Source organism: Agrobacterium tumefaciens (genome assembly GCA_025559845.1).
Classification (GTDB): Bacteria; Pseudomonadota; Alphaproteobacteria; order Rhizobiales; family Rhizobiaceae; genus Agrobacterium.
Map to the genome: position 1 here is coordinate 2,452,437 of CP048469.1, position 57,671 is coordinate 2,510,107.

Annotated in this window: 53 protein-coding genes, 1 tRNA gene and 1 pseudogene (1 of these 55 only partly in view); 29 read left to right on the plus strand and 26 right to left on the minus strand. The window is 56.3% G+C overall.

Going from position 1 to position 57,671, the window contains the following annotated elements; translation table 11 throughout:
- Positions 1-102: 102 nt before the first annotated feature.
- Entirely contained in the window at positions 103-810 is a 708-nt protein-coding gene (locus FY156_12445) for a DUF1045 domain-containing protein (GenBank protein UXS02216.1), read from the minus strand.
- A 98-nt stretch (positions 811-908) separates the two neighbouring features.
- Positions 909-2,120 carry an FAD-binding oxidoreductase gene (locus FY156_12450; GenBank protein UXS02217.1) on the minus strand — a complete coding sequence of 404 codons (1,212 nt, stop codon included), beginning with the start codon at positions 2,118-2,120 and terminating at the stop codon, positions 909-911.
- On the opposite strand from FY156_12450, the gene mnmD reads away from it, so the two are divergent.
- A complete protein-coding gene (mnmD, locus tag FY156_12455; protein ID UXS02218.1) occupies positions 2,119-2,844 on the plus strand; it encodes a tRNA (5-methylaminomethyl-2-thiouridine)(34)-methyltransferase MnmD in 726 nt (241 codons plus the stop codon). The two genes, FY156_12450 and mnmD, sit on opposite strands and share 2 nt — an antisense overlap.
- A 26-nt stretch (positions 2,845-2,870) precedes the next feature.
- Here the strand turns inward: mnmD and FY156_12460 are convergent, their stop codons facing one another.
- Positions 2,871-6,557 carry a response regulator gene (locus FY156_12460; GenBank protein ID UXS02219.1) on the minus strand — a complete coding sequence of 1,229 codons (3,687 nt, stop codon included), beginning with the start codon at positions 6,555-6,557 and terminating at the stop codon, positions 2,871-2,873.
- A 505-nt stretch (positions 6,558-7,062) separates the two neighbouring features.
- On the opposite strand from FY156_12460, the gene FY156_12465 reads away from it, so the two are divergent.
- Complete coding sequence (locus FY156_12465) at positions 7,063-8,526, plus strand: DEAD/DEAH box helicase (GenBank protein ID UXS02220.1); 1,464 nt, start codon at positions 7,063-7,065, stop codon at positions 8,524-8,526.
- A 66-nt stretch (positions 8,527-8,592) separates the two neighbouring features.
- On the opposite strand, the gene FY156_12470 is transcribed toward FY156_12465, so the two are convergent.
- The 3 genes from FY156_12470 to FY156_12480 form a co-directional block, all read right to left on the minus strand.
- Positions 8,593-9,501, minus strand: coding sequence for an EamA family transporter (locus FY156_12470; GenBank protein UXS02221.1), 909 nt, complete (start codon positions 9,499-9,501; stop codon positions 8,593-8,595).
- A gap of 160 nt (positions 9,502-9,661) precedes the next feature.
- Positions 9,662-10,048 (minus strand): DoxX family protein, encoded by a 387-nt coding sequence (locus FY156_12475; protein ID UXS02222.1) that lies wholly within the window; start codon positions 10,046-10,048, stop codon positions 9,662-9,664.
- Positions 10,049-10,297: 249 nt separating this feature from the next.
- On the minus strand, positions 10,298-10,774 hold the full coding sequence (locus FY156_12480) for an Lrp/AsnC family transcriptional regulator (GenBank protein ID UXS02223.1): 477 nt from the start codon (positions 10,772-10,774) through the stop codon (positions 10,298-10,300).
- A gap of 129 nt (positions 10,775-10,903) precedes the next feature.
- Here FY156_12480 and FY156_12485 point away from each other — a divergent pair, with 129 nt between their 5' ends.
- A complete protein-coding gene (locus tag FY156_12485) occupies positions 10,904-11,323 on the plus strand; it encodes a DUF2000 domain-containing protein (protein ID UXS02224.1) in 420 nt (139 codons plus the stop codon).
- Positions 11,324-11,332: 9 nt separating this feature from the next.
- Here FY156_12485 and FY156_12490 read toward each other — a convergent pair whose 3' ends face one another.
- The gene (locus FY156_12490) at positions 11,333-11,950 is read right to left on the minus strand and encodes a L,D-transpeptidase (protein UXS02225.1); all 618 of its coding nucleotides are present in this window, start codon (positions 11,948-11,950) and stop codon (positions 11,333-11,335) included.
- 80 nt (positions 11,951-12,030) lie between these two features.
- Positions 12,031-12,927, minus strand: a complete 897-nt coding sequence (locus FY156_12495; protein ID UXS02226.1) for a DMT family transporter — start codon at positions 12,925-12,927, stop codon at positions 12,031-12,033.
- 374 nt (positions 12,928-13,301) lie between these two features.
- On the opposite strand from FY156_12495, the gene FY156_12500 reads away from it, so the two are divergent.
- Genes FY156_12500 through FY156_12515 form a run of 4 tightly spaced genes read left to right on the plus strand, consistent with a single transcriptional unit; the run spans position 13,302 to position 17,109 of the window.
- Positions 13,302-14,711, plus strand: coding sequence for a circularly permuted type 2 ATP-grasp protein (locus tag FY156_12500; protein ID UXS02227.1), 1,410 nt, complete (start codon positions 13,302-13,304; stop codon positions 14,709-14,711).
- Between the two features lie 3 nt (positions 14,712-14,714).
- Positions 14,715-15,656, plus strand: coding sequence for an alpha-E domain-containing protein (locus FY156_12505; GenBank protein UXS02228.1), 942 nt, complete (start codon positions 14,715-14,717; stop codon positions 15,654-15,656).
- A gap of 21 nt (positions 15,657-15,677) precedes the next feature.
- Positions 15,678-16,499 carry a transglutaminase family protein gene (locus tag FY156_12510; protein ID UXS02229.1) on the plus strand — a complete coding sequence of 274 codons (822 nt, stop codon included), beginning with the start codon at positions 15,678-15,680 and terminating at the stop codon, positions 16,497-16,499.
- 13 nt (positions 16,500-16,512) lie between these two features.
- Positions 16,513-17,109 carry a class I SAM-dependent methyltransferase gene (locus FY156_12515; protein UXS02230.1) on the plus strand — a complete coding sequence of 199 codons (597 nt, stop codon included), beginning with the start codon at positions 16,513-16,515 and terminating at the stop codon, positions 17,107-17,109.
- A gap of 16 nt (positions 17,110-17,125) precedes the next feature.
- Here the strand turns inward: FY156_12515 and FY156_12520 are convergent, their stop codons facing one another.
- Positions 17,126-17,938, minus strand: a complete 813-nt coding sequence (locus FY156_12520; protein ID UXS02231.1) for a transglutaminase family protein — start codon at positions 17,936-17,938, stop codon at positions 17,126-17,128.
- Positions 17,939-18,032: 94 nt separating this feature from the next.
- Here FY156_12520 and FY156_12525 point away from each other — a divergent pair, with 94 nt between their 5' ends.
- Positions 18,033-18,458, plus strand: a complete 426-nt coding sequence (locus tag FY156_12525; protein ID UXS02232.1) for a lactoylglutathione lyase — start codon at positions 18,033-18,035, stop codon at positions 18,456-18,458.
- Between the two features lie 50 nt (positions 18,459-18,508).
- Here FY156_12525 and FY156_12530 read toward each other — a convergent pair whose 3' ends face one another.
- From FY156_12530 to FY156_12545, 4 genes are all read right to left on the minus strand, one after another.
- A complete protein-coding gene (locus FY156_12530; protein ID UXS02233.1) occupies positions 18,509-19,504 on the minus strand; it encodes a GguC protein in 996 nt (331 codons plus the stop codon).
- Between the two features lie 120 nt (positions 19,505-19,624).
- Positions 19,625-20,821: a sugar ABC transporter permease gene (locus FY156_12535; GenBank protein UXS02234.1), complete on the minus strand. Its 1,197-nt coding sequence runs from the start codon at positions 20,819-20,821 to the stop codon at positions 19,625-19,627.
- The gene (locus tag FY156_12540) at positions 20,818-22,356 is read right to left on the minus strand and encodes a sugar ABC transporter ATP-binding protein (protein UXS02235.1); all 1,539 of its coding nucleotides are present in this window, start codon (positions 22,354-22,356) and stop codon (positions 20,818-20,820) included. Before FY156_12540 ends, FY156_12535 begins: the two co-directional genes overlap by 4 nt.
- 86 nt (positions 22,357-22,442) lie before the next feature.
- Positions 22,443-23,507: a sugar ABC transporter substrate-binding protein gene (locus tag FY156_12545; protein UXS02236.1), complete on the minus strand. Its 1,065-nt coding sequence runs from the start codon at positions 23,505-23,507 to the stop codon at positions 22,443-22,445.
- A gap of 259 nt (positions 23,508-23,766) precedes the next feature.
- On the opposite strand from FY156_12545, the gene FY156_12550 reads away from it, so the two are divergent.
- Complete coding sequence (locus tag FY156_12550) at positions 23,767-24,813, plus strand: LysR family transcriptional regulator (GenBank protein UXS02237.1); 1,047 nt, start codon at positions 23,767-23,769, stop codon at positions 24,811-24,813.
- A gap of 25 nt (positions 24,814-24,838) precedes the next feature.
- Positions 24,839-25,303, plus strand: a complete 465-nt coding sequence (locus FY156_12555) for a hypothetical protein (GenBank protein UXS02238.1) — start codon at positions 24,839-24,841, stop codon at positions 25,301-25,303.
- A 17-nt stretch (positions 25,304-25,320) separates the two neighbouring features.
- On the opposite strand, the gene FY156_12560 is transcribed toward FY156_12555, so the two are convergent.
- Positions 25,321-25,575: a hypothetical protein gene (locus FY156_12560; GenBank protein ID UXS02239.1), complete on the minus strand. Its 255-nt coding sequence runs from the start codon at positions 25,573-25,575 to the stop codon at positions 25,321-25,323.
- 147 nt (positions 25,576-25,722) lie between these two features.
- Positions 25,723-26,217 (minus strand): winged helix-turn-helix transcriptional regulator, encoded by a 495-nt coding sequence (locus FY156_12565; protein ID UXS02240.1) that lies wholly within the window; start codon positions 26,215-26,217, stop codon positions 25,723-25,725.
- A 502-nt stretch (positions 26,218-26,719) separates the two neighbouring features.
- Here FY156_12565 and FY156_12570 point away from each other — a divergent pair.
- The 7 genes and pseudogenes from FY156_12570 to glf all read left to right on the plus strand — a co-directional run bounded on the left by FY156_12570 (position 26,720) and on the right by glf (position 35,893).
- Positions 26,720-26,796, plus strand: a tRNA-Arg gene (locus tag FY156_12570).
- 195 nt (positions 26,797-26,991) lie between these two features.
- The gene (locus FY156_12575) at positions 26,992-27,153 is read left to right on the plus strand and encodes a hypothetical protein (GenBank protein ID UXS02241.1); all 162 of its coding nucleotides are present in this window, start codon (positions 26,992-26,994) and stop codon (positions 27,151-27,153) included.
- Between the two features lie 333 nt (positions 27,154-27,486).
- Positions 27,487-28,257 (plus strand): annotated as a pseudogene (locus tag FY156_12580) (ice nucleation-like protein).
- A 30-nt stretch (positions 28,258-28,287) separates the two neighbouring features.
- Complete coding sequence (locus FY156_12585; protein ID UXS03136.1) at positions 28,288-31,254, plus strand: ice nucleation-like protein; 2,967 nt, start codon at positions 28,288-28,290, stop codon at positions 31,252-31,254.
- A 101-nt stretch (positions 31,255-31,355) separates the two neighbouring features.
- Complete coding sequence (locus tag FY156_12590; protein ID UXS02242.1) at positions 31,356-32,321, plus strand: glycosyltransferase family 2 protein; 966 nt, start codon at positions 31,356-31,358, stop codon at positions 32,319-32,321.
- A 311-nt stretch (positions 32,322-32,632) separates the two neighbouring features.
- Entirely contained in the window at positions 32,633-34,594 is a 1,962-nt protein-coding gene (locus FY156_12595) for a glycosyl transferase (protein UXS03137.1), read from the plus strand.
- A 141-nt stretch (positions 34,595-34,735) separates the two neighbouring features.
- Positions 34,736-35,893: a UDP-galactopyranose mutase gene (gene glf, locus FY156_12600; GenBank protein UXS02243.1), complete on the plus strand. Its 1,158-nt coding sequence runs from the start codon at positions 34,736-34,738 to the stop codon at positions 35,891-35,893.
- A gap of 32 nt (positions 35,894-35,925) precedes the next feature.
- Here glf and FY156_12605 read toward each other — a convergent pair whose 3' ends face one another.
- Complete coding sequence (locus FY156_12605; protein UXS02244.1) at positions 35,926-36,486, minus strand: TetR/AcrR family transcriptional regulator; 561 nt, start codon at positions 36,484-36,486, stop codon at positions 35,926-35,928.
- Between the two features lie 62 nt (positions 36,487-36,548).
- Between FY156_12605 and FY156_12610 the strand changes: the two genes are divergently transcribed.
- Together FY156_12610 and FY156_12615 are read left to right on the plus strand one after the other, a co-directional pair.
- Positions 36,549-37,385 carry an SDR family oxidoreductase gene (locus tag FY156_12610; protein UXS02245.1) on the plus strand — a complete coding sequence of 279 codons (837 nt, stop codon included), beginning with the start codon at positions 36,549-36,551 and terminating at the stop codon, positions 37,383-37,385.
- Between the two features lie 5 nt (positions 37,386-37,390).
- The gene (locus FY156_12615) at positions 37,391-38,392 is read left to right on the plus strand and encodes an NADP-dependent oxidoreductase (GenBank protein ID UXS02246.1); all 1,002 of its coding nucleotides are present in this window, start codon (positions 37,391-37,393) and stop codon (positions 38,390-38,392) included.
- Between the two features lie 14 nt (positions 38,393-38,406).
- Here the strand turns inward: FY156_12615 and FY156_12620 are convergent, their stop codons facing one another.
- Positions 38,407-39,777 (minus strand): O-antigen ligase family protein, encoded by a 1,371-nt coding sequence (locus tag FY156_12620; GenBank protein ID UXS02247.1) that lies wholly within the window; start codon positions 39,775-39,777, stop codon positions 38,407-38,409.
- Positions 39,778-40,291: 514 nt separating this feature from the next.
- Between FY156_12620 and FY156_12625 the strand changes: the two genes are divergently transcribed.
- Positions 40,292-41,362, plus strand: coding sequence for a GNAT family N-acetyltransferase (locus FY156_12625; protein ID UXS03138.1), 1,071 nt, complete (start codon positions 40,292-40,294; stop codon positions 41,360-41,362).
- A gap of 6 nt (positions 41,363-41,368) precedes the next feature.
- Here the strand turns inward: FY156_12625 and FY156_12630 are convergent, their stop codons facing one another.
- A complete protein-coding gene (locus FY156_12630) occupies positions 41,369-41,587 on the minus strand; it encodes a hypothetical protein (GenBank protein UXS02248.1) in 219 nt (72 codons plus the stop codon).
- Positions 41,588-41,805: 218 nt separating this feature from the next.
- On the opposite strand from FY156_12630, the gene FY156_12635 reads away from it, so the two are divergent.
- Both FY156_12635 and FY156_12640 read left to right on the plus strand, forming a co-directional pair.
- Positions 41,806-42,690 (plus strand): WecB/TagA/CpsF family glycosyltransferase, encoded by an 885-nt coding sequence (locus FY156_12635; GenBank protein UXS02249.1) that lies wholly within the window; start codon positions 41,806-41,808, stop codon positions 42,688-42,690.
- 233 nt (positions 42,691-42,923) lie between these two features.
- Positions 42,924-43,199 (plus strand): hypothetical protein, encoded by a 276-nt coding sequence (locus FY156_12640; GenBank protein UXS02250.1) that lies wholly within the window; start codon positions 42,924-42,926, stop codon positions 43,197-43,199.
- A 13-nt stretch (positions 43,200-43,212) separates the two neighbouring features.
- Here FY156_12640 and FY156_12645 read toward each other — a convergent pair whose 3' ends face one another.
- Positions 43,213-43,965: a polysaccharide deacetylase family protein gene (locus FY156_12645; GenBank protein UXS02251.1), complete on the minus strand. Its 753-nt coding sequence runs from the start codon at positions 43,963-43,965 to the stop codon at positions 43,213-43,215.
- 24 nt (positions 43,966-43,989) lie between these two features.
- Positions 43,990-45,285 carry an O-antigen ligase family protein gene (locus tag FY156_12650; protein ID UXS02252.1) on the minus strand — a complete coding sequence of 432 codons (1,296 nt, stop codon included), beginning with the start codon at positions 45,283-45,285 and terminating at the stop codon, positions 43,990-43,992.
- 265 nt (positions 45,286-45,550) lie between these two features.
- On the opposite strand from FY156_12650, the gene FY156_12655 reads away from it, so the two are divergent.
- Complete coding sequence (locus tag FY156_12655; protein UXS02253.1) at positions 45,551-46,831, plus strand: lipopolysaccharide biosynthesis protein; 1,281 nt, start codon at positions 45,551-45,553, stop codon at positions 46,829-46,831.
- A gap of 16 nt (positions 46,832-46,847) precedes the next feature.
- Here the strand turns inward: FY156_12655 and FY156_12660 are convergent, their stop codons facing one another.
- Entirely contained in the window at positions 46,848-47,789 is a 942-nt protein-coding gene (locus tag FY156_12660) for a glycosyltransferase family 2 protein (GenBank protein UXS02254.1), read from the minus strand.
- A gap of 8 nt (positions 47,790-47,797) precedes the next feature.
- Positions 47,798-48,709, minus strand: coding sequence for a glycosyltransferase (locus tag FY156_12665; protein UXS02255.1), 912 nt, complete (start codon positions 48,707-48,709; stop codon positions 47,798-47,800).
- 179 nt (positions 48,710-48,888) lie between these two features.
- Between FY156_12665 and FY156_12670 the strand changes: the two genes are divergently transcribed.
- Both FY156_12670 and FY156_12675 read left to right on the plus strand, forming a co-directional pair.
- A complete protein-coding gene (locus FY156_12670; GenBank protein ID UXS02256.1) occupies positions 48,889-49,956 on the plus strand; it encodes a 1,4-beta-xylanase in 1,068 nt (355 codons plus the stop codon).
- Positions 49,953-51,032 (plus strand): glycosyltransferase family 2 protein, encoded by a 1,080-nt coding sequence (locus tag FY156_12675; GenBank protein UXS02257.1) that lies wholly within the window; start codon positions 49,953-49,955, stop codon positions 51,030-51,032. The genes FY156_12670 and FY156_12675 overlap by 4 nt, the downstream gene beginning before the upstream one ends.
- Before the next feature lie 39 nt (positions 51,033-51,071).
- On the opposite strand, the gene FY156_12680 is transcribed toward FY156_12675, so the two are convergent.
- Complete coding sequence (locus tag FY156_12680) at positions 51,072-52,694, minus strand: GumC family protein (protein UXS02258.1); 1,623 nt, start codon at positions 52,692-52,694, stop codon at positions 51,072-51,074.
- A gap of 252 nt (positions 52,695-52,946) precedes the next feature.
- Here FY156_12680 and FY156_12685 point away from each other — a divergent pair, with 252 nt between their 5' ends.
- The 3 genes from FY156_12685 (at position 52,947) to FY156_12695 (ending at position 55,233) form a co-directional block, all read left to right on the plus strand.
- Entirely contained in the window at positions 52,947-54,362 is a 1,416-nt protein-coding gene (locus FY156_12685; GenBank protein ID UXS02259.1) for a phosphomannomutase, read from the plus strand.
- A gap of 107 nt (positions 54,363-54,469) precedes the next feature.
- Positions 54,470-54,871, plus strand: coding sequence for a group II truncated hemoglobin (locus tag FY156_12690; protein ID UXS02260.1), 402 nt, complete (start codon positions 54,470-54,472; stop codon positions 54,869-54,871).
- Complete coding sequence (locus FY156_12695) at positions 54,868-55,233, plus strand: DUF423 domain-containing protein (protein ID UXS02261.1); 366 nt, start codon at positions 54,868-54,870, stop codon at positions 55,231-55,233. The genes FY156_12690 and FY156_12695 overlap by 4 nt, the downstream gene beginning before the upstream one ends.
- A 14-nt stretch (positions 55,234-55,247) precedes the next feature.
- Here the strand turns inward: FY156_12695 and FY156_12700 are convergent, their stop codons facing one another.
- The 3 genes from FY156_12700 to FY156_12710 form a co-directional block, all read right to left on the minus strand.
- Positions 55,248-55,529: a hypothetical protein gene (locus tag FY156_12700; GenBank protein ID UXS02262.1), complete on the minus strand. Its 282-nt coding sequence runs from the start codon at positions 55,527-55,529 to the stop codon at positions 55,248-55,250.
- Positions 55,510-55,935 (minus strand): DUF2325 domain-containing protein, encoded by a 426-nt coding sequence (locus FY156_12705; GenBank protein UXS02263.1) that lies wholly within the window; start codon positions 55,933-55,935, stop codon positions 55,510-55,512. The genes FY156_12700 and FY156_12705 overlap by 20 nt, the downstream gene beginning before the upstream one ends.
- A 154-nt stretch (positions 55,936-56,089) precedes the next feature.
- Positions 56,090-56,731, minus strand: a complete 642-nt coding sequence (locus FY156_12710) for a TetR/AcrR family transcriptional regulator (protein ID UXS02264.1) — start codon at positions 56,729-56,731, stop codon at positions 56,090-56,092.
- 260 nt (positions 56,732-56,991) lie between these two features.
- On the opposite strand from FY156_12710, the gene FY156_12715 reads away from it, so the two are divergent.
- Positions 56,992-57,671 carry the 5' portion of a Zn-dependent hydrolase gene (locus tag FY156_12715; GenBank protein UXS02265.1) on the plus strand. 568 nt of this gene lie beyond the right edge of the window, so the window shows 680 of its 1,248 coding nt (coding positions 1-680); the start codon lies at positions 56,992-56,994; its stop codon lies off the right edge, out of view.

The window sequence follows — 57,671 nt, forward strand, 5'->3', positions numbered from 1 at the left end:
TTGCAAATAAGACGCTGAACGGTAGCATTCACGCTTGGAATGTCGAGAGCAATTTTGCCGACATTCCGATGCTTTTTTGTGTACGATTTCGCTGATTATGCCTCAGGCAATCCTGCGAGCGGAGACCCGACCCATAGGATGCAAGGAATGAACACGGAAAGGAGCGCCGGGTTCGTCCTCGATGAACAGGGCCAGATTGGCAAACGGCATGGGCCGAGCCAGTAACGGCTCGAACACCGTTTTGACAGCACGCTCGATCCGCGAATAATTCACCGGTTCAACGCTGCCCGTCAGCGTCATCTGGAACCGGAATTCATCCATGACATGCGGACTGCCCCAACGATAAAGATTGGTAAGCTGCGCTGCAGAAAGCCTTTCCGGATTCGCACGCTCGATCTCGGCGTCACCGATGGGCGCGCGGTAACGATCGAATTCCTGAACGACACTCGCGGCAAGAAAATGCAGGACGTCACATGGCCTCTCGGGCACCAGGCTGAACACATTCTCGAGTTTGGCCACAACGAGCTGCGGCAACACGAATGGCTCCTGCTTGCCGGAGAACCGCATCAGATCGCGCAACAGCGACGCTTCTGAATGCCCCTCGGCCAGACGGAACGGCGCCTTGATCGTACCGTGGAACCCATAACGTCGTGGCAAAGCCGTATGATAGGAAATATCCGGCATGGCGAGATCGATCATTCCGGGCGGTTCAACCGCCTGACCGGAATAGACGTCACGACCAAGCCACGCGGCAGCAGCCTGCGTTAACGGATCGTTGGGAGACGGCGTAAAATGAATGGCGTATCGCATGCGCTTATCACCTCGCCGGACATGCGGCTAAACGGGCCTTGTTGCTGGCCAGCAGTTAAGTGATTTGCGTAACAGATTGACGACGCGAAGCGCGTAAATCAGGATTTACTGAAATTCTCTTGCGCAAGACGCAGGTGCTCACCCAACAGAAAACTGGGCGGCAAAGTGGACGTTTGCCCGCAAACCTCCGCCAAAGCAGCATCAGCGAGACGATGGGCAAGGCCGAAACTGACCTTGAATCCACCCGCAAGCGCGACGATGCGCGGCATTTCGGGCACGCTACCAACCATAGGGTCACGCCCGATTGCTTTCGGCCGCAGACCGGCCCATCGTTCGATGATCGCAGCATTTTCCAGCGAAGGAACGAGCGTTTTTGCTTTCGAAACGAGAAGATCGAGTTTCTCGTCAGTCGTAAAGGGCACCTCAAAGAAATCTTCGCTGGTGCTGCCGACCGCGACGGTTCCGTCCTCATGCGGCACGACATAAAGGCCGTTGAGAAAAATGACCGGCATTTCAGGGTCACATCGCGCATCGAGAAGAGCTGCCTGCCCTTTGACAGGTTGTCCAAGAGCCAGACCGTTTGGCTGACCAAAAGCATCACGGATCATTGAAAAGGCGTGATGACCATTTGCAACAATGGCGTGGCCGAAATGAACCTCGTGCCGGGAGGACAAGGTCGCCCTTCCCTGCGTCGCATCGAGAGACAGAACGCTGCAATTTTCTGCCGCGTGAACATGCCGGGCTTTTCTGATGGCGTTCGACAAAACACCCGTCAGCGCGCGCGGCGCCACGCGACCTGCCAAGGTGTCAAATACGAAACCTGCCTCGCCGGCGGCATGATCCACCCAGGCTTCACCACTGGCAGGCACATCCGTGACATGCCAGTGAAATTGCCGATCAGCGGTTTTCCAGTTGTCTTCAGCATCCCGTTCGTGACGCTCGGCAATTCCTCGCAAATGCGGTTTTGGCAGAGGAATGATACGACCGCATCGACGGTATCCGGCCGACAATCCGGTCTCGCTTTCAAGCCGTGCGACTTCGGTTTCGAGGTCGATAAGCGCGTCGAACTGAAACTGCTTCTTGTCGGACCAGCGATCCGGCATGTGCGGCATCAATGCGCCAAGTAAACCGCCACTCGCGCCGCTTCCGAGCGCTGCGGCATCGACAAGCAGCGTATCGATGCCCATTCGCTCCGCTTTGACGGCCGCCCAAAGCCCCATAATTCCGCCACCGACAATCAGCAGCGACACTGAAGCCGGTAATCTTGGCGATTGACGGTGATCGAAAGCAGGACTATCGGCTTCTCTCATGACACATTCCGAGGACAATCCGGCTTCCGCTACCGGCCATACAGCGCTCGACTGGCGCGACGGGGATATGCCCTATTCCCTGGCCTTTGGCGACCATTTTTATTGCCAGACCGATGGCAGGCTCGAATGCGGCCACGTTTTCCTGGCCGGCAACGGCCTTCCTGAACGTTGGCTCGGAAGCAATGAGACCTTCCGTATTGGCGAACTTGGATTCGGCACCGGCCTCAACCTCTGCGAGACTTGGCGGCAATGGAAGCTGACGCGCGACGGTAACAGAAAACTGCATTTCATGTCCTTCGAACTTTATCCGATGAAGGGCGAAGAGTTGGACCGTGCACTATCGAGATGGCCGGAAGTCGACGCCGAACGCCAAGGCCTTGTTGCCCTCTGGCCGGATGAACCGAAAGGTTTCGTCGAAATCGAACTCGACGAAACAACGCACCTGACCGTCGTCTGCGGCGATGCCCTGCAGGGTATTACGGCACGCCACGAGATCTTCGATGCCTGGTTTCTGGACGGTTTCGCCCCTTCAAGAAACCCTGACATGTGGTCGCTGGAAATCATGCAGGCGCTTTTTGACAAGACCCGGCAAGGGGGCAGCTTTGCGACCTATGCCGCAGCAGGCTTCGTGCGACGAAATCTTCAGGCCGTCGGTTTTGATATCGAACGCCGCAAGGGCTTTGGCGGCAAGCGTGAGATGCTCTGTGGCATAAAGACGTGGTAAGGCAATCGTCCTTGGCTGCAAGGTGCCTATTGAGTGGAGCCCTTGGGTTTGTCCTGACGTGGCGCGTTACTCTCGAGCCACTGGGCGACCTTGCCTTCCAGTATTTCCGGACTGATCGGCTTCGATAAGTAATCGTCCATACCGGCTGCAAAACACAGGTCGCGATCGGCATCGAGTGCGTGCGCTGTAACGCCGATGATGGGAACATGCCGGCCACCCCCGGAAGCCCGCTCCTCTGCCCGGATTGCTTGCGTGGCCTGGTGGCCATTCATCACGGGCATGGAAACGTCCATCAGAATGACAGCAGGGTTAAACTCCTGCCAGGCCTGTACAGCCTTCTTGCCATTGTTGACGATGCGAAACCGCAAGCCGGTCTGCTGAAGTATCTGCGTGAAGACAATCTGGTTGACGTCATTGTCTTCTGCGACAAGCACGTCAAGCAGGCACGGCCGCCCCCGCTCTGCAGGCGCGGGCATGACGACCTCATTCCGATCGGCTTTCTTCGTATTGTCTTCGCGCGGTCTCTCCACGCTTTGCGCTGAACCGTCAGAGCGTCCAGCGTGCTGGCCGCGTTTCAGCCGCACATCGCGCACAACGTCGAACAGCGTCGAACGCAAAAGCCTTGCGCGCGCAGGCTTCATCAGATGCGCCTGCACATTGAGATCGGTGAACAGGCTTTCGTCGCCAACAACATCCATGGACGTCAGGAAAACGATGGCGATGTTGTCGAAACGGCAATCGGAACGTATGCGCTCGACAACATCCAGCCCGTTCATGACTGGCATATGATAGTCCAGGATGATGGCGTCGATATCAAAGCCGATGACAGAGGCCTCATGCAGAATGGCAAGACCGGCAGCCCCGCTTTCAGCGGCATAGCCATCCACGCCCCACGTATGCAGTTGTTCGGTCAATATGCGGCGATTGACGTCATTGTCATCGATCACAAGTACGCGGACGTCATCGATCGAAACCGTATGAGCGGATACATCGTCACGTCGCTCGGTGACCTGGAACGGAATGCTGACGGTGAAGGTCGACCCTTGTCCCACGCGGCTGTCGACGTGAATGGCGCCATCGAAAAGCCCGACAAGTCCCACCGTGATTGCCAGCCCAAGGCCCGTACCCTCATGCCTGCGTGTCGCCGAACTGTCGACCTGGCTGAACTTGTCGAAAATCGTTTCCAGCTTGTCGGAAGGAATGCCGATACCGCTGTCCTCGACACGCAGCGTCAAAATCGCCTCTGAAGCCTCGGCCGACTGGGCTGACAGTTCGACCAGCACATGGCCGGTCTCGGTGAACTTGATCGCATTGCCAACAAGGTTGGTAACGATCTGTCGAAACCGACCGGCGTCGCCGATAACCCTGCCGCGCACGGACGGGTCGATACGGACGACCAGTTCTATGTCCTTGTCCAGTGCCGCCGAAGACAAGAGTGACACGACGTCTTCCAATGCCTCCACCGCATCGAAAGGCACATTGCGCAATTTCATCTGCCCAGCCTCGATCTTGGAAAAATCGAGGATGTCGTTGATGATCGTCAGCAGGGCATTGCCGGATTTGACAATAATGTCCGTGAAGGTTTTCTGGCGCGTATCCAGATTGGATTTTGCCAAAAGTTCGGCCATGCCGAGTACGCCATTCATTGGCGTTCGGATCTCGTGGCTCATATTGGCAAGAAATTCGGACTTGGCACGGTCGGCAGCTTCGGCGCGTGACAGCAGACGCTCCAGTTCGGCTTCGCGCACCTTCATTTCGGTGACGTCAGTTACGATAACCAGCCAATAGGCTCCAGAACTGTTGGTCGCCTCCAGATTGAGCCACGACTTGCCGGCAACATGGATAAGCCAGGAAAACGGAATGTTGGCAGCGATGCTGTCTTTCCAGGCACGAAGCGTTGCCGCCGCCTCGTCGGCGGTGCCAAAGTCACCACGCTTTGCACAATAAGCAAAGAAACCTGACCAGTTCCGTCCCTTTTCCAGCAGTTCTGGCGGGACATCGAACATCGCCGCCATCGCCTCGTTGGACATGATGATCGTGCCTTGCTCGACAAGAACAAGGCCCTGCGCCATGGCCCGCGTTGCGCCCTGCATATATTCGCCGACGCGCTCGAGATCGGCTTTTGTCTTGGTGATTTCCGCATCGCGCAATCGCACTTCCGTCACATCGGCGTAGGTGCTGAGAACCTTGCCACCGCTCAGGCGGGTTTTGGAGATGACCGTCATCCTGCCATTTTTGCTGCGGACCTCACGCGGCGCAGAAAACTCTTCGTTCAGAAGGCGCGCAACGCGTTGCTCATAAAGCTCTTCAAACGAAAGGTCGCCGTAGTCGTAGAGACCACTCTTGAAATTGCACTCCATGAAATAACGGTAGCTCTTGCCGACAAGCTCTCCGGCCTCCCCCACCCCACCCCACAGGTCGTAGAAGCACGAATTGGCATATTCGATGATGAGGTCTGCATTGATGAGCAGAACGCCCACCGGCAAGGCATGGAGAATGGCCTCAAGCTGGCGGTGCAACTCTTCAGCGTGGTTTTGCGCCGCAATCAGGTCGTTTTCACGCGTTTTCAGAACGCTGACATCGGTGATGGAACCGACAAGATAATGTTCGTCGTCCGGTGTAGAGACTCTTCCGAGCCGCGTGATGACTGGCACGGAGCCACCATCCGGCAGGGGTACGCTTTCAGCCTTCTCGATTGCCCCACCCGTTACCAGAATCTCTTCGTTTTCACGATGAAACTGATCTCCGGCTCCGGGAAACATCTCGCTTGCGGTCTTGCCGATATATCGGGCGAGATTGCCGCCCACGAACTTTTCATAGGCAGCATTGGCAAATGTCAGCCGACGCTGGTCGTCGCGAAGGAAAACCGCGACGGGCAATTGTTCCAGCGCCTCACGCAACAGCCAGGTTTCACGGATATGTTTGCTGAGAAGCGCTTCGTGCGACTTGAACTCGGTGACGTCGATACGCAGGCCAACCAGCATGCCGTTTTCGAGCCGTCTGTTGACAACGCGCACCCATCGCCCGTCGCAAATCTGCTCGACCGCTTCCGAATGCGCCAGGGAAAGCTCGCGCAGCCTTGCATCGACCCAGGCGCGCATATCAGGCTCATCACAAGCCGGTCCATAGCCCGTTTCCATGCAGGCGCGATAACAGGACTCCAGCGAACTCTCGAGTGTCAGCCCGGCCGCCAGTTCAACATCAAGCTCGCGATAGAATTCCGCAAACCGGGCATTGCAATAGACAAGTCGATCGTCGCGGTCGTAGATGACGATCCCGGCGTCGATCAGATCGATCACCCCACTGTCCAGCAACAGATCCGCAGCAGTGGTCTTGCTGAACGGGGTTTCCGGCTCGAAAGCCGGCATGACCTCGAACACTTCGAACAGATAAAAACTTCCGTCGTCGCCGGTGAAGCGCTCGCAACGAGCGTCATAACGTCCCTGTACACTGCGCCCGAAACAGGAAACCACTTCCTCGGTGGCAAATACCAGAGATCGGCGTTCCTTGTCTTCGCGGTCAGCACTTGGTGCGTTATTGGACAGTGATGATGTTGTTCGGCCCGCGAGCTGCTCGACCGTCGACCCCATGAAACGGCCGTATGCTGCATTCACGACGACATAACGCAGTTCGCTGTCCTTGATGCATGCGGGCAAATCCAGAGCTTCGACCGCCCTGCACGCTTTTTCCAGCAACCCGCCGCCCTCGGTCATACGATATTCCACGCCGCGCAAATCCATCCCGTCGAATCAAATAGTTCAGGACAATTTCCCGTAGAACGTTAGGGGAGAAACCAACCCTTTGCTATGTACTTGAGAGAACAACAACCAATTGTTAACGACAATTGTCTGATTGATGCCCAAATCTGGCACATACGCACGCGAGTTCGCGCCCGAATCACCGCCGCGACATATCAGCCATGCGTTGTCCGAAGGCCCGTTTTCGAAACTATTGCTTGACTTTGCAGCGCAAAACGCCCACATGCTCCGATTGAGCTTTCACCTTCGGCAGCCGCGTGAGCTGCAGCGAACCCAAGATATTCCAACGCATGAAGGAAAAGCGCAACCGATACAGAAGACGGCATTTGCCGCACTGATGCGCAGAGAGTTATTCCAACCCACAAGTTCCCAATTCACGCGGGGTTCTTGACGCCGAAACCACCGGACAGCAGCAACTGTTCCGGTCGATTTTGTTTTGGCGCCCCGAAAGGCGATACTATTGACCAGTTTTAACGAACTCGGCCTCTCCGAAAAGATTGTGGCTAGCGTTACCCAGCTTGGCTACACAACCCCCACGCCCATTCAGGCAAAGGCCATTCCGCTGCTTCTCGAAGGCCGCGATCTGATCGGCCTCGCGCAGACCGGCACCGGCAAGACAGCCGCTTTCGGCCTTCCCATCATCGAAATGCTGCTGAAAAATGCAGACCGCCCGGCAAACCGCACGGCCCGTACGCTGATCCTTGCTCCGACGCGCGAACTGGTAAACCAGATCGGCGAAAACCTTCGTTCCTTTGTCCGCAAGACCCCTTTGCGCATCAACCAGGTCGTTGGCGGCGCATCGATCAACAAGCAGCAGCTCCAGCTTGAAAAAGGCAGCGATATTCTCGTTGCCACGCCGGGCCGTCTGCTGGACCTGATCGCGCGCAACGCAATCTCGCTGTCGAAGGTCACCTACCTTGTCCTCGACGAAGCGGACCAGATGCTCGATCTCGGCTTCATTCACGATCTGCGCAAGATTTCGAAGATGGTTCCGGCCAAGCGTCAGACGCTGCTGTTTTCGGCAACCATGCCCAAGACCATCGCTGATCTAGCTCACAGCTACCTGACCGATCCGGTCAAGGTCGAAGTGACGCCGCCCGGCAAGGCTGCCGACAAGGTCGAGCAGTACGTACACTTCGTTGCCGGCAAGAACGACAAGACTGAACTTCTGAAGAAGTCGCTGACCGAGAACCCGGACGGTCGTGCCATCGTCTTCCTCCGCACCAAGCACGGCGCAGAGAAGCTTTCGAAGCACCTGGAGCATGTCGGCTACAAAGTTGCCTCCATCCACGGCAACAAGAGCCAAGGCCAGCGTGAGCGCGCCCTGAAGGGCTTCAAGGACGGCGAAATCAAGGTTCTGGTTGCAACCGACGTTGCTGCCCGCGGCATCGATATTCCTGCCGTGACCCACGTCTTCAATTATGACCTGCCGGAAGTTCCTGACGCTTACGTGCACCGCATCGGCCGTACCGCCCGTGCCGGTCGTGATGGTATTGCCATTGCGTTCTGCGCACCGGATGAAACCCGTCTGCTGCACGACATCGAAAAACTGATGAAGATCGAAATTCCGGTCGCATCGGGTGAACGTCCTGCAGGGCTGGCAAGCCCGTCGCGCGGCAACAACAACAATCGCGGCCGCAACAACGGCGGCCAGCGCGGTCCCCGCGAAGGTGGACGTCACAACGGCGAATCCCGCCCGTCCCGCCACCATGGACACCGCGAGCACGAAGCCGACAACGATCTCGAAGTCACGTCGGATTTCAAGCGCGTGAAGCAGGCTGAAGGTGAAGCCGGCCGTCCTGCCGGTCCGCGCAAGCATCGCCGTCCGGCTCGCAAGCCTGGCACGAACCGCCACGCCCCGGCTGGCGGCAACGCGCCCGAGAAGCGCGCATCCGGCAATGGCAATCGCGGTCGCAACCGCTAAAGCGTTTCTGGCGCATTGACACAAAACTCGGACCCCGCAGGTGCAAGCCTGCGGGGTTTTCTTTGCCTAGCCACTCTGGGCAGCCGCACGCCGACGCTGCGGTAACGTCATGGCGAGGACCCCGATGATGACGCAGACAAGCCCGATCCACATGGCGGGAGTTGGGACCTCACCGAGAAACAGCATGCCGATACCGACACCCACCGGAACTCGCAGATAGGCCTGAGACGTTGTCCCGACCGAGCCCAGCGTCTGCATGAGCCGAAAGTAAATCATGAAGGCGAGTGCGGTCGAAAAGACACTCAGGCACAACAATGCTGCAATCGAGGCGTTGGACGGCGACAGCGTCCATGGTCGATCAACGACGACGCTTACGGGCAGCAGAATGATTGCACCGCAGATCAGCGACCCCGCAGCCGGCATGATTGGATTCAATCCCCTGAAATTCTTCCCGAAAATAGCCGCGCAAGCATAGGAAAAGGCGGCTGCCAGAATGGCAAACTGGCCCCACAGCATCTCGCCCGTACCATTGAGTGCTTCAAGGCCGATAATGAGGCATACGCCGGTCATACCGGCGATGGTTCCAAACAGCTTGCGCCCGCTCACCAACTCATGCCGGACGACAAGAGCGGTGAGAAGAAAGGTGAAGATGGGTGTTGTCGCATTGAGAATAACGGCAAGACCGGCATCGATATGCTGCTCGGCCCAGGCGATCAACGTGAAAGGCAACACGCTGTTGATACAGGCCTGAACCAGAAAAAGCCGCCAGGTCGCCATGTCCGTCGGGAGGCGCAGACCACGCAATCGCATGATCGTCAGCAGCAAAAGGCCGGCAATCAGCGTGCGTGCGGCAATCAACGTCAAAGGCGGAATGGTTTCCACGCCAATTTTGATAAACGTATAGGAGGAAGCCCAAAGTGCTGACAAACACGCCAGCAGCAGGAGTTCTCGCGCGATATTGGTCTGTGTCGTCACGGATCGGTCTTTCATAGACGATGAGGTCAGGCCATCTCTAACGCAAAAAACACATCAAAGCTTCGGTCGCCACCGAAGCTTTGCCTGCAAAGAAAAAAAGCCCTACATGGTCATCACCATGCAGGGCCTCAGGCAAATATGGAACTGCTAAAGCGGGAGATCAGCGGCGTTCATCGACCGACAGGGCTCCAGCGCCAGCAAACACCAGATACAGGAAGATGAAGCAGAAAAGGATTGCACCATCGCCACCGTTGAGAGCCGGGAAGAAGCTCTTCGGTGCATGGGCCATGAAATAGGCAACAGCCATCTGGCCGGAGAGAATGAAGGCAACCGGCCGCGTGAAGAAACCAACCAGGATCAGCAGACCGCCGACCAGTTCGAGCAGAGCGGCAACAAGCAACATCGGCGGCAGCGAGCCTTCCATCTGCGATGCAGGAAAGCCGAACAGCTTTTGTGTACCGTGTTCGATGAAAAGCAGCGCAGCGATGATGCGCAGGGCTGCAAGCGCGTAAGGTCTATAGCGAGACAGGTTGTCGAAAGAGGCCATTTCCAGATGCTCCGTTGATTTGGTGCCGCGCTCGATACAGCGCCTGAAACCGGTTATGGATACACGTATCACACACCGGAAATCACGTTTTCGATATTGTAGCATCCCTTTATATATGGAAATGGGGGATTTTCTACAGTGAGTTGTTTTTTATACGGAAAACAGAGATTTCACACTTACATATCAACCGCTGGTCTAGCCGAAGACTGAGTCAGAAAATTCGAGAAATTTTCGGCCTGAATCACCGTTTCAGACGAAATCGAGCGGCACTCCTTCGAACGCCTTCACTTCCTTCAGTACGAAGGTGGTCTGCATTTCCTTGATTCCCGGCAGGCGTCGCACCACGGACATCGCAAAATCGGCGTAACTGTCCAGATCCGGCGCCACGACCTGCATCAGAAAATCCGCGTCGCCGGCAATGCTGTAACACGCCACAACTTGCGGAAGCGCTGCAACCTGGCGGGAGAATAGCTCGGCCTCCTCCTCATTGTGGCTGTCGATCTTGACCCGGATGAATGCAAGGACACCAAGGCCGACCTGTCTCCGGTCTATACGTGCGGAATACCCTTGTATGACGCCCGTTTCCTCCAGTTGGCGCACGCGCCGCCAGCAGGGTGAAGCGGAAAGTCCGACTTCGTCGGCCAAGGCCTGATTGGTAAGCCGGCCGTCATCCTGCAACGAAGACAGAATTCGAACATCGACCGGTTCAAGCTTCGAATTTGGCATAACCTACCCCACACTGAAACAACGGAGGCAGAATCTACCAAATTTAGGCATGGAAGACCAGAAAAAGGCAGGTTCTTCCACTCAAGCACGATTATCTTCCGAAACACATCAGGAAGGAAGAACACGGACATGACAGACGACTTTCGCATCGCCATCATCATCAACCCGGAGATGCCAGCAGGCTGGATTGCCAACACCGTTGGTGCCGTCGGCATCGGGCTTGGCGCCAGCACACCCGACCTTGCTGCAGACCGACTTACGGACGGCCAGGGACGGTCGATCGAGATCAGCTCAAACCGCCCGGTTCCTGTTCTTCAGGCAGATAGCCAGGCGATCGGAAAACTGTTGCTCAAGGCACTGGAAACAAAACCTGAAGGCTCTGCCATAGTGCCCTTCCCGGCCTTCGCACGTACGTTGCACGCCTATGCGGACTACAGAGAGACCTTTCCCGAAAGGGATCTGTCAGCAGAGGAGATCGACGGCCTCGGAATTACCGGGCCGGCGAAATGGGTCAAATCCCTGACGGGCGCACTGAAATTGCTAAGGTAGAAGCCTAGCTCAGGCCTGCAGGACGACGACGCGGGCGCCGACAGGAACACGCGAATAGAGATCGATGATGTCGTGGTTCAGCATGCGAATGCAACCGCTGGACATGGCATGACCGATGGACTGTGGCTGATTGGTGCCGTGCAACCGGAACATTGTATCGTTGTTACCACGATAAAGGTAAAGCGCACGCGCACCGAGCGGATTGTTCGGACCGCCAGGCATGCCACCGGCGAATTTCAGGTTGCGCGGATCGCGTCGCATCATATTTGCTGTTGGCGTCCAGGATGGCCATTCCGCCTTACGACCAACATAGGCATCGCCCTTCAGTGCCAGTCCCTGTCGGCCGACACCAACGCCATACCGCATCGCCCGGCCATCGCCCATGACGTAATACAGACGGCGCGCCGGCGTATCGACAACAACGGTACCTGCTGGATGCGTCGTATCATAGGACACTTCCTGGCGGCGAAGCTCCGGCTTCACCTTGTCGAGATGCATGGCAGGAAGCGGGAATTTCTCATCCGGCTTCGCCGCATAATTGAGCCTTTGATGCGATACGCCTGAGCTTGCACAACCGGCCAACAACAGCGGTAGTCCAAACAGAACACCACGACGCGAAATAGACATGTAACCCCCGCCAAGAATCTTTCGATTAACGAGGGGTATAATTTTATGGTTAACAAACCTCTAATCTACATAGGCAAGTGTTAACCGCCGGACCCCGAAGCAACAGGTTTGCGATTTGCAAGGTAGACGCCCGCGACCGCAAGTACGGTCCCGGCCATCATCGCCGTCGTCAATGTCTCGCCAAACAGAACAGCCGCTTCGATGGCAGCAAGCGGAGGCACAAGATAGATCAGTGATGCGGCGCGCGACACCTGTCCCTTGCGAATAAGATAGAGCAACAAGGCAACCGCGCCGATGGAAATTGCCCCGACCGACCATGCAAGCGTCGCCAGAAGCCCCGTGCTCCAGTCGATGTGGCCATCCTCGAGCAAGAACGTGAATGGCACAGTTATCAGCAAAGCGCCGACATATTGCAGGGTCGCCACCGCCATGATGTTTCCGCCATGGACATGTTTCTTCTGGTAAAGCGTCCCGTAGGTGACCGAAACCATGCCAAGGACATTGATGGCCACAGCATAAAACGGCACCGGCACCCCGGCGGCCCCGACCGCCATCATCTTTGGCAAAACTGCGATCGCTATCCCCACGAAACCGATGACCAGTCCGGCACGCTGCGCATTGGACAATCGCTCGCCGATCACAAAAGGAGCGGCAACGGCAGTCATCAGCGGCTGCAATCCGGCAATGATACCACCGATTGCCGCCGGAACGCCCTGGCCAATCGCCCACCAGATCATGCCAAGATAGATGCCGTGCAGGAAGACGCCAGACAAAATCGCACGACCGATGTCCCTCCATCCCCGTGGCCAACTCACGCTTGCCACTCGACAGATCAGCCACAGAAAAATACCCGCCAGAGCATAGCGAAGACAGAGGAACGTCAGTGGCCCGGTATAGTGGACGGCATATTTTGCCGTCACCCACCCGGTTGACCAGAGAAAGACGAAAATGGCCGGAGCCAGACGGTCAAGAGACATGGTGCGTTCCGAAAACCTTGCCGTAATGGCGGCTTGAACGCCGGTAACTCCGTTACAGGCGAAGGTCAAAAGTCTTTTCGTGATCACATCGTTCAGTTTTTCTGATGAAACACCGACCAGCATCAGCAGAAAGCGAAAGAGCAAATTTTATGCATTCGCCCAATGGCCGCACAGTCCAGCAGCCCCTCTCCGCCCTGTCACCCGACGCAACCAATTTCGACGTGCCGCATTTATAGGCTAAATCTCAAAAATTGCTTCTTTTTTATAAGGATAGCTCGGCCACAATCCGGGAGAAAATCTTCAACCGGGGGCCTGCATAGTTCTTGCATTGCTTCTGACGTTGTATTCATATGGCAAAAAAGGGGACATCGAAGTTGGCATTTGACGAAATGATGAATGCGGACAACACGCCGCGAAACCCATACGAAAACTACAACGAGTGGTACAGTCGACAGGACAGCGCGCACCTGATCCAGAAGTCAAAAGACGCGGAAAACATCTTTCGGAAAACCGGCATTACTTTTGCCGTTTATGGCCACGCTGACAGTTCCGAGAAACTGATACCATTCGACATCATCCCGCGCATCATCTCCGGACGGGAATGGCGAAAGCTGGCGCAGGGTATCGAACAGCGGGTGCTCGCCCTCAACGCCTTCCTCGATGACATCTATCACAAGCAGGAAATCATTCGCGCCGGACGTATTCCCCGCGAACTCATTGAAAAGAATGAGGCCTTCCTGCCGGAAATGATCGGCTTCACGCCACCCGGCGGCGTTTATACTCACATCGTTGGCACGGATATCGTTCGCACCGGTGAAGACCAGTTCTATGTTCTCGAGGACAACGCCCGCACACCATCCGGTGTCAGCTACATGCTGGAAAACCGCGAAACGATGATGCAGATGTTCCCGGAACTGTTCCATGAGAACCGCGTGCAACGGGTGGAGGATTACCCCTACCTGCTGCGGCAGTCGCTGGCATCGCTTGCCCCGCCCGGCTGCACCGGCAAGCCGCGCGTCGCCGTCTTGACGCCGGGCATTTATAATTCCGCCTATTACGAGCATTCGTTCCTTGCCGACATGATGGGCGTCGAACTGGTGGAAGGATCTGACCTGCGTGTCATGGACGGCAAGGTCAAGATGCGCACCACCCGGGGTTACGAGGCAATTGACGTCCTCTATCGCCGCGTCGATGACGACTTCCTCGATCCGCTGACCTTCCGTCCGGATTCCGCCCTTGGCGTACCCGGCATCATGGATGTCTATCGTGCTGGCAATATCACCATTGCCAACGCACCCGGAACCGGCATTTCCGACGATAAGGCGATCTACTCCTATATGCCGGAGATCGTCGAGTTCTATACCGGTCGCAAGCCGCTTCTGGAAAATGTGCCGACATGGCGCTGTTCCGAGCCGGACAGCCTGAAATACGTTCTCGACAACCTGGCCGACCTTGTCGTCAAGGAAGTCCACGGTTCGGGCGGTTACGGCATGCTGGTCGGCCCGACGGCCTCGAAGCGGGAACGAGCGCTTTTCGCAGAGAAGCTGAGGGCGCGCCCGGCCAATTACATTGCGCAGCCCACGCTGTCGCTTTCGACCGTGCCGATCATGGTGAAAAACGGCATCGCGCCGCGCCATGTCGATCTTCGCCCCTATGTCCTCGTTTCTGACAAGGTGAAGATCATTCCCGGCGGTTTGACCCGCGTCGCGCTCAAGAAGGGCTCGCTCGTGGTCAATTCCAGCCAGGGCGGCGGCACCAAGGATACGTGGGTACTGGAGGACTAAGCCATGCTGGGCAGGACGGCAAACGGGCTCTACTGGATGTTCCGGTACATCGAGCGTGCAGAAAACATCGCCCGACTGATCGACGCGGGCTTACGCATGTCGCTGACACGCAGTGGCACCGGCGATGAAGACTGGGATGGCGTACTGCAAAGTGCGGGCGTACGCGAAGCGTTTCTTGAAACCAACGAAAAGGTAACGGCAGTCGACGCGATCGACTACCTGCTGCGTGAGAGATCAAACCCCTCCAGCGTCATGTCCTGCATCGAGTCAGGCCGCAACAACGCCCGCATGGTGCGGACGGCACTGACGCGTGAAACGTGGGAGGCAACGAACGAGTTCTGGATCGAACTGAAAAACCTCCTCGGTCGACGTGTGAAAGCCGCCGAACTGCCGCAAATCATCGATGTCATCAAACATCGCGCCGGACTGGTGCGCGGCGCGTTCCACGGCTCGATGCTGCGCAACGATCTCTACAATTTCTCGCGCATCGGCACGTTCATCGAGCGTGCGGACAACACCGCGCGTATTCTTGATGTGAAGTATTATGTGTTGCTGCCAGGTATGTCGCATGTCGGATCATCGCTCGACAACGTACAGTGGGAATCGATCCTGCGCTCAGCCTCTGCCCACCGTTCCTACGGCTGGGTGTATGACGCAGAGTACAAGCCTGCCAATATTGCCGATTTCCTGATCCTCAACGCCCGCATGCCACGCTCTCTTGCCTATTGCTACGACAAGATCGCCAGCAATCTCAATTACATTGCAGAGGATTACGGCGAGCGGCACCAGGCTCACGAAACGGCCGAAAGCATCCGCAACACCTTGCACACGACGACGATCAATCGCGTCATGGATGAAGGCTTGCACGAGTTTCTGGAAAGATTCGTCATCCGCAATGGACAGTTGGGGCAGGAAATCACGGAAGGCTACCGCTTCTATCAGTAAGCGCGTGGACGGGGACAGGGTATGCGTCTGAAAATCACCCATACGACAGAATATGTCTATGACGAGCCAATGCCTTATGCCTTGCAAAGGTTGCGGTTGACACCGCAGACCGGCCCTTGCCAGAAGGTCGAGGATTGGGCTGTCGCAGTCGATGGCGCGACCGTCGAAGTGACCTATGACGACCATTTCGGCAACAGGGTCTCTCTGGTGGAAACCGAAGGTCCACAGCAGCAGGTCAAGGTAATTGCAAGCGGCGTTGTCGAGACCGAAGACAGGGCCGGTGTCTACGGTTACCACATCGGCAATGCACCGCTCTGGCTTTTTCTGCGCGAAACACCACGCACCAAGCCGGGAAAGCTCATTCGGGAGCTGGTCAAGGTGAGCAATGGCGAGAGCGAACTGGCGCGTCTGCACGACCTGATGGAAAACATCCATCGCAAGGTCGAATATGTTCCTGGCGCAACAGACCCGGAAACAACCGCTGAACTGGCGCTGGAAACCGGCAAGGGTGTGTGCCAAGACCACACCCACATTCTTGTATCTGCGGCGCGCCTGATCGGCCTGCCGGCCCGTTACGTTTCCGGTTATCTTATGATGGAGGACGTGGCAGAGCAGACTGCGACCCATGCCTGGGCTGAGGTGCACCTGGAAGGACTTGGCTGGGTCGGTTTCGACGCTGCCAACAACATCTGCCCCGACGACCGATATGTGCGCATCGCATCCGGCCTGTGCTATCGCGATTGCGCGCCTGTCTCCGGCATGCGGATCGGCCAGGCCGGCGAAACCCTGAACGTCTCGGTAACCGTCCAGCAATCGCAGAGCCAGAGCCAATCACAAAGCTGACGGTGATAAAACAGTGACGGGCAAGGACGACGAAACAATCGGCTTTTACAAGCAAAATGCCGATGCCTATACGTCGGCAATGCGCAACGCGAACATTCTGTATCTCGAGCCGTTTCTCCAAAAGCTGCCGCCTGGCGCAACGATCCTTGAACTTGGCTGCGGTAGCGGCCAGGACAGCGCTTTCATGCTTGAAAGAGGCTTTGACGTTCATCCGACAGATGGCACACCGGCAATAGTCGCGGCGGCACAGGCAAGACTGGGTGTTCCCGTCAGGCAACTGTTCTTTGATGAACTGGATGACGAGGAGCGATATGAGGGCATCTGGGCAAATGCCTGCCTGTTGCACGCGCCTCGCCCCTCCCTGTCAGGCATCGTAGGCCGTATTTACCGTGCCCTGAAGCGGCGGGGCGTTTTCCATGCAAGTTTCAAGGCAGGTGAAACGGACGGCCGCGACCGGTTTGGTCGGTATTTCAATTACCCCACGCAAGAATGGCTGACGGACGCCTACATGCGGCATGGCTGGCAGGAGCTGGCGATCGAAACACGGCAAGGCAGCGGCTATGACAGAGAGCCGACCGAATGGCTCCATATCACAGCCATCAAGGCATAATCTAATCAGCCTACTATCATGACAAGACACCACCCGGCTTGTGCCGATGCGCATGAGATCCTCCAGGAATAGCCGGCACCCGGCCGTCACGGATACGTCCTACTCGCGCATTCATCCAGTGTCGTATGACGAAAGAATAGAGCAGGCCTTTTACCCCGTGGAACGCCTGTCTGTGTTGCCGATAAAAGGCATCAGGACTGTTGAACAGGCCAAGATCCTGATTGATTCCAGTCTTCTGGATATAGGTGCTGCGCCCGGTCCATGTGACGGCGGGCGCGTCAAGACAATCCGTTCCCGCGCCATAACCACACAAGGATGAGCCCTGCTCCGCAAAATGCGTTTGCAGGCTTCTCAGAAACCGCGCGTCGAGAATAAAGCCTTCCAGCTCGATCCATCGATCTTCGAACCAGATCTCGACCCAACTGTGCAGAATGCTGTCAGGCGCGATGCCGTAGACGATTTCGGGCACGATACCCCGCTGCAATCCCTTGTGGATCGTGAAGCCGTGCAGACGGCATGGGATTTCCAAAGCGCGCAGCAGTGCCATCAGCAAGATGGCCTTGGTATTGCATTGCCCATAGCCGTCGGCAAGCACAGCCGTGGCAGGAACATCGTCTGCCCGATTGTAACCGAAGGCGACATCGTTTCTTACGAAGTCATAGGCCGCACCAATGCGCTCGAACGGCGACAACATGGCCCATCCTCTTGCGGCAAGAAGCGCCTGTATGCTGCGCGAGCGATAATTCAACAACGGCGTCTCCACCAGATAAGCCTTCACCTCTTTTCCTCCATGAACGCCGCCTCCATCAATTGCGACAATGGCTAGCATCTATAGCAACTAGAGGTTCAAGCCCCTTCTCAACAAAATGGTAGACGTCGTGATGAAAGGCAGTGAGACTGGCAGGAATGCAGGGAGAAAGACTATGAAGCCACTCGGCGGCATTATGGAGACAGCCATCTACGCCGATGATCTGGAGGCCGCCGAGCAGTTTTATGGTGAGGTTTTCGGACTTGAAATGGTCAGGAGACTTCCGGGGCAGTTCGTGTTTTTCCGTTGTGGGCAACAGATGTTGCTGATCTTCGACCCGGAGAAATCCCACAAGGCGGACGAGCGCAATCCCATCCCGCGTCACGGTACGGCAGGTCAGGGACATTTCTGTTTTCGGGTAAAAGACAGTACGGAGGTCGATGCATGGCGCGATCGTTTCATCGCTCTCGGCATTGCTGTCGAACATTACCATCGCTGGGGCAATGACAGCCGGTCGGTCTACATCCGCGACCCCGCAGGAAATTCGGTCGAGGTGGGCGAAGGACGACTTTGGGGCTTCGACGGAATGCCCCCCTCATAAAAAAGCCCCGCCTGTTTCCAGCCGGGACCCTGATCGTTCATACCACCAGATCAGATCTGACGGACGGCAATCTCTTCTTCCGCATCGACGGCAAGCGGGTTTTTCAGCGCCAGGCCAAAACCAGCGGCTTCGATTTCGAATACGTCGCCCGCCTCCGGCTTCACGCCATCTGCGAAGGAAAGCGTTGCAGTGCCGAACATGTGGACATGCACGTCGCCCGGTGCACGGAACAATCCATATTTGAAATGGTGATATTCGAGGTTTGCGAAGGTGTGGGACATGTTGTCTTCACCCGAAACGAACGGCTTTTCGAAAATCACCTTGTCGCCACGACGAATGCGCGACGTACCGCGAATGTCCGAGGGCGGTGCGCCAACGCGGATTTCCGGGCCAAAGCTTGCCGGACGCAGCTTGGAATGCGCCAGATAAAGGTAGTTGATCCGCTCGGTGACGTGGTCGGAGAACTCGTTCGAAACAGCAAAGCCGATGCGGACTGGTTCGCCCTTGTCAGAGATAACGTAGATGCCAGCCATCTCAGGCTCTTCGCCACCGTCAAGCGCGAAGGATGGAGAGGTGAGCGCCGCACCAGGAGCGGCAGCAACGTAGCCGTTGCCCTTATAGAACCATTCCGGCTGAACGCCCTTTTCACCGGCCTTCGGCTTGCCGTTCTCAAGGCCCATGCGGAACATTTTCATAGAATCCGTCAGGCTTTCCTCGGCGGCTTCCGTTGTCTTCTTGTGCATGCTGTCACGCGTTGCAGCGGAGCCGAGATGCGTCAGACCCGTACCCGTCAGATGAAGATGCGCCGGGTCCGGATGCGTGATCGGCGGCAGAAAACGGCCTTCTGCATAGACCTTCTCAAGGTCGACAGTCTCGCCCAGACCATGCGCGGAAATGACATCCGCAAGGCTCTTGCCACCGTTGGCGGCTTCCATGGCAAGCGCATAAACGGATTCTGCGTTGTTGACGGCACGCGCTTCGCCGCCCTCTTCGCGAACTGCCACGACGATCTTGCCGCTGGTGTCCTTGATCTGTGAAATTAGCACGGTCATTCCTTCCTAAGGCGCTTTACGCCTGTCTCTCAAACCTGCGGCGCAATGCGCCTGCATCTTATGAAAGTGGCCGGAACCCGGCCACTTTTTTGCTTGCTATATCGAGCTGGACAATCAGCCCTTGTTTTTGTTGTAGACGTCGAAGAACACAGCAGCGAGAAGCACGAGGCCCTTCACCATCTGCTGGAAATCGATGCCAAGACCGACGATCGACATGCCGTTGTTCATGACACCCATGATGAAGGCGCCGATAACCGCACCGGTGATCTTGCCGACGCCGCCGGATGCAGAAGCACCGCCGATGAAGCAGGCCGCGATCACGTCCAGTTCGAAGCCAACACCGGCTTTCGGTGTCGCCGAGTTGAGGCGAGTTGCGATGATCATGCCAGCCAGGCCGGCAAGAACGCCCATGTTGATGAAGGTCAGGAAGTTCAGCCGCTCGGTATTGATACCGGAAAGCTTCGTCGCCTTCTCGTTGCCACCCAGCGCATAGATGCGGCGACCAATGGTGGTACGGCGCGTCACGAAGCTATAGAGCACGATCAGAGCAATCATCACGATCAGAACGTTCGGCAGGCCACGATAGGTCGACAGCTGATAGCCGAGGAACAGGATCGCAGCGGAAATGACGAGGTTCTGGGCGATGAAGAAGCCGAACGGCTCGACATCGATGCCGTGCTGTACGTTCACGGCACGACGACGCCAGGCCAGATAGAACAGAATGATCGGTGCGAGTACGGTCAGGATCATGGAGGTCGTGTTAAGACCTTCGATACCGCCGATATCAGGCAGGAAGCCGGTGCTGATGACCTGGAAATCGGCCGGGAACGGACCAATGTTCTTGCCGCCCAGCACGAAAAGCGTCAGGCCTCGGAACACCAGCATGCCCGCCAGCGTCACGATGAACGACGGAATGCGGTGATAGGCAACCCAATAGCCCTGCGCAGCACCGATGATGCCGCCGATGACAAGACAAATGAGCGCCGCGAGGAACGGGTTCATGCCCCATTGCACCGTCAATATGGCGGCGATCGCGCCGACAAACGCAACAATCGACCCCACCGAAAGATCGATGTGTCCCGCGACGATGACGAGCAGCATGCCCAACGCCATGATGACGATGAACGAGTTCTGCAGAACGAGGTTCGTCAGGTTAACCGGGCGGAACAGAATGCCGCCGGTATAAAACTGGAAGAAAACCATGATGGCGACGAGCGCGATCAGCATGCCGTATTCGCGGATGTTGGCGCGAATGTAGGACGACACGGAGATGATGTTGCTTTCTTCTTTTGTTGTATTGGCCGAACTCATGAGTTCTTCTCCCCTGAGCGCATGATAGCGCGCATGATGCTTTCCTGGCTCGCCTCTCCCTTCGGCAGTTCGGCAACGATGCGGCCTTCGTTCATGACGTAGATGCGGTCGCAATTGCCGAGCAATTCTGGCATTTCCGATGAAATCATCAGAACGCCTTTGCCGTCGGCAGCGAGCTGGTTGATGATGGTGTAGATTTCATATTTGGCACCGACGTCGATACCGCGCGTCGGTTCATCGAGGATCAGAACCTCGGGATTGGAGAACAGCCACTTCGACAGCACGACCTTCTGCTGGTTGCCGCCCGAAAGATTGACCGTCTCCTGGAAGATGCCCGAAGACCGGATGCGCAGGCGCGTGCGAAAATCGCTCGCCACCTTCATCTCCCTGATGTCATCGATAACCCCCGCATTGGAGACACCGGCCAGGTTGGCGAGTGTCGTGTTGTGCAGGATGTTGTCGTTCAACACCAGACCGAGATGCTTGCGGTCTTCCGTGACATAAGCGAGACCCGCATCGATTGCCTTGCGAACCGTACTGACGTCGACGGCCTTTCCGTCCATCAGCACCTCGCCGGTGATCTTGTGGCCGTAGGACTTGCCGAACACGCTCATCGCGAATTCCGTACGCCCCGCACCCATCAGACCCGCGATGCCGACAACCTCGCCCTTGCGGACGGTGATGTTGATGTCGTGCAGCATCTGGCGATCGCGGTGGTGCTGGTGATAAGCGTTCCAGTTCTTCACTTCGAGAATGGTTTCGCCAATCGGCACATCGCGTGGTGGATAACGATCTTCCAGATCGCGGCCCACCATGTTGCGGATGATGACGTCTTCGCTGATTTCTTCCTTATGACAGTCGAGCGTCTTCACGGTCATTCCGTCGCGCAGCACGGTGATCTGGTCGGCCACCTTGCGCACTTCGTTCAGCTTGTGGGTGATGATGATCGACGTCATGCCCTGCTTGCGGAACTCCATAAGCAGGTTCAGCAACGCTTCGGAATCGGTTTCGTTGAGCGACGCCGTCGGCTCATCGAGAATGAGCAGCTTCACGCTCTTCGACAACGCCTTGGCGATTTCGACGAGCTGCTGCTTGCCGACGCCAATGTCGGTGATGAGGGTTTCAGGCGATTCCTTCAACCCGACCTTCTTCAGAAGCTCGCGGGTGCGGTTGAACGTCGTCTGCCAGTTGATGACGCCGCTCGACGCAACTTCATTGCCGAGAAAGATGTTCTCAGCAATCGACAGCAGCGGCACGAGCGCCAGTTCCTGGTGAATGATGATGATGCCGATATCTTCGCTATCGTTGATCGCGCGAAAATTACGGACGGCGCCGTCGTAGTGAATTTCACCTTCATAGGTGCCCGCGGGATAAACACCGGAAAGGACCTTCATCAAAGTCGACTTTCCAGCGCCGTTCTCACCGACGAGTGCGTGGATCTCACCTTCCTTCACTTGGAGGTTGACGTTCTCAAGCGCCTTCACGCCTGGAAACGTCTTGGTGATGTTCCGCATTTCGAGAATGGTATTGGCCATATCGCAATCCAGCGCCCGATTAATTCCGGGGTTTTTATTTTTATGGAGAGCGGGGAAAGCTGCAAGCCTTCCCCGCGATTGTCAGATTATTTCAGCTGGTCTTCGGTGTAGTAACCACCGTCAACGAGCACCTGCTTGTAGTTGTCCTTGGTCACGGCAACCGGCTTCAGCAGGTAGGACGGAACAACCTTGACGCCGTTTTCATAGGTCTTGGTGTCGTTGACTTCAGGCTCTTTGCCTTCCATCAGCGCGTTGACCATGTTCACGGTAACCTTCGCCAGTTCGCGAGTATCCTTGAAGATGGTGGAGTACTGTTCGCCAGCGATGATCGACTTGACGGACGGAACTTCAGCATCCTGACCGGAAACGACCGGCAGCGGCTGGTCCTTCGAGCCATAACCTACGCCCTTGAGCGAGGAGATGATACCGATGGACAGACCGTCGTAAGGCGACAGAACAGCGTCGACCTTGGCGTCGGTGTAGTAAGCCGAAAGCAGGTTATCCATACGTGCCTGGGCCGTTGCCGGGTCCCAACGCAGCGTACCAACCTTGTCCATGCCCGTCTGGCCGGACTTTACGACCAGCTTGCCGCTGTCGATGTAAGGCTGAAGAACGGACATAGCGCCATCGTAGAAGAAGAAGGCGTTGTTGTCGTCCGGAGAACCGCCGAACAGTTCGATGTTGAACGGACCCTTGCCATCCTTGAGGCCGAGCTTGTCGACGATCGAAGTCGCCTGCAGAACGCCAACCTGGAAGTTGTCGAAGGTTGCGTAGTAGCTGACGTCGCCGCTGTTACGGATCAGGCGGTCATATGCGATGACCTTGATGCCCTGCTCGCCAGCCTGCTTGAGAACGTCCGAAAGCGTCGTTCCGTCGATCGAAGCAATAACCAGGACCTTTACGCCCTTGGTGACCATGTTTTCGATCTGCGAAAGCTGATTCGGGATATCGTCGTCTGCGTACTGCAGGTCCGTGGTGTAGCCAGCTTCCTGCAACTGCTTGACGATGTTGTTGCCGTCATCGATCCAGCGCGCGGAAGACTTGGTCGGCATGGCAATGCCAACGGCACCCTTGTCTTGTGCGAAAGCCGGCGCAGCAAACGATGCTGCACCGATGGCACAAGCCGCCAGCAACGAAATAATGGATTTCATTAACTCTCTCCCTTGAACCCTTATCTCTGGCGCCCGCATGCTGCGGCGCACCACAAAATCCATGCCATGAAAGAGAGAAGCCGCCCGGTGGCTCAATCCTTTTCGCAAATGCGAAACAGGTCCACTTGCCGCTCCTCCCCGGCATTCCCGCAAACTGTTCCGAATCCATATAACTGTCAAATAGAATAAATCAGTTTACCTATATCAATTTTGATATATTAAATCGATATAATAACCGAATGAGAGAAACAAAAAGCCGATGAACAACCATAAAGAGTATGAGCATCCGCAAAATACTGAAGGGCTTTTTGTCTTCGAAGACAACCCCTTGTTGCGCGCCGGGCTGAAGATGAGCCATCTGCGCATGCTCGTGATGATCGAAGAACATGGTCAGGTCAGTGCAGCTGCAGCAGCCATGAACATGACGCAACCGGCCGCTTCCCGCATGCTTTCAGAAATGGAAGCCATTGCCAAAAGCCCGCTCTGTCGACGCGCCTCGCGCGGCGTCGTTCTGACGAAATTCGGCGAGGCATTGGCAAAGAGAGCGCGCACAATCCTTCTGGAACTGCGTGAGGCAAGCCGCGAGCTCAATCAGATGAAATCCGGAAGCGGCGGCTCCGTCTATATCGGTGCCGTCACAGCCCCGGCGATCAGTCTGGTGGTCCCGGCAATCCGCCGTGCCATGGACACTTATCCCGGCATTGAAATCAATGTGCAGGTGGAAAGCAGCAACATTCTGGCCCGGGAACTCCTGGCCGCCAGGCACGATTTCATTATCGGCCGAATACCCGATGATCTCGACCCCAGCCTGTTCTCCATTCACGAAATCGGCATTGAGCGGGCCTGCCTGATCGTCCGCGAGGGGCATCCTTTGCTGAGCCGCAAACCCGTGGCACTGAAAGATCTCTCTGCCTATGACTGGGTCTTCCAGCCCCCCGGCGCGCTGTTGCGCAGGACCATGGAAGATGTCTTCCTTGCTCACGGCGTTGCCATGCCGCGCAACATTATCAACACGCCATCTGTCGTCCTGACACTCGCGCTCGTCTGCAACACCAACGCCATCGCTCCTATCGCTCTCGATATGGCCGAATTTGTTGCAGCGCAGCAGGCGCAGATCGGTAAAACACGGGTTTTGCCGACAGAATTTGACCTGAACGTCAAACCTTACAGCATCATAACAACCAAAGGTCGTGTTTTGCCCCCTAGTGCGCGGCTCCTCTACGATCTCGTCCTCGAGGAGAGCCGCAAACTTGCAACCGAGGTGCAATTCCCGTCGACAAGCCCGGCACAATCCTTCGTTGCTTGAATGATGCCCGACAAGGAGTGCACGGATGCTATTTGGACAATCCGTTTTCCAGTCAGTCATTGAAAGACTGAAACGGGAAGCAGACGAAAATACTGCGGAAGGCGATGAGGTACCGGTAAATTACCGCGTCGGCGGAATGACGTCGGGTTTCGTCATCAATACGGAAACATCAGAAAGGCAACCCGGCAACAGCGGCATGGAGGCCTATATGGCATTCCTGGCTGACGCTCCGCCACCATCCGAACCGGAGCCTGAGCCCGAACCGGCCCCCATGCCGACCCATCTTGAGAAAACCTCGCTTGAGGACGTCGCCAACGAGCTGGACATCACCGAACGCGATACGCTGGCGACACTGACCGAAAAACGACGCCGCTTCGCCCGACTTAATCATCCAGACGGTGTGAGGCCGGAGTTCCGGCAAAATGCGACATTGCGCATGACAGCAGCCAATCTTTTGATCGATCAGGCAATCCGCATGTTACGGCGCTGACAGTCGAACGTCAGCTATTATACCGTTTCGTCCTTATCGATTATCTTGTCGGCAGGTTCTTCGTTCGTTTTGATCTCATCTGCCGCCGGCCCGGGCTTGAAAGCCACCAGCAGCACATAGCCGGCATAGACAGCAATGCCGCCGACAACCGTGCCCCAAAAAAATTCCCGATTGACGAACTCAACGACCGCCCAGGCGGCACAAAACCCAACGATCAGCAGTCGCACCCAGATGGGACGATAGAGCGGATGGCTCGTGTCGATATTAAGCATGGCGTCTCCGTGGAGGCTGATGTGCCGAAACCGGCTTTTGGGAACGCTCTATGTCGCCTCCCGAGCAAATCGCCAAGTAAAATCGTCGTAAGTCAAAGGAATATCAAAAAATAAGACTGGCTCTACGTATTCCAGAAAAAACTCTGATCAATCGCGCAAGCGTCCAAGCAGGGTAAGAAGTTTGTCGCGCGCCTTCTCGCCACCAATCTTATCGATCAATTTTTCTTCACGGTCGCGCCATTTGGCGGAAAGACTGTCGAGCAGCCCGACACCCTTTTTCGTCATGTCGAGAAAATGCACTCGCCTGTCGTCTTCCGATTTGCGACGGACAAGCAGGTCCTTTTCTTCCATGCTGTCGACGATGGCGACGAAGTTGGCCCGCTGGATACCGAGCGCCTCTGCAACGTCGCTTTGCTTGAGACCGGGATTGCCACCAACGATTACGAGAACGGAAAAATCCGCTGGCCTAAGGCCCTGTTCAGCCAGCACATCGGCAAAACTGTTTGCCACGGCAAGTTGCGAATGTCGCAAGTGATAACTGATCGCGTTCGACAACAAACCGTAGTCGATTTCCGCATCAGTCTCGTCAAATTCCATCTTTTCGGATCTTCGTTCGTTGTCCCGTGCCAATCGTAAAGCCATCGGATCCCCGCGTGATTCGTACCATCTACCCGGGCGGCAGCATAAACGACAAAGCGCTAAAACTGTATTCAAAATAAATGTAGATGATACTAATATTGTATAATAATTTGGTGGTTACCCCGAAAATCTTCACTGCAACACTGACAAAACGCCCAATATTAGGCTGCCAAAGCCGGAAAAAGTGATCACCGCAAAGTGAACATTTCGGTAGCCGGCAAACACATTGCCAACCCTTCAGTTATCCTCATATCCCCCTTCACGAAGAACTGGCGGAACCGGGTACCACACGAACCGGCCAGGAAAATCGTCACCACTTATGGGAGCGTCTTTTTCACGAGTGCAAATCTCAACCCGCCCTGACCGGCCCTGAAGCCACGAACAACACCATCATTTTTCAGATCACCAAACAGCCGCAGTTTCACAACACTCTCGTATTTTGACATTGATGTGGGAGAAAAGCTGGGCTATGAACCAACCGCTGCGCGATTCACGCGTCGAGGCTGCACCCGTAGCTCAGCTGGATAGAGTGTTGGATTCCGATTCCAAAGGTCACAGGTTCGAATCCTGTCGGGTGCGCCATTAGTTTTACAGCGAGTTCAGAAGCGAACATTGAGGTTCATGACCTCGGCGACGGCTTTCCGACGTTACCCCACCAAATCGCAACCGCACTTATGTTGGACTCAAAAGTCGACCGGCAGCCTAGAACTTCACCTACTGTAAATTTACCAGCCCCAGCCCACCATTCATATATCGCGACAGGCGCCGGGCATAACCGTGTTGACACGCATGCTCGGCGTTTCCGGCAAGGCGGCTTTCAATCCTCAAATCAGGCGCGTCCAAGACATCGACAAAAAGTTCTCTGGAAAGTTCAGAACAAAGGATTTTTGGGCGAAAAACACCCCAGTTTTCGCCAGTGAAAAAAATCAAAAATATTGATTAGCGCCAATGAGTTATACTTCATAAAACCATGCAATACATGGCACCCAAGAATTAAGATCGCCCTTCCAAATATTAACTCGGCTTTAAATGTTGACCTGATAAGGCGTGCAAGTCGCAAAATTTTTTAAGCGGCATACGCACAAACTAGCGCGGAAAATCCGGGCCCTTTTTCTGGCTCGAATTGCATGATGCCTTTCCAGCGCAGGTTCGCACACGAGCCATGTTCTCCCTAATTTCGCTTATTTGCAGATGTCGGACCGCTGTCCTGAATGGCGGTGTCTGGCGGCAGATAGGCGTGACCAGTCGCTATTCGGTATCAAGGACACGTTCATGACTTCGATTATCTCCTCATTGTCTGCTGCGCAGATTTCCAAGCTTTCGACGTCAACAATCGCTGGTTTGACCTCGGAGGACGTGAATGCTCTGGATAGCGCCAAGATCAAGGCGCTGACGTCCTCGCAGATCGCCTCGCTGAGCACCGATAACCTCGCGCTTTTCAGCTCCGAAGACGTCAACGCAATTTCGGTCAGCGCCGTCAAGGGACTGACCGTCGCCCAGATCGAACTGTTGGGCTCCACGCAGATCAACGGCCTGTCGGCTTCCCAGGTCACAGCGCTTTACACGAGCCAGATCGCCGCTCTGTCGACCTCGCAGATTGAAGCGCTGACGTCGGATCAGATCGCAGGTCTCAGCTCCGGACAGGTCGGCACGCTCAGCAGCGACGAACTCGCACTGTTCTCGACCGACGAAATTGCCGCCATCAGCGCCAAGGCACTGGCTGGCCTCGCCACAGACGCGCTGGCAAGCCTCAGCACCGACAACGCTGCCGCACTGACCAAGACCCAGATCGCTGGCCTGTCGTCTTCTCAGCTTGGCTCGCTCTCTTCTGAGCAACTGAACACCTTCTCTTCCGACGAGATCCAGGCAATCAGCACCAAGGCGCTTGCCGGCCTCGACGTTACCAAGCTCAGCACCGAAATCATCGCCACCCTGACGAAAACGCAGGTCGCGGCCCTCTCCTCGACCCAGTTTGCCGCTCTCTCCACCGAGCAGATCCAGGCCCTGACCTCGGATCAGGTCGGTGGTCTCAGCGCCGCACAGGTCGGGACCTTGAGCAGCGATGAACTGGCACTGTTTTCGACCGATGAAGTTGCCGCCATCAGCGCAAAGGCCATTGCTGGTCTTGCTACCGACACGCTGGCGAGCCTCAGCACCGACAACGCTGCCGCACTGACGAAGACGCAGATCGCCGGTCTGTCCTCGTCTCAGCTCGCTTCGCTGTCTTCCGAAAGCCTTGCCGCCTTCTCCACCGATGAAATCAAGACGATCAGCACCAAAGCGCTTGCTGGCCTCGACGTTACCAAGCTCAGCACCGAGGGCGTTGCTTCTCTGACAAGAACGCAGGTCGCGGCACTGTCTTCGACGCAGTTTGCAGCCCTCTCGACCGAACAGATCCAGGTTCTGAACTCCGATCAGGTTGCTGGCCTCAGCGCCGCACAGGTTGGCACGCTCAGCAGCGACGAGATCGCTCTGTTCGCGACCGATGAAATCGCCGCCATCAGCGCCAAGGCACTGGCTGGTCTCGCCACCGACGCACTGGCAAGCCTCAGCACTGACAACGCGGCTGCACTGACGAAGACGCAGATCGCCGGCCTGTCTTCGGCTCAGCTTGGCTCGCTCTCTTCTGAACAACTGAGCACCTTCTCAACCGACGAAATCCAGGCAATCAGCACCAAGGCGATTGCTGGCCTCGACGTTGCCAAGCTCAGCACCGAGAATGTCGCAACGCTGAGCAAAACTCAGGTCGCGGCGCTCTCTTCAACCCAGTTTGCAGCCCTCTCGACCGAACAGATCCAGGCCCTGACCTCTGATCAGGTCGGTGGTCTCAGCGCCGCACAGGTCGGGACCTTGAGCAGCGATGAACTGGCACTGTTCTCGACCGACGAAATTGCTGCCATCAGCGCAAAGGCGATTGCTGGTCTTGCCACCGATACGCTGGCAAGCCTCAGCACCGACAACGCAGCAGCACTGACGAAGACCCAGATCGCTGGCCTCTCCTCGTCGCAGCTGGGTTCGCTCTCTTCCGAGCAGCTGAACACCTTCTCTACCGATGAGATCAAGGCAATCAGCACCAAGGCACTTGCTGGCCTCGACGTTACCAAGCTCAGCACCGAAAACGTTGCAACGCTGAGCAAGACCCAGGTTGCAGCACTCTCTTCGACGCAGTTCGCTGCTCTCTCCACCGAGCAGATCCAGGCTCTGACATCCGATCAGATTTCTGGTCTCAGCGCCGCACAGGTCGGAACACTCAGCAGCGACGAGATTGCCCTATTCTCGACCGATGAAGTTGCCGCCATCAGCGCAAAGGCGATTGCTGGTCTTGCCACCGACACGCTGGCAAGCCTCAGCACCGATAATGCAACGGCTTTGACCAAGACGCAGATCGCTGGTCTGTCTTCGGCGCAGCTCGGCTCCTTGTCCTCTGAAGGTCTTGCCACTTTCTCGACCGATGAGATCAAGGCGATCAGCACCAAGGCTCTCGCCGGCCTCGACGTGAGCAAGCTCAGCACCGAGGGTGTCGCCGCTCTGACCAGAACGCAGGTTGCAGCTCTCTCTTCGACGCAGTTCGCTGCTCTGTCGACCGAACAGCTTCAGGTTCTGAACTCCGATCAGGTGGCCGGTCTCAGCGCCGCACAGGTTGGCACGCTCAGCAGCGACGAGATCGCACTGTTCTCGACTGACGAGATTGCCGCCATCAGCGCCAAGGCCATTGCCGGTCTTGCCACCGATACGCTGGCAAGCCTCGGTACCGATAACGCAACGGCACTGACCAAGGCGCAGATCGCTGGTCTGTCTTCTTCGCAGCTCGCGTCTCTGTCTTCCGAAAGCCTTGCCACCTTCTCGACCGACGAGATCAAGGCAATCAGCACGAAGGCTCTCGCGGGTCTTGATGTCACCAAGCTGAGCACCGAGAATGTTGCAACGCTGAGCAAAGCTCAGGTCGCGGCCCTCTCCTCGACCCAGTTTGCTGCTCTCTCGACCGAGCAGCTCCAGGCCTTGACCTCGGATCAGGTTGCCGGTCTCAGCGCCGCACAGGTCGGCACGCTCAGCAGCGATGAAATCGCTCTGTTCTCGACCGATGAGATTGCTGCCATCAGCGTCAATGCACTGACGGGCCTCGCAACGGATACGCTGGCAAGCCTCGGCACGGAAAGCGCTGCGGCACTGACCAAGGCGCAGATCGCTGGCCTGTCTTCCGCACAGCTTGGTTCGCTCTCTTCCGAGCAGCTGAACACCTTCTCGACAGACGAGATCAAGGCGATCGGCACCAAGGCTCTTGCTGGTCTTGATGTCACCAAGCTCAGCACCGAGAATGTTGCAACGCTGAGCAAGACCCAGGTTGCTGCCCTCTCTTCGACCCAGTTCGCCGCTCTGTCCACCGAACAGCTCCAGGCATTGACCTCGGATCAGGTTGCCGGTCTCAGCTCCGCGCAGGTTGGAACGCTCAGCAGCGATGAAATCGCTCTGTTCTCGACCGACGAGATTGCTGCCATCAGCGCCAACGCCATTGCCGGTCTTGCGACCGATACTCTGGCAAGCCTCAGCACCGACAATGCCGCAGCACTGACGAAGACCCAGATCGCGGGCCTCTCTTCGGGACAGTTGGGTTCGCTCTCTTCCGAGCAGCTCAGCACCTTCTCCACCGATGAGATCAAGGCAATCAGCACCAGAGCACTTGCTGGCCTGGACGTTACCAAGCTGAGCACCGAGAACGTTGCCACGCTGAGCAAAACGCAGGTAGCGGCTCTGTCTTCGGCACAGTTCGAAGCTCTGTCGACGGAACAGATCCAGGCTCTGACGTCGGATCAGATCGCAGGTCTCAGCGCCGCACAGGTCGGAACCTTGAGCAGCGACGAACTCTCGCTCTTCTCGACAGACGAGATTACGTCGATCAGCGTCAAGGCAATCTCTGGTCTTGCCAGCGACGCCCTCGGCGGTCTCGACAGCACGCACCTCGATGCTCTCTCTTCCCAGCAGTTGCAGGCAATGAACACTGCACAGGTTGAGGCAATCATCAACGCCTACAAGACAGCGTAAGATTAACGCAACAAGACAACCTGCGACGCGGCTCATAGCCGCGTCGCAGCGTAGGAGCATTCTGATTACAGAATGTTTCGGAAGGACATTCAGCATCTCTCATGGCGAAGATATCCATCATCATTCCGGCCTATAACATGGCCAACCTCATCGGCGAGACACTCGAGAGCGTCCTGCGCAATGAAACCGACATGGATATCGTCGTTGTCGACGATGCCTCCACAGATCAGACTTGCGACATCGTCGAGCAATATGCGGCTAGACACGCCAATATCCGGCTGATGCGCAGCGAGACGAACACCGGACCAGGCGTTGCCCGCAACAGGGCACTGGCGAGCGTAGACAGCGAATATTGCCTGTTTCACGATGCCGACGACCTCTTGATCGAGGGAGCCGTCGATACAGTTCTGCCCTTGATGGACGAGACGAATATTGATGTTGCGGCATTCAGATACAGTGTGCTGAGAACGGCCGACGGCGGTCCCGGCGAGATGCCCCCCATCGACAAGAACATCTGGGATAGCGTTCTTGCAGGGCGCGAGAGCGCAATTATCGATCTCGATTCGGCTGCCCAGTTCCTGGTGACGATCAATTACCCCTGGAACAAAATACTGCGGACCTCATTCATCCGCCGCACGGACTGGCGTTTTTCGACGGCCCGGATCAACGAAGATATCTTGCCGCATTGGGCAGCCTACATGAAGGCTGGACGGTTTTTAGCGGTCAACCGCAGCCTCTCGATCCATCGTCTCGTGCCCGGACGCGAACAGCACACGAACACCTTCGACGAGCGCCGTCTGGAAATGTTCTCTGCGCTCAAGGATGCTGAGAGGCTTTTCGAAGACAACCCGCTCTTCAAGGCAAAATATTATCCGATTTTCATCGTCTTCAAGGCTGGCCTGCTGGAATGGGCACACAAGCAGCTTCGACACGATCTGCACGGCCTCTACCGGGAATATGTCGCGAAATCGTACCAGTACTTCACGGACGAGGATTTCGACAGGGTTTATCGCATTAACCCGTCGATTGCTCTGGCAAGCTACCGAATGAAGCATTCCGGTCGATAACTCTTCACGCGCACAGATCTCGGCATTGAAGGCCAGTGCCATCACCGTTTTGGCGGGAGAGGAAATCTCCCTTCTCCCGCCACTCACTGGCCATGCGTTTGCGTTGATCGACAAGCAAACACGCCTGCAATACATCCAGCCACAGGCAAGTTACCTGCGATAGCTAAAAATAGCCCACGAAAAGGCCGTTTTTACTTTTGACGCTTCGTCGTCTTCCGCAGGATGTCATGACCGCCAACCACGCTTCTACTTCGAACGATGCCGCCGCTCCCAGCGCAGTTGATCTTGCGCGCAACCAGCGGCTCAGTCTCATGGATTTGCTGAGCGTAACGGAGGCTCTCAGCAGTGCCGGCCAGAAGGCCGCCGCGGTAGAACTTTATAAGACGTGGGTCGCATTCAACGACAACAATCCTGCAGTCCACCTTGCCTATTTCAACTACGCCGTTGCACTCAGCCAGCTTGGCGACCGTGCTGGCGCCGTACAGGCGTTTCGTGCCTGCCTGAAGGCCAACCCGCAATTCGCACCGGGCCATATCAACCTTGGCCGCGTGCTTGAAGACGCAGGCATGATCGGTCAGGCCGTCGAGCAGTGGTGGCAATATGCCGAGACCACGAAGCACCTTGATGCCGAAGCGATCGGGCATCGGCACATGACCCTGCAGAATATCGGTCGGGTCCTCGAAGGTGCCGGGAAGTATGGTGAGGCTGAGGCCGCATTGCTGCAGGCGTTCGAACTGCGGCCGGAATTGCCGGAATCAGGCCAGCACTGGGCATCATTGCGCCAGCGCCAGTGCAAGTGGCCGGTCCTTGCCCCATCGAACCATGTCCCTGCCCGCAAGATGGTCGACGCGATGTCATCGCTGACGCTAAGCTGTTATGCCGACGATCCGATGTTCCAGCTGGCCAAGGCCTATCGCTACAGCAAAACGGTGATCGGTGCCCGGCCAGATATCAGCAAGTTTCCGCGCAGATCACCGAAACTGAAGTCTGGGACCGGTCAGCGTCTGCGTGTCGGTTACCTGTCTTCGGATCTTCGCGATCATGCAGTTGGTTTTGCGCTTGTCGAGGTCCTGGAACTTCATGACAAAAACAGCATCGAGGTTTTCGCTTATTACTGCGGCAACGTGCGCAACGCCGATAGCACACAGGAGCGCATCAAAGCTTCCGTCCATTGCTGGCGGGATATTCATGGCATGGATGATGCCGCAGCCGCATCACAGATCATTTCCGATGAAATCGATATCCTGATCGACGTCAACGGCTACACCAAAGACGCCCGCACGAAGATCTTCGCCTATCGTCCTGCACCTGTCATCGTCAGCTTCTGCGGTTATCCCGGATCGACGGGAAGCCCGTTCCATCAGTACCTGATTTCTGATGGCTACATGATCCCGCCGGAGAACGACATCTATTATTCCGAGAAGGTCCTGCGCATCGCGTGTGACCAGCCACTCGACCGCAAGCGGCCGATCGCCGCCCGGCCAACCCGAGCCGAGGTCGGCCTGCCCGACGATGCATTCGTCTATGCAAGCTTCAACGGCATGCAAAAGATCACCGAAAACTGCTTTGCACGCTGGATGGCGATCCTGTCGCAGACGCCCGGCAGCCTGTTGTGGTTGTTGACAGGCGATGAGGACGTCAATCAGCGCCTCAGAGATATCGCAGAAAAATGCGGCGTTGCGTCTGACCGGCTGGTATTTGCACCGAAGGTGCCGAACCCGATGCATATAGCCCGTATCGGCGTCGCGGACCTGTTTCTCGATACCTTCCCTTACGGCGCCCATTCGACGGCGGCGGATGCGATAACATCGGGCCTGCCCGTTCTGACGATGCCCGGCAAGACATTTGCAGCACGCTTCTGCGGCAGCATCGTCACCGCGGCCGGTGTGCCCGAAATGCTCTGCTCTTCGCCTGAGGACTACGTCGCCCGCGCCATCGGCTTCGAACGCGACCGCAAGAGCCTGCTGGACGTTCGGGAATCGATCGCACGGCAACGAGAGACCAGTGTCCTGCGCGATATCCCGGCTCTCGCGCGCCGTCTGGAGGAACTGTTCTGGCAAATGCAGGGCGAATGTGAACGCGGCGAAACACCCGTGCCAGATCTCAGCAATCTCGATCTCTATTATGAAGTCGGTGCGGAAGCCGTTCTCGAGAACATCGAGTTTGAGGACGAGCAGAGCTACCGCAGACGCTATCTGAAAAAATTGAGCCAATGGCACGACTACGCGCCGATCCCATACGACAGCCGCCTCTGGCAAAAGCCGGACGCCTGAACCAGAGATCGAACGGACCCGGATTGCGCCAATGACGGTTGATCGTGGATATCCTCAATCGGCCGGGACACACGCTCAACGACATCTCTGCAATGCAAAACTGCCGCGAAACAGGCGGTCTATGAACAGGACGAATTCACCATGAGCGCGGACGAAAGAATTGTCATTGTGGGCGCCGGGCTTTCAGGCGCCGTCATTGGACGAGAGCTCGCATCGGCAGGCCATCAGGTGGAAATCATCGACGTCCGCGACCACATTGCTGGAAATTGTCACACAGAGCGTGACAGCGAGACCGGCGTCATGGTGCATGTTTACGGCCCGCACATCTTTCACACCGACGACAAGGAAGTCTGGGACTACGTGAACAGCTTCCAGACGTTCATGCCTTACAAGAACCGCGTCAAGACCACGAGCAACGAGAACGTCTATTCCCTGCCGGTCAATCTGCACACAATCAACCAGTTCTTTGGCAAGAATTTCCGGCCCGATGAAGCGCGTAGCTTTATCGATGAAAAAGCCGACAAGTCGATTACCGATCCACAGACATTCGAGGAGCAGGCACTGCGCTTCGTCGGTCGCGATCTCTACGAGGCCTTTTTCAAGGGCTATACGGAAAAACAATGGGGTTGCTCGCCGACGGACCTGCCCGCCTCGATCCTGAAACGTCTGCCCGTGCGTTTCAACTATGACGACAACTACTTCTTCCACAAATATCAGGGCATGCCGGAAACCGGCTACACGGATATGATCGAGCGTATCCTCGACCATCCGAACATCACCGTCAGACTTGGCACCCGGTTTGATCGCTCTGAGACTTCAGCCTCCAAACACGTCTTCTATTCGGGTCCGCTCGATGGCTACTTCGACTTCGAATACGGCCGTCTTGCCTACCGGACGCTCGACTTCGAACGCTTTACCTATGAAGGCGATTATCAGGGCTGCGCGGTCATGAACTACGGCGACGTTTCCGTCCCTTTCACCCGCATTACCGAGCACAAACACTTTTCTCCTTGGGAAGATCATGCCGGCTCCGTGTGCTACAGAGAGTTTTCGCGCGAATGCGGCCCTGATGACATTCCTTATTATCCCATTCGCCTGGTCGAAGATAAGGAACAGCTTGCCGAATACGTCGCGCGCGCCGAAGACGAAAAATCGGTGACCTTCGTCGGGCGTCTCGGAACATATCGTTATCTCGACATGGACGTCACCATCCGTGAGGCGCTCGATACTGCCCGTCTCTACCTTGCCAAGCGATCAGAAGGTGCGACCATGCCGGCGTTCCTGCACTCGCCGGTCTGACATATCCTGTTGGCGACGAGCGGATAGTCTCGTTAGCGTTCAGGCTCGGCCATAGACGCGTCGATCCACGCGCGTGTCTGCCCCAGAATCTCGTCTGACAGATCGGGGTCATCGACGGCACGTGCAAGGATGACTGCACCGACCATTGCCGCCCAGCTTCCAATGGCGGCACGGCGTGCGTCTGCGGCCTCCATGTGCGGCATTGCCTTGCTGATCCGTTCTATCTGCACGCGCAGGCCGTCCGTCATGGCTTTTTGCGCGGCAGGCGTTTGATGACGAACATCAGCGACAAGCCCTGCGGTCGGGCATCCCTCGGCTGCATTGTCACGGTGCGCTGGCGCAAGATAAGTATCGACAAATTTTCGAAGGCCAGCGCCGCCACTCCTCTGCCCTTCCAGAGCGTGGGTGATGGTATGCGCGACGAGATCGTCTTTTGAGCTGAAGTGGCCGTAAAAGCCGCCATGGGTAAAGCCCGCCGCCTTCATGATTTCGGACACACTCACCGCATCAAATCCCTTTTCGCGAAAAAGGCGGCTGGCGACATCCAGTATCTGACGCCGGTTTTCCACCATCTGCTCTCGACTGACCTTCATCGCAAGATTCTCCAATCGCCCCATTGACAGTTTCATGATGATCATCATATTTAATTTCATTCATGACAACCATCATGAATATAAGCCTCATCAGGAAAGAGAGCAATCCCATGACGCATGTTCCCACCGTTCTCGTCACCGGCGCATCGACCGGTATTGGTGCTGCCTTCGCGGAACGTTTCGCCAGGCGCGGGCACAATCTGGTGCTCGTCGCCCGCAACAAAGCACGGATGACGGACCTCGCCGATCGCCTGAAAGCCGAAACCGGCGGCACGGTCGACATTATCGAAGCGGATCTCGCCAATGCCGTGCAGAGAGCTGTGGTGGAGGATCGGCTCCGCAACGACGCCAACATTGGCATTCTCGTCAATAATGCCGGATCAAGCCTCGCCGGCAGTTTCGTAGAGCAGACGACTGACGATATCGACCGCCTGGTGGCCCTGAACACAACGGCACTGGTACGTCTCGCACACGCAATCGCGCCGCGCCTTGCCAAGTCCGGTGAAGGTGCAATCGTCAACATCGGTTCCGTTGTCGGCCTGGCGCCTGAATTCGGCATGCCGGTCTACGGCGCGACAAAGGCGTTTGTCCTGCATCTTTCACAGGCACTCGCCCATCAACTCGGCCCGCAAGGCGTCTATGTGCAAGCCGTTCTTCCCGCCGCGACCCGCACAGAAATCTGGGACCATGCAGGCGTCGACGTCAACACGATGCAAAACGTGATGGAAGTGAGCGATCTGGTGGATGCGGCCCTGGTTGGTTTCGACCGGCGCGAACCCGTAACGATCCCACCTCTGCACGATGCAGCCCAATGGAGCACTTTCGAAACCGCGAGGCAGGCAATGATCCCCGGTTATGCGCAATCCCGGCCCGCCGATCGCTACCTGGCTGCTGTGTGACCGTCATGAAGGCCTTCATCCTCGATCGTTACGGCAAGAGCCAAACACTTCGTCTCGGTGAAATGCCGGAACCCTCACCGGGTTTGGATGACGTTCTGATCGAGGTTGAGGCCGCCGGCCTCAACCTTTTGGATTCCAAAATCCGCAGCGGGGCATTCAAACCGATGCTGCCATACAAGACACCTCTCGTCCTCGGTCACGATGTCGCCGGCACTGTCATCAGCGTTGGATCGAATGTACGCGGCTTCAAACCGGGCGATGCCGTTTACGGCCGCCCGCGCGACGGCCAGATCGGTGCCTTTGCCGAGCGTATCTCGGTAAAGGCAAAGGATCTGACGCTGAAACCAGAAAGCCTGTCCATGGTGGAGGCTGCGTCACTCCCGCTCGTTGCGCTGACTGCGTGGCAGGTGCTGGTGGAGATAGCAAGGATCAGGGCTGGCCAGAAAGTGCTGATCCATGCGGGATCGGGTGGCGTTGGAACCATTGCCATTCAGCTCGCCAAATATTTCGGCGCAACTGTCGCCACCACAGCCAGCGCGGCCAATGCAGAATTTCTTCGCAAGCTCGGCGCCGACGTCGTCATCGACTATCGCACACAAGATTTTTCGAGCCTGCTGTCGGGCTATGATGTCGTACTCAACAGCCTTGACGCAAAGACACTTGAGAAATCGCTGAAGGTGCTGAGATCAGGCGGCAAGCTCATCTCTATTTCCGGCCCACCTGATCCGGCCTTTGCCAAAACCAGAGGGCTGAGCCTACCGCTTCGCCTGTTGATGAGACTGATCAGCACCGGCATTCGCGCCAAAGCCAGACGTGCCGGCATCGAATACGCCTTCCTGTTCATGCACGCAGATGGCACTCAGCTGGAAGAGATCAGCAGGTTGATTGAAAACGGGACGATCAATCCGGTGATCGATCGTACGTTCCCGTTCGAAAAGCTGAATGAGGCTTTCGCCTATATTGAAACGGGTCGGGCAAAGGGAAAGGTCGTTGTGACGCTGAAGTGAGACAGGCAGCGGCATCAATCCGGCAACGCCGCTACGCGCGCTCGCGCCGCGGCCGCGGGCTTTGCTCCAATACCCTTGACCTTGCCTGGAACGGGTATAGCAACCTCTTCATCCTCAACAAGGCTGGCATGAGCCTGGAGATGCAGGCCAACGATTGCAACGATGATGAAAAACCAGACGAAGCCGGTACTCAACATGAACAGGGTTTCAAGGAAACCGTAGAGCAACGTGTAGAGCCATATGCTGACATAAAAGCGTGTAAGCGGGCTCTTGCGCACCGTTTCACTCATCTTGCCGAGATAATAAAGCGGCAGCAGGAAAATCCAGATCAACACCAGCACCAGACCGGGCACACCTGCCGCCAGCAACAGGTCGAAATAGCCATTGTGCGAATCCGGCGCGGATGTCGCCCAGGTATTGTTCTCCGTAAAGCTGCTCATCAGCGCGTCGCTTCGCCAGAACGCCTGGTAGCCATAGCCCAGCAGCGGGCTTTGACGGATATATTCGATCGACACGGTCCATATATCGGTGCGGCCCGTAAACGTCGGGTCCATGCCAAGCTTGGCCAGCATGGCAGAAAATACAGGATCTACCGTCGTCCCTACAGTCACGGTCGCGAAGACTGCGAGCAGCGCTGCAACGACCGTGTACCGCCATTTCGGCCAGCGGAGAATGAACCAGCCGACGGAAAAAATGATCGGCATCAACCCGAGCGCAGTCTTGCCACCCGATTTCACCAAAAAGACCAGCGATAGCAGAAACACCGCAAGCCCGCCGACAAATGACCATTTCTTACAGAGATAAACGCCGACGATAATCAGGATCGACATAACCGACGCGGCTTCATTCTTGTGGCGGAACACGCCGCGCCAGTCTCCGGCAAGCAGCGGTTCCAGTGCGTCCGATGCCTGATGGATGGATCGTGATGGCAGAACGATGACGCCGAAATAACAGAGAAACAAAATGGCGAGCGTACAAACCGCAAGCAATGTGGAAAAGTGCCGCTCCGTCCGGGGCAACTGCAGGAAACCGGCGGCGAGAACAAAGATGATCGCGCACATCACCAGCCGCCGCAACGAGAACATAGGAGCCTCGCCAACAAGCGATGTGAAGGCATACCAGCCGAAAATCGCCACCATCCACAAACGCGGCGCAAAAATCAGTGAGAACGATCGCTCCTTCGCCATGAAGAGAATGAAGCTGAAAAGCAAGACGATCGCGGTAAACTGGTTCAGCAGGCTTGAGCCTGCGGCCATGGCAGAACCCGTATAGGTCGACGACAGGGAAATGTAAGGGGAATAGCCGACCGTGAAGTAGAAGAACGTCAGGTAGAAGAGCGCGTCCCGCCAGTAGCCGTTACCATGTTCTTCTTTCGCTTCGGCCATAAGAGGTTTTTCTCTCTCCCGTTTCAGCGCACCCGTCGTCCGGACCGACGTTGCTCATACCTTTCCGCAACGGCCCCGACATCCCTAACAAGGATTATAATATGATACACGGAAATCGTGCAGTCTTATTTTGGTTCGATCCGGTATGTTGAGCCTCTAAGGTGCCAGCTTTCGTGAACATGGTTAAATCGGCTGTGATCATTGGGGGACCTGCCGCTTCAGCTTGAAGTTGCTAGCGGAATTTGGCGAACAGGTGAGCACCCGACACAGGAATTACCGCTGATCGACAGCACTTGGGTACTCGGCAACTATCGGAATTTCATTGCCAACGGCCTAAATCTCCGTTTTTATGTGTGATATTAACATTCCGAAATACATTTCCTGTTTTAGTAATGCCTAAGATATCGACAAGTGCGGGAATCTGACGGTGAACGTTCAGACACAGACCAGCAAGAGCGATGTAGGCAGAAGCTGCGAAGCTGGTGCCGGACATCGCACGTCCGGCGTGCGCCCCATGCACAAGGACGATGTTGAGGCGGTTGAAAAGCTGATCAATTCGGCCTTCGGAAAAACGCAGCGCAATGCAACTTTCGATTTTCGTTCTTATATCCGGAACGTCTTTTTCGGCAGCCCAATCTATGACCCTGCTCATGGCAGTATCGTCTACGACATCGGCGACCAACAGATAACCAGCGTCGTTCTTGCCCTACCGATGCGTTTTGTCGTCCATCGTGAACGCATTGTCGGGCGGTTGCTGTGTGCCTTCGCTTCGGACGCTGAAAAAGGCGCTGCAGGTGCGGCGCGCCTTTCCCGAAGCATGCGACCGTCACAGCAGGATCTGTGCTTCACTGACACATCCTCACCGGTGAGTGCCGATCACTGCCTCGCAATCGGCGGCATTATTTTGCCGGTTGAAAGCCTGCAATGGCACAAAGCATTGAAACCATTGTCGAGCATGGCATTGCGGCTGGGTCGCCGGGTCAGATTGGCCGGCTCCAGACCCGTTCTTGCCGCACTTGGATTTGCCGACCGTCTCTTGCGCGGATGGAAGCGCGGGATACGACCGAAAGGCGTAGAAGGCCTGACCGTCAGACCCGCCGATTTCGAAACATTCCGCCTGCATGCGCTGCCGATGATCGAGCGATTTTCCGTTCGCCCCGAATGGTCGAGCGAGGAATTCCATTGGCTGGTCGAGATGGCGAAGACCAATGAAAGCATGGGAAAACTGAACTGCCGCACGGTCGAAGATCGCGATGGTAAGGCGATTGGCGCGGTTCTGTACTTCGGGCATCCGGGAAAAACGGCTTATGTGCTGAACATCGTTACAGCGGCAAGTCGCGAAAACGACGTATTAAGCCAGCTTTTCCGTCATCTCGATGATGAAAATTATGCCCATGTGACGGGCATGTCCCAGTCATTCCTGATGAACGCTCTCTACCGCCACAACCAGATGACCTTCCGACATAGAGGTTATTTCTGCGTGACGACGCGCGATGAGGCTCTCAAGGATAGCGCGCTTCGTGGCGATATCTATGTCGGCGGCCTCGCCTCCGAAAGCTGGAGCCGACTTATTACGGACTTCTAAGCTCGCCTATTCTTCCTCTGGAACCAGCCCGTCATAGACCTCCAGCAAGGCGGCTGCGATCGCTGCACCGAGAGCGTTTCCTGCATCGCGGATACCGGCTTCGTCCATATCGCGCACAGCGACTGCGAGGTCAGATGCTTCGCTGGCGACGATCAGCTTGGCGCGTTCGATAGCCCAGAGGCCAAAGTCTCCTCGGTTGTCGATGGATATGGTTTCCGTGCTCACAAGGCGTCTCCGTTTCGATCTGTCAGAACATTTTTTTATAAAACCAAACCGCCCTAAACCACAGAATGCGGGAATTTGCACGGCTTTCCCGCGAGCTTATCATTTTAGAAAGGCGAAATATGACCTTTCTCACAGGCGTTTATAAAAATATTAATGATAGTTATTCGTAGTGTTTGAAAGCTTGTGCCGTAGCATGCAAATGACCTAACAAAGAAACGATGGCCACCTTGGACGCCGGAAAAAATTCGACAGGGGAAAACATCATGGATGTGGAAAGGCCGAACATAATTTGGCCTACGGTCCCGCTTGCGACGCTACCGATCGTCGACGCAACCATGGAAGAAACCGCCGAGGACTTCATTCGCCGGGCTTCCACGCCGCGTGCGCCTGACGAAAAACCCTTCTATTCGACATCCGCAAATGGCCAGGTCATTGCGCTCTGCCACCAGGACGCCCAGTTCGACAGCATTTTGCGCCAGGCGGACCAGATCCACGCCGACGGCATGTCGCTGGTGATTTTTTCGCGACATTTCAGTGCGAGGGCATTGAGAGAGCGCATCGCAACCACCGACCTTGTCCACACCGTCGCCAAGCGCGCGGAAGAGACCGGCGCACGGTTTTATTTTCTCGGTGGTTCGGAGGACGTAAACCGTACCGCAGTCGCGGAAATGCAGAAACTTTATCCGCGTCTCGTCTTTGCTGGTCGGCAAAACGGTTATTTCAAGGAACATGAGGAAGACGCTGTCGTCAAAAACATCGTCGCGTCGCGGCCCGATATTCTTTGGATCGGCTTCGGCATACCGCTTGAACAGCGTTTCGTCGCACGCAATCTCAACAAACTGGCCGGTATCGCAGTCATAAAAACCTGCGGTGGACTGTTCGACTTCATTGCCGGCAAGAACTCCAGAGCGCCACAATGGATGCAGGATATGGGACTGGAATGGCTCTATCGAGCCATGCTGGAACCCAGACGCCTTGGAAAACGCTATTTGCTTACGAACCCTGTCGCGATTTACGCAATGCTGAAGCATCGCGACAGAATGCCAAATAAATCCCGGTCCACGACACGTACGGACGCCAAGGAAGCAAAGAAAAGCAACTGAACCTTGCGGCTCAAAACAGTCAAACAAAAATCACAAGCTATTGAAATATTTAATTATTGGAAATAATGAGCAGGTCGAATCCAACAACGGCATTGCAAAAAAACAACATACTTTCCAGCAATACGCCTTCTAAAAAATGACCTGTAGGAAATTCGATTGCAACTCACCACAACAGGTCTACACTAAAAAGATATTATAAATTTATTCGAATCAAATGCATATTGGGGACGTCAATGTTGACTACGGCCATTTCTATTCTTGTATATGGCATCGGCACCGTTACCTCACTTGCCATGACCTATATCGAGGGCGCACGTCGAGATAAGGAGTGGGATGTCTACCGCATCAGCGGCATCATCCTGTGTTTCTTCTGGCCTCTGCTACTGCCGGTTTTCATCGTAACCGCCTTCTTGTCGATGTACGGACGAGGAAAGCGACATTCGGCCAGCAGCAAGTCTATCAGCGCTGAAAAAACGCTCGTCGCGCCGCGAATTTCCCCGCGCGCCTGAGAAGGCAAAAAGATCAGAGATCAAGTGTGCTTGCAGCCGCTTCAACAGTCATGACCTTTGCCCCACCCGACACTGCCGACCGAACAAGATCGCGAAGCTTTATCTCCGGGCATCCGTAAAAGCTTGGCGTCGATGAAACGTCATGGGTGAAAAAGATCAGCCATCCGCCAGTTTGCAGCACCTCGGCAAGCCAACGATCGGCCGCATCGAGGTAGGTCTGATCGGGCCTCAACTCGACAGCCGCAAGATTGTGCAGGTCGGTCCTGCCCTTATTGATGCCGGGCATGATGCTGCGCGCAGTTTTGAACCTTTTGCGCAACAAGGGCTGCATTAACGGCGACGCCATACCGAAAGGAACGGAGAAGTTTCGAGGCCCACTCATTCCGTCGAACGCAGCCAGTGCCTTATCGTTTCGCTCCAGATCTGCCGCGAGCTCCGAGCGGGAAAAGCTTGAAAGTTTTCGATGGGAATAGGTATGGCAGGCAAGTTCGTGGCCTTTGGCGACGAGATCAGCGCAGCCCTGAGCAGGGACCATTTTGCGCTCATTGTCGTACCCGTCGACGAAATTTCCAGAGATGTAAAACGTTCCACGAGCGCCCTCCTCCTCGAGAATGCGCGCTCCGTTTGTCCAGGAACTCTCCGGCACGTCGTCAAAAGTGAAAGAAACAATCGGTGAGGCTGCCTCGACCTGTACGGTCGGCCCCGGAAAATATCGCACGAGCCGGTTGTTAATCCGGTCGGCCAGCGTCCCTATTTTCTGCGTCATCCACAGCCCCCCGGCGTGTCTGAGTTACTGTCCTTCTTCAAGTACATTGTGAGCCTGATGTCTCAAACAATACACGGCAATCAGAAGAGAAGACCAGATAGGCCCTGTTCCGGTAAAGAAATTACTCTCAAGGCACGAAGAAAGAAGGGCGTAGACCCAGATTCGCGCAAAAAGTGTTGTCAGTGCGGGATAAGTGCCACGGTCGACGGCGCGTCTGAAGTTGTTCGCCGGTATGATGACCAGCCATATGATAGTGAGGATGAAAGCTGGAATTCCGCCATTCAGCAGGCTTTCGATGTAACCGTTGTGTGCGTGATAGGCGGAAACAGCCCAGGTTCCAGCAATATCGCCCTGCGACAGAAGCCTCTCGCTTGCCCAGAATGCCTGAAAGCCCTGACCGAAAATCGGCGATTGCGCAAACGTATCAAAAGACAGACGCCATATGTCCGTTCTGCCCGTGAAGGTGGAATCGATACCAACGCTCTCCACCAGATTCTGGATGCTGGGGAAATAGGTTGAGCCAACTGCAAGAATGTTGAGAAAGGCCAGCAGGCCGCCGATCATCAGCAGCGTGCGGTTGGCATGTCGTTCCATAATCCAGACGAGCGCAATGGAGACGGGCAACAGCATCGCCGCAGTCTTGCCATTGGTTTTCCAGAGGAAGAAACCCGCCAGCAGCGCGATGGCAATACCCCCCATTGTCGACCAGGCGCTGCGCAAATAAAGCCCGATCATGAAAAGGATAATCATCGCCGGCGCGGCAGCATTCTTGTGATTGAAGACGCCGCGCCAATCACCCGCGAGGGCCTTTTCATCAAGATCGTATGGTTGGTGGATCGCCCGTGAACTCAAAAAAATCACGCCGAGATAACATACCACCAGAAGGATGATCGCAAAAATGGCCATCATCCGATCGAACTGCTTGCGATCCTGCGGCATCACGACGAGGACACTGGTGATAAAGCACAACAGGCCCGTGAAAATAAGCCGCTGCAACGATGTGCCGGGCTGCGCGCCAACAACGGAGCAGATCGCCAGCCAGCCAAACAGCAGCAAGATCGGCAATCGGGGTCGCAGGAGCAGGCCCGTCAATCTGTGGCGCAAGGCAAATACGCCGAGCAGCGCTGCGATAGCCAGCCCCAGAAGCTGATTGGCCGCCGCATGCGGGACAGGCGGCGCTGCCAGATTTTCAAACGGTGCGACGGAAATCCAGACATAGAGCAGCGTGACGACAAAAAAAGCCGCATCACGCCGGCTGCCGCCAAGTGGAATAGCGCCCTCGCTCAAGCGAACCGGCTGCGTATCAGCGAAACGCGGCATTTTCGCCTGCCTCCGGCGCAGCTAAACGGATCATTGCCCTGCCTTGCGATGAACAGAGACGTTCTTTTTGGGAATCTGTCGTGTTCGAACAGCTATAAACGGTCGTTATCATCATTATTGTGCAATTGCTTTAACCCTCTCTTACCGCAGAACGGCTAAGACAGGGGAAATTACCGCTCAAACCATTTAGATGTGCAAGTCATTTTAGCGGGACAGCCATGTTACATGACGTAACCAGGCAACGTCGGAACACAGGGAGACTTAGGTGTCGTTTAACACGCCGCGGCTCGGCCACCTGATAAGACTGGGATTGTCCTATATGGCGTCCGGTGGCGCGCTTTTGATGTCCAGCGCCGCCCAACTCCTGACTTTTGCCTTGCTTGCCCGTCATCTTGGCGTTGAACAATTCGCGCTTTATGCATCCATCACCGCCGTGACCAACCTCGGCGTCCAGATTTGCGGTATCGGCGCGCAGGAATCCCTGATCCGACGCGTCGCCCAGGACCGCAGCATGTTCCCCGTCATGCTCGGCCACAGCTATATGCTGAGTGCTCTGACAGGCGTGATACTGACCGTTATCGGCATGGTCACGATTCCGGTCTTCTTCCCGACTTCGGAAAACCTGCTCGACACCCTGATCACGACATTCCTGATCCTCTTCACCAATCTCGTTCTTCTGAAGGTCATTTCACTTTCGACACAGAGTTTCATCGCTCACTCCGACTTCGGTTCGGCCAACAAGCTTGAAGTGATGTTTGCTGTCGCACGAACCCTTGCAGCCATATTCGCCTGCCTTGTCTTCAAGGTTGAAACGGTCGAAGCATGGGCCTTGTGGAACCTCGCGGCACATTTGATCGCAGCGGTGATTTCGGTCAAAGCAATCGGCAGGCTCGGCAAGCCGATCTACCGCCTCGTTCGCGAAGAAATCCGCATCGGCATCCTGTTTTCAACGCAGTTCCTGTTCAAGGCGGTACGCGGCAATGCCGATATTCTCGTGCTGGGCGCAATCGCCAGCGCCGAAGTTCTTGGCAGCTATTCGATTGCTCGCCGTATTCTGGACAGCTCCTACCTGTCTGTGGAAGCCCTGAACCGGCTGATCTATCCAGGCTCGGCGTCCGCAGCACTGCAAGGCATCACCAAAACCATCGAGCGTGCCTATAACGTTCTGAAAGCAGCACTGTTCATTGCCGTCGGCAGTGCGACCGCGATCTTCATTATCGCGCCGTTCCTGCCCCTATTGTTCGGCGACGAATATGTATCGCTGCCGATCATCACCCGCGTTCTGTGCTGGGCCGTTCTGCCTATGGCCGTTGCTGCCACCGCGCTCGAGGCGCTCGGCGCATCCGGACGTCAGGACATCCGCGCCAAGATCTGGAACAGCGGCAACCTGCTCGGCTCTGTCGTCGTTGCCTTGTCCACCTGGTACTTCAGTATTTCCGGAACGATCGGCAGTTACTTCCTGGTGGAGATTGCCATCGCGGCAGCCGTCTGGATCGCGCTTCTGCGGCTGCGTCGTCGCAGCGAAGCGTTTGCCGGAGCGGAATGAGCCGGAGGCTGAGGCTTCAGGTCTTCTTGGCGGCCTTGTAGGGGTTCAGCGTCACACCCACGCTCGCCATCATACGACCGACGGACATCAGTGGCGGATGCGTAGCGGGCAGAAGCGATCCGGTTTTGGCGAACGCCGAAACCGCACGGATCACGGAAAGACCAAGGCTGACAACGTTTTTCGCGCCCAACAGTAGACCACCCTGCAAGCCGGGACGATGCGCGCGGTCAATGCTGTAATTGATGATGCCGGTTCTGAGCGATCGTGTCATGATCCAGCGCGGCGCCATACGGGTTTCCGGCACATATTCAATGATGACGGCATCCGCGCTCCAGGCGAATTTGAAACCGGCGCGACGGCAGCGTGTGAAGAAATCCATGTCGCCGCCACCTAGGAAGTTGAACTGTATGTCGAATTCGGGCTTGTCGAGACCGTCGAAAACCCGGCGAGAAATCAGGCAATTGCCGGAGCCATGAATCTGATCCACCTCGCCCGTTGGCGCTTCGATGGAGCCAAACAGAGGGTGTGCGAGAACAGACTTTGGAGCGGGCGCGTCGAATTCGCGGTTCACTGGACCTCCAACAATATCGGCACTGAAGGATTTCGCAGTTTTGACCATCTCGGCCAACCAGACGGGTGAGGCCGCCTCATCGTCATCGATCATCAGAAACCATTGCGCGGACGGATACGTCTGACGCGCGGTTCGAAACGCGGTGTTGATCGCGTAACAGTTGCCCTGCGTCGGTTCGACCAGAGTCTGCCCGGTAAAACGGGTCTCGGCAAAAAATTGGCGCGCGACGCCAAGTCCGGCCTGCCCCTCTCCGTCATTGTCCACGACAACGATGGCGAAGGGAAACTCCACCTTCTGGTCGGCCAGCGACTGGAGTGTCTTGCGCAGGCCTTCAGGTCTGCGGAAACTTGGAATGCACACCACCGCCTCCGGACGAATCTCGGTCATGAACGCTCCTATATCCCGGCGATGGCTGCTGCGGAAAAAATGACCGCCCGCAGGCTCTGACGCGGACGATGGATGAAAGTGTCGGCAAGCGCAGAGAATGCCTCTTTATACCGGCGAGCGCGGAAAGCCTGCGCGACGATGTAGGCATTCATGTGGGTTTCCGATTTGTGGCGAAGCCGCGCCAGTTCCCCAGGGCTGACTGCAGCGACAATAGCAGGATCTGAGAAAACCGCCCGCACAGCGGGCTCGCAATCCTTGAATGTCAAAAGACGATTCATCATCACGCTTGTTCGATGGACGCGATAGTCAAGAACATGGCAGCCCGGCAGATAAACGAAACTGCCCGCTGCTGCCAACCTGCACCAACCGTACCAGTCCTCTGCATAACGCAATGTCTCGTCAAAGCCGCCAAAGTCCTGAAAAATGCGGGTCCGCACCAGCATGATGCCGCCATTGACGATGAAATTCCCACCCAGAAGAGCGGGAAGAACATTGCCGCTCGGTTTTTCCCGACGACGGATGAGATTGCGGTGACCGATCTTGGCCCCGTCTTCGTCTACCCGTTCGTAGTCGCCGTAGACGGCCACCACATCGTCATTCGAAATTCCCGCACAAAGCGCGTTGATGGCACCCGGTTTCAGACGGTCATCAGCATCGAGAAACATGGTCCAGGCACCACGCGCCTGCGACAAGCCGAAATTGCGAACGGCAGAAACGCCCTGCCTGCCCTGCGGACGGGTCAGAAGCCTCACGCGGGCATCGCTGAAACTTTGCACCTTCAGGGCCGTATCGTCGGTGGAACCATCGTCAACGACAAGAATTTCACAGATGCTGGCGCCCTGCATCAGAACACTGTCGATTGCTTCCACGATGTAACGCTCGCCATTGCGAACGGGGATGACAATCGAAACGGCAACCAAGACCTTTACTCCGTGACGTGTAAAGCAGACTTCGCACAGTGAAGTTACTACCGGATTAATCGGATCGACGGTAGTTTTGGGAACGGTATAGCCAGCATTAACCTTGCGGCGTTTTAATATGCAATTGGTAAGGTCACGCTGTTATAAATTGGGAAAATCGATTGCGGAGGCTGGGGTTAATGCCGATCGGACGTCGAAACTTTCTGTACGGTGCGGCAAGCGCGGGTTTCGTGCAGGCATTGCCCGATATTGTGCATGCCGCGCAAACGAAACGCGCGGCAAAAACCGCTCCTTACGGCGCGGCAGTTTACCTTCCTGATCTGCAAGCTGACAGCCGGGTCGGTGAAGCCGTCGTCAAATATTGCTCACGCATCACGCCCGTCACGGAAATGAAGTGGGAAATCATGCGGCCTTCGGAAGAAGTGTTCGACTTTTCCGCAGCCGATGCGCTTGCCAACTTCGCCCGGCAAAACAAGCTGTCCATGCACGGCCATCCCCTGATCTGGTATGCGTCCAATGCACCCTGGCTGTCATCGGTCAGCGGTGCCAAGGTCGAAAAGCTGATGGAAACACACATCGTCAAGACGATGGAACGTTACAAGGATGTCATTCGTAGCTGGGATGTGGTGAACGAACCCATCCCTGACGTTCCCAACAACGCAAAGTCTCGGCGCGATGCCTGGTATTACGGTGCGGGATCGGACGCCATTGCCAAGGCTTTCAAGATTGCTCACGACGTTGATCCGAAAGCGCAGCTCGTACTCAACGAATATGACGTGGAATTCGCGGTCGAAAAATCGCCCGCAAAACGCGCTGCATTCCGCAACCTCATTCTGGAACTGCTTGATCAGGGGGCGCCGATCAACGCGGTAGGATTACAGGGCCACCTGCGTGGCGGCTGGCCGATCGCCAAGGATGAACTTGCCGCTTTCGTCACCGAAATGCGCGGCCATGGCCTCGACGTTCTGGTGACGGAACTGGACGTGATGGACCAGACCCTGCCCTCTCCGGAAGCTGAACGTGACATGCTGATAAATTCGCAGCTTCGGGATTTTCTCGAGGCGGCCTCAGCCGGCGGCCCGCTTTCCTCTATCACCACCTGGGGCATTTCCGACCAATATACCTGGATACGCTGGGCCTACCCCCGCAAGGACGGAACTGCCAACCGCCCGCTGCCGCTGGACTGGAGCTTCAACGAAAAACCCATGATGACCATCATCAACAAATTCCGGAGCCGTGGCGCATGAATGGTGAAATACCCCTGCCGCCTGTCAGCAAGGCGCTACAGGTCAATCTGCACCCCTTCGATGCCCCACATGCAGCTTTAACACTTCCTCACCAGCTCCGGGTATGGGGTGGGCAGGTCGACCGTATCCTGCTGACTGTCGACACCGGGCAAGTCGGCGCGGGACGTTATAAGGGCAACGGCTTCGAGCCGGCCAGAAAACGTCTGTTCGACATGCTGGATGAAATGCAGGCGAACTACCCGCACCTGCACATCGATGAGGTCGACTACAGCGAAAACGCCCGCAAGGCGGTAACCGACACTTTCTTTTCCCGCTCAACGATACCCTATCCGGCAAAGGCGTTTGATGGGGGACCGTTCCATGTCTATTTCCACGGGCTGAGGCGTGCCAATGCGCGGTATGTCTTGCACATGGACAGCGACATGATGTTCGGCGGAGGCAGCCAGAGCTGGTTCGATGAAGCAATCCAACTTCAAAAGGACAATCCTGACGCGCTCTGCATAACGCCGTTTTCCGGTCCGCCGACTGTCCGCGGCGATCTCGACATCACCCGCCATGTCGGCATGCCTGGGGTCAAGAACATTCCGATCCCGCGTAAACTTCCAGTACGCACGCCCACCTGGCGCTTCGCGACGGTCTCGACTCGCCTTTTCATGATCGACATGGAGCGTTTTGCAAAAAAGGTCACGTCGCTGGAGCTGTTGCGACCGGACGTAAAACGCCGCATCCGTTCCGTGGCTTACAACCAGCAACCGATTTCAATGCCGGCGGAAGAGGTGCTCAGCGAAAACATGATGCGGCTCGGTGTCTACCGGCTGGATTTTCTGGGAGAGGGCAAGGGCATGTATTCTTTGCACCCGCCTTACCGTTCGCCGGAATTTTATGCCGCCCTGCCCTCGATCGTCGAGCGTATCGAAAAAGGCGATATTCCCGAAGGGCAACTTGGCGACTTCGATATCAACGGATCGATGGTGGACTGGACCAGTGCTCTCGCGGCCAAGACGAAAAGCAAACGTTACGCCAAGGCACTGCGCCATCTGATCACGGCGAACATCCAACGCTTCGGCAAGGCCTGACCGGCCTGCCGAAAAGTATCCGCGATCAATGGTGATGAATTACGCGTAACGCGCCGCAGTGTCTTCATGATCGTTGCGGCGCAGATAACGCAGCAGACCAAGCGCCACAGCAATACCGATGCCAAGGAACACACCTCCGGCACCTCCCGCGATCAGGAATGTCAATTTGCTCGGCGGCCAGCTTCTGGAGTTCGGCTCGACCGGTTGCGAAATGACCCGAACATTGGTGGAATCGATCGCCTGCTGCTCGGCGATCTGGCGTGAACGTGTCAGGTAGGTTTCGTAGATCGCCGCCGCAGAACGGGCGTCTCGGTCCAGATCCCGCAACCGCACCTGCGCTTCGTTGTCGGTAAAGACATTGGCGCGCTCGGCAACGGCTTTCAACCGCAGAGCATCGAGAGACGAACGGGCCTCAGCAACATTGAGTTTGGCGGCCTGGAGAATACGCTGCGCTTCTTCCTGCATGCCACGTTCGAGCATGTCGCGCTCGGCACCAGCCGTCGCAAGCCTTGGATGACGTGCACCATAGGTCAGCGTCATCGCGCCGATCTGCTGTTGCAGGGTACTGTACTGAGCACGAATCGTGTTCATCGTCTGGGAATCGAAGATCGCAGCGCTCTGGGTACGGTTCTGGGCAATCGCCGCGTCCATCTGCTTGAGACGGGATTCCTCCTGGATCACCCGTTGCTGCGCGGCCAGAACCTGCGCGTTGAGCTCGCCGGACGTCTGATCGCTGACAAGCTGACCATTGTTTTCCTGCAAGCCGTTTTCCCGCCGGAAGTCGGCCACACGCTTTTCGGCTACCGTCACGTTTTCACGCATTTCCTCCAGCCGAGCCTTCAGATCGCCGACAACCCGTTGACTGCTATCGGAGTTCATCTGGAACAGTTCGCTTTCGAACGCCTTGACGATAGCCTTGGACACCAGGACCGATTTTTCCGCGTCGTTTGTCCAGACCGAAAGCGTCACGACAAAGGAGCGCGGGTCGCGTTCTGCCGCCACCCTGTCACCCAGCGAACGCAAGGCGCCGATCTTGTTGTCGCCGTCTTCGGGACGCGAAGAAAACATGGCTTTCAGTCGTGCAATCGGCGGCGGATTGATGAATTCGCTATCCTGATCGAGTTTCAGCTCATCGACCACCCGCGCCAGAACATTGCGCGAAGTAATGGTGCGCAGCTTGCTTTCAACTTCGAGAATTTGCGTATCGCGCTGCTGATTGGGTGAAAATACGCCATCGTTGACGACGTTCAGGTTGGACGGATTAACGACGATATCCGTGTAACTCGTGTAACGCGGTGGTGTCATGTAGGCGTAGGACAGAGCAGCAGCGACACAGAGAATGATCGCCAGAACGATCCACAAAATACCATCGCGCAACCACGATAGAATGTCATCCACACCGATCCGATCGATGTATTTCAGACCGGGCAAGGCGTTCGACAAGCCGGCGCTGGGTGATGATTTCGTCGCCGGTTTTGTTGCACGCACCTGCTCAGCGGCGGGCGTTGCCTTTGGCTCAAGATGCTCTTTCAGCACCGTGCGCTCGAAGACCTCATCATCATCGACGAGATCGTCCAGCAGCGAACCCTGCGATTGTGCGGGAGGTGCTTTTTCATCGAGCGGACGTGTCTGCTTATGTCCCGCCTTTTGAAGCCTGTACATCAGCCAATCCAACTCGAACAAACCATAAAGAAGGTCTCAAAACGTGTTATATGCTCGCCAAAACCCCATTGGTCGGCAAGTCTAAGGTGAACGGGTGAATTTTAGGTTACCCTTTTATCCGCACATCTTTCCGTATTTGTGGCTGCCATGAAAGTGATGATTGACTTCCATGGATCGATACCGTTCTTTTCGTCGTTATATATTTATATTATCCATTTGAACCTCAATGATTTTACCGCAATGGAGTTTGGCATGAGCCTGAAATTTGGAACGAGCGGCCTTCGCGGTCTCTCTGTCGACCTGAAGGGAAAAGCCTCTGCCGTTTATGCAACGGCATTTGCGCGACACCTTCTGAAATCAGGCCAGGCAAAGACGGGTGACCCCATCCTCGTCGGCCGCGATTTTCGCGATTCCAGCCCCGATGTTTCGGCCACCTGTATCGGAGCCTTGAAAAAAGCGGGTCTCGTGCCACTTGATTGCGGTACCGTGCCGACACCGGCGCTGGCGCTTTATGGCCTGTCGTTGAAAGCTGCGGCATTGATGATTACCGGCTCGCACATTCCGGCCGATCGCAACGGGATCAAATTCTACCGCCCCGACGGCGAAATCGATAAGCAGGACGAAACCGCGATTGCCGCGCTGGCGAGAGACGTCGAGGCAGAAGGCATCACTGATGAAGCAGCAGCCGCAGAAGACCGGTCTTCCGTCGTCGCGGAACTCTTCTACGAGCGCAATATTTCGCTGCTGCCGGCAGGCGCCCTTTCAGGCCTGAAAATTGGCGTCTATCAGCACAGCACCGTCGCTCGCGATCTGTTTGTCGATGTTCTCGCCCATTATGGCGCCGATGTCGTGCCACTCGGCCGCTCCGAAACATTCATTCCGGTCGATACCGAAGCCGTTTCACCCGAGACCCTCGACCTTCTGAAAAAGTGGTCCGCTGAACATAAGCTCGACGCGATTGTCTCTGCCGATGGTGATGGCGATCGCCCGCTTCTTGCCGATGAAAAGGGCATTCCGCTGCGCGGCGACCTGATCGGTCTGATCACGGCCAATTTCCTTGAAGCTGGCGTTGTGGTCACACCCGTGACGTCCAATTCCGGCATTGAAGCAAGCGGGGTGTTCGCGGTTACCCGCACAAAGGTCGGATCTCCCTTCGTCATCGCCGGCATGGGAGACGCACTTGCAGCCGGAAAGAACGGTGTGATGGGATTTGAGGCCAATGGCGGCCTGCTGACCGCTTCAACCTTCACCGTCAACGGCAAGCCATTGGCGCCTTTGCCGACCCGTGACAGCTTCCTGCCAGTCCTTGCCGTTCTGCTGCTTTCTGCCGAGCAGAAAAAACCATTGTCCGAGATCGCCAGTGCCTACAACTTGCCGGTTGCTGCGGCGGACCGCCTTGAAAACTTCGCGCAGGAGAAAAGTGCCGCACTGATGTCCTATCTGCGCGCGTCGAAGGACAATCTGGCAAAATTCCTCGAGCCGGTTGGTGCCGTGAAGGCCACCAGCGATATCGATGGATTGCGTGTCGCGTTGACGAATGGCAGCACGATCCACTTCCGCCCTTCGGGCAATGCGCCTGAAATGCGCTGCTACGTCGAGGCAGCCAATCAGGACGAAGCCGAAACGCTGCTTCACAAGGGCCTCGATCTCATCCGCAATTTCGGTTGATTTGCGAGTTGAGAAAAACGCGAGGGGCCGAATGACGCACCTCGCGTTTTGATGTTGCTCTTGCTGCAACCGGGCGCGATAAGAACCGGTAAGAGCGGGAGGCCAACTTGAGCGGCGAAACCATTACCCTTTACGAAGCCATTGGCGGCGATGCCACAGTGCGCGCCCTTTCAAAACGTTTCTACGCGTTGATGGATACTTTGCCGGAGGCTGCTCGGTGCCGGGCCATCCATCCAGCCGATCTCTCGGGTAGCGAGAGCAAATTTTATGACTATCTGACCGGTTATCTTGGCGGACCACCGGTCTATGTCGAAAAATACGGACATCCGATGTTGCGGCGTCGCCATTTCGCTGCACCGATCGGTCCGGCGGAACGCGACGAATGGCTGCTCTGCTTCCGTCGCGCCATGGACGAAACAATCGAGAATCCGAAACTCCGGGACATCATCTGGGCACCGGTCGAGCGGCTGGCACTCCACATGCAGAATCAGGAAGAAAGCGCATCATGAAGAGCGAGAGACTGCGTTCATTTATCCTGTTTTTGGGAAGCGTTCTCGGCGCTTGCGGCGTCATGCTAGCAGCGGCAGCGACCCACACCGGCGAGACCTACATGCTGGGGAAAGCCTCGGCCATGGCGCTTGCTCACGCGCCGGTCCTCATCGCGCTTTCCGTCGGCTGGGAACGCATCAGAACGGCGATGCCCGCAAGCTTGGTGCTTGGCATCGGCACAGCGCTTTTCGTCGGCGACCTCGTCTCGCGGCACTTTTCCGGTAACAGCCTGTTTCCATTCGCGGCACCGGCCGGCGGCATGGGTATGGTCGCAGGCTGGCTCGTTCTGGCAGTCGGCGCGTTCATGAAGCCGAAAAACTGATCCTATCAGCTCTTTTACCGACGAAACTTCAAGACATTGCGACCCTCGGCAGCGTCTCGGCCGGGGTCGAATGTCGAGGCCTCTCCTGGCTGACGTGTCCTGAGATAAGGGAAGTTCACCACATTGCTGGCGTGTCTGGCGGCACGGTTGCGCCGCTCACGCTCTCCGACGATTTCGAACATTTCGGTCAAAACCGGATCGGCAGCCTGTTCGGCCATTTTATGAAGCTCGACGCGGCAGGCTTCACCCGCCGCTTCGGCGTCTCTATCCGTAACGTTATTGCGCTCTTCGCTCATCGCTTGCGGTCCGTTCATTCATCGTCTGAAGTGCACGCTCCAGACTGGATTTGCTGCCGTTGCGCAGCGGAATGAACGTCTTGCCGAATTTCTTGCAACCGGACTTCACCCGCAGACACGCATCGTGGCTGATACAGTCGATCGGGCAGAACACGCAGTCGACGGAAGGAAGAACGGTATCGATGCGGGAAACCGCTTCGCGCAACCCACCATCGTGATGAATGAGTTCCGCACCGAAATTGCTGGCGATCTGGCGAAGATGCGCGACCTGACAGTCACGGCCGCCAACATAAAGAAAGCTTTTCGGGCCGGAGGGCTGGGTATCGACAACATCTCTTTCGGACTGCTGCGATGCCTTGCCCTGCTTGCCGCCGCGATCGGCCTTCTTCTTTTCCTTGCGTGCCATGCACTCACCTACCGGTTGTCTGTTGCACTCTGATCGTCAGAGCCTTTTGATCGGAATGCCGGCACCATAATAAAGATGAGTTTTAGAGTAAAGTATAAAGGTGATAATTTTTATCATGTTTTAGCCCATAACTTTTCCGCGTGGAAAATCAGAGCTAATCGCCGATTTTCAACCCACCCATGAAAAGTTGCTCGAGATGACGGGCAGCATCCTCAAAACGGCCTTCGCCGGATTTCTCGTCGCCGAGGACAGCACGCACCTGAACATCGAAGTCCGCATAATGCTGGGTTGTGGACCAGATGGAAAAAATCAGGTGATAGGGGTCGCATTTGGCAATACGGCCCGCCTTGATCCAGACGCGGATCACCTCCGCCTTTTCATCCACCAGTTGTTTGAGCGGCCCCTTCAACTCATCTTCTATATGCGGTGCGCCCTGCAGAATCTCGTTGGCAAACAGACGGCTCTCCCGCGGATAGTCCCGCGACATCTCAAGCTTTCGGCGGATATAAGACCGTATTTCGCTTTCTGGATTGCCCGTCGCATCGAAAGCGCGCAACGGGTCAAGCCAGGTGTCCAGCACACGCTCGATCAGAGCCCGATGCATGGCCTCTTTGGTACGAAAATAATAGAGCACGTTGGGCTTCGACATGCCCGCCGCCTCGGCGATCTGGTCAATGGTGGAACCGCGGAAACCGTTGACCGAAAAAACGCTGAGCGCCGCCTCGAGAATGGTTTCCTGTTTCTCTTCCTGGATACGCGTGCGCTTCTGTGTTTTTGCTGCTCGCGGTTTTGCCATCGGCGCTCTCTGTTTCTTTTTAATGCATCTGCTAAAAGGGCTAGATTAAAAAATAATCACAGCGCACAGTTTAGGCAAAATCATTGCGATTCGTCACAAAAATCCCTTGCTGACATTTTCGCGAATTTGCAATGTTTACCAGTCGGTCAATTTATCCGCCATCATTATCGCAAGGCAATGACCTTGTTCTTACAGGCGGAAAATGGGAACGGCACGAGCTTTGCATCCGCAATAACAACAAACTGCGAGGACAACACTTCATGGCAGCGGGTAAGAATTTGGCGGTTGATACCAATCGCCTGTGGGACAGCTTGATGGAGATGGCGAAAGTCGGACCCGGCATTGCTGGCGGCAACAACCGCCGGACGCTGACTGACGAGGATGCCGAAGGTCGCAGCCTGTTCCGGCGCTGGTGCGAAGAGGCCGGGATGAGCGTCGGCATCGACAGGATGGGCACGATGTTCGCAACCCGCCCGGGCAGCGACCCGGACGCCCTGCCCGTCTACATGGGCAGCCATCTCGATACCCAGCCGACCGGCGGGAAATTTGACGGCGTGCTTGGTGTGCTTGCCGGACTGGAGGTCGTCCGCAGCCTCAACGATCTCAATATCACCACCAAACATCCGATTGTCGTGACAAACTGGGCCAACGAAGAAGGCGCACGGTTTGCCCCTGCAATGCTGGCATCAGGCGTGTTCGCCGGTATTCATACGCTCGATTACGCCTATGCGCGCACCGATAGCGACGGCAAGACCTATGGAGAAGAACTCAAGCGCATCGGCTGGCTCGGCGACGAAGAGGTCGGCGCGCGCAAGATGCACGCCTATTTCGAGTATCACATCGAACAGGGACCGATTCTTGAGGCCGAAGAAAAACAGATTGGTGTCGTTACCCATTGCCAGGGACTGTGGTGGCTGGAAATCACGCTGACCGGCAAAGA

What these genes read in the sequence shown, in the direction of transcription:
- FY156_12445 (UXS02216.1), bottom strand. Translation starts at nt 810, where the DNA reads ATGCGATACGCCATTCATTTTACGCCGTCTCCCAACGATCCGTTAACG.
- mnmD (UXS02218.1), top strand. Translation starts at nt 2,119, where the DNA reads ATGACACATTCCGAGGACAATCCGGCTTCCGCTACCGGCCATACAGCG.
- FY156_12450 (UXS02217.1), bottom strand. Translation starts at nt 2,120, where the DNA reads ATGAGAGAAGCCGATAGTCCTGCTTTCGATCACCGTCAATCGCCAAGA.
- FY156_12460 (UXS02219.1), bottom strand. Translation starts at nt 6,557, where the DNA reads ATGACCGAGGGCGGCGGGTTGCTGGAAAAAGCGTGCAGGGCGGTCGAA.
- FY156_12475 (UXS02222.1), bottom strand. Translation starts at nt 10,048, where the DNA reads ATGGCCTCTTTCGACAACCTGTCTCGCTATAGACCTTACGCGCTTGCA.
- FY156_12480 (UXS02223.1), bottom strand. Translation starts at nt 10,774, where the DNA reads ATGCCAAATTCGAAGCTTGAACCGGTCGATGTTCGAATTCTGTCTTCG.
- FY156_12485 (UXS02224.1), top strand. Translation starts at nt 10,904, where the DNA reads ATGACAGACGACTTTCGCATCGCCATCATCATCAACCCGGAGATGCCA.
- FY156_12490 (UXS02225.1), bottom strand. Translation starts at nt 11,950, where the DNA reads ATGTCTATTTCGCGTCGTGGTGTTCTGTTTGGACTACCGCTGTTGTTG.
- FY156_12495 (UXS02226.1), bottom strand. Translation starts at nt 12,927, where the DNA reads ATGTCTCTTGACCGTCTGGCTCCGGCCATTTTCGTCTTTCTCTGGTCA.
- FY156_12505 (UXS02228.1), top strand. Translation starts at nt 14,715, where the DNA reads ATGCTGGGCAGGACGGCAAACGGGCTCTACTGGATGTTCCGGTACATC.
- FY156_12510 (UXS02229.1), top strand. Translation starts at nt 15,678, where the DNA reads ATGCGTCTGAAAATCACCCATACGACAGAATATGTCTATGACGAGCCA.
- FY156_12520 (UXS02231.1), bottom strand. Translation starts at nt 17,938, where the DNA reads ATGCTAGCCATTGTCGCAATTGATGGAGGCGGCGTTCATGGAGGAAAA.
- FY156_12525 (UXS02232.1), top strand. Translation starts at nt 18,033, where the DNA reads ATGAAGCCACTCGGCGGCATTATGGAGACAGCCATCTACGCCGATGAT.
- FY156_12535 (UXS02234.1), bottom strand. Translation starts at nt 20,821, where the DNA reads ATGAGTTCGGCCAATACAACAAAAGAAGAAAGCAACATCATCTCCGTG.
- FY156_12540 (UXS02235.1), bottom strand. Translation starts at nt 22,356, where the DNA reads ATGGCCAATACCATTCTCGAAATGCGGAACATCACCAAGACGTTTCCA.
- FY156_12545 (UXS02236.1), bottom strand. Translation starts at nt 23,507, where the DNA reads ATGAAATCCATTATTTCGTTGCTGGCGGCTTGTGCCATCGGTGCAGCA.
- FY156_12550 (UXS02237.1), top strand. Translation starts at nt 23,767, where the DNA reads ATGAACAACCATAAAGAGTATGAGCATCCGCAAAATACTGAAGGGCTT.
- FY156_12555 (UXS02238.1), top strand. Translation starts at nt 24,839, where the DNA reads ATGCTATTTGGACAATCCGTTTTCCAGTCAGTCATTGAAAGACTGAAA.
- FY156_12560 (UXS02239.1), bottom strand. Translation starts at nt 25,575, where the DNA reads ATGCTTAATATCGACACGAGCCATCCGCTCTATCGTCCCATCTGGGTG.
- FY156_12565 (UXS02240.1), bottom strand. Translation starts at nt 26,217, where the DNA reads ATGGCTTTACGATTGGCACGGGACAACGAACGAAGATCCGAAAAGATG.
- FY156_12590 (UXS02242.1), top strand. Translation starts at nt 31,356, where the DNA reads ATGGCGAAGATATCCATCATCATTCCGGCCTATAACATGGCCAACCTC.
- FY156_12595 (UXS03137.1), top strand. Translation starts at nt 32,633, where the DNA reads ATGGATTTGCTGAGCGTAACGGAGGCTCTCAGCAGTGCCGGCCAGAAG.
- glf (UXS02243.1), top strand. Translation starts at nt 34,736, where the DNA reads ATGAGCGCGGACGAAAGAATTGTCATTGTGGGCGCCGGGCTTTCAGGC.
- FY156_12605 (UXS02244.1), bottom strand. Translation starts at nt 36,486, where the DNA reads ATGAAGGTCAGTCGAGAGCAGATGGTGGAAAACCGGCGTCAGATACTG.
- FY156_12610 (UXS02245.1), top strand. Translation starts at nt 36,549, where the DNA reads ATGACAACCATCATGAATATAAGCCTCATCAGGAAAGAGAGCAATCCC.
- FY156_12615 (UXS02246.1), top strand. Translation starts at nt 37,391, where the DNA reads ATGAAGGCCTTCATCCTCGATCGTTACGGCAAGAGCCAAACACTTCGT.
- FY156_12620 (UXS02247.1), bottom strand. Translation starts at nt 39,777, where the DNA reads ATGGCCGAAGCGAAAGAAGAACATGGTAACGGCTACTGGCGGGACGCG.
- FY156_12625 (UXS03138.1), top strand. Translation starts at nt 40,292, where the DNA reads ATGCACAAGGACGATGTTGAGGCGGTTGAAAAGCTGATCAATTCGGCC.
- FY156_12635 (UXS02249.1), top strand. Translation starts at nt 41,806, where the DNA reads ATGGCCACCTTGGACGCCGGAAAAAATTCGACAGGGGAAAACATCATG.
- FY156_12640 (UXS02250.1), top strand. Translation starts at nt 42,924, where the DNA reads ATGTTGACTACGGCCATTTCTATTCTTGTATATGGCATCGGCACCGTT.
- FY156_12645 (UXS02251.1), bottom strand. Translation starts at nt 43,965, where the DNA reads ATGACGCAGAAAATAGGGACGCTGGCCGACCGGATTAACAACCGGCTC.
- FY156_12650 (UXS02252.1), bottom strand. Translation starts at nt 45,285, where the DNA reads ATGCCGCGTTTCGCTGATACGCAGCCGGTTCGCTTGAGCGAGGGCGCT.
- FY156_12660 (UXS02254.1), bottom strand. Translation starts at nt 47,789, where the DNA reads ATGACCGAGATTCGTCCGGAGGCGGTGGTGTGCATTCCAAGTTTCCGC.
- FY156_12670 (UXS02256.1), top strand. Translation starts at nt 48,889, where the DNA reads ATGCCGATCGGACGTCGAAACTTTCTGTACGGTGCGGCAAGCGCGGGT.
- FY156_12675 (UXS02257.1), top strand. Translation starts at nt 49,953, where the DNA reads ATGAATGGTGAAATACCCCTGCCGCCTGTCAGCAAGGCGCTACAGGTC.
- FY156_12680 (UXS02258.1), bottom strand. Translation starts at nt 52,694, where the DNA reads ATGTACAGGCTTCAAAAGGCGGGACATAAGCAGACACGTCCGCTCGAT.
- FY156_12685 (UXS02259.1), top strand. Translation starts at nt 52,947, where the DNA reads ATGAGCCTGAAATTTGGAACGAGCGGCCTTCGCGGTCTCTCTGTCGAC.
- FY156_12695 (UXS02261.1), top strand. Translation starts at nt 54,868, where the DNA reads ATGAAGAGCGAGAGACTGCGTTCATTTATCCTGTTTTTGGGAAGCGTT.
- FY156_12700 (UXS02262.1), bottom strand. Translation starts at nt 55,529, where the DNA reads ATGAGCGAAGAGCGCAATAACGTTACGGATAGAGACGCCGAAGCGGCG.
- FY156_12705 (UXS02263.1), bottom strand. Translation starts at nt 55,935, where the DNA reads ATGGCACGCAAGGAAAAGAAGAAGGCCGATCGCGGCGGCAAGCAGGGC.
- FY156_12710 (UXS02264.1), bottom strand. Translation starts at nt 56,731, where the DNA reads ATGGCAAAACCGCGAGCAGCAAAAACACAGAAGCGCACGCGTATCCAG.